Origin of the sequence: Streptomyces sp. NPDC056224 (genome assembly GCF_042267665.1) — a bacterium.
Classification (GTDB): domain Bacteria; phylum Actinomycetota; class Actinomycetes; order Streptomycetales; family Streptomycetaceae; genus Streptomyces.
Genome location: NZ_JBHJTK010000002.1, coordinates 257012 through 314682 on the forward strand (window position 1 = coordinate 257012; position 57671 = coordinate 314682).

Sequence of the window (57671 nt, forward strand, 5' to 3'; positions counted from 1 at the left end):
CGCAGAAGGTCCCCGACACGAAGCCGCAGAAGGTTCCGGACCAGAACCAGCAGAAGGTCCCCGACACGAAGCCGCAGAAGGTTCCGGACCAGAACCCGCAGAAGGTCCCCGACACGAAGCCGCAGAACGTTCCGAACCAGAACCAGAACTCGGAGACGGACCCGGGCCAGGGAACCGAACAGAAGCAGGGCAACGAGGAACAGTCCGGTGGATCCTGACCCGACTGTTCGAGCCCCCGTCGGCAGCCGGCCTCGCCCGACACCCGGAGCAGCACCGGACGGCCGCCCCGGGCCGGGCCGGGCGGTCGCCGCGTCGGCAATCACCCGGCGCCGTGGCGGCCCCGAACCATCCAGGCCCGGGCGGTGAGGGTGATCGACCCGTCGGCGGCAGCGGGGAGGGACGTACGCAGAAGCTCCCGCAGCCTGGCTCGCCGATCCGGGGGCAGGGCGGCGGCGTACGCGGGGGCGGGCCCTTGGCCGCCCAGGAACGGTGACCAGTAGTCCTCGAAGTCGCGGAAGCATGTCGGCACGTCGATCGCCGTCACGCCCACCGAGGTCAGGCCCGCACCGGTGAAGAGCGCACGCAGCGGGCCGGGGCGGCACTGCGCGAAGCGTCTCCCCTCGTGCAGATCGCGTGCCCGGTCGTCGAGGGCGGCGGCGGCGTCCCAGAACCGGCGGATGAGCTGCATGCCCTCGGTGTAGTCCCACACATAGGCGCCCACGGCGCCGCCCGGCGACGCGACGCGGACCATCTCGGACACCGCTCGCTCCGGATGGGGCACGAAGTTGAGCGTCAGCCCGCTGACGACGGCGCCGGCCACGGCATCGGGGACCGGCAGGGCCATGGCGTCGCCGACGACGAAATGAGCGCGGGGAGTGGACACGAGCCGACGGGCGTGGTGGACGAACCCCGCCGAGCGGTCCACGCCGACCACCTCCCCGGCCCCGCCCACATCCAGCGCTGCCTCGGAGACAGCGCCCGTACCGCAGCCGACGTCCACCCAGCGCTCACCCGGGGCCGCACCGAGCCGGCCTGCGAACTCGGCGGCAACCGCCCGGCTCCACCGCCCCATGTACGGCTCGTACGCCGCGCCGACGGCCCACGCGTCGCGACGGTCGTCCTGCCGCGTCACAGCACCACATCCCTTTGCCCGGCCGGTCTTGCCGCCTACGCGGACCCTACGCCGCCCGTCCCCCCGGCAGGCTCCCGGCAGGCGCACGACACACCGGGGCCCGGTCGCCGGGCGGCCCCTCGGGGGCGATACTGAAGACACGCTGCGTGGAGGCGACATGCACGAAACGGAGCACGGCGGCCCGAGTCAGGCCTCGGCGTCCGTCAGTGACATGGCAGCGGTCGTACTGGATGACGAAGGCGTCGTCATTGCCTGTTCCGGTACGGCCGCGACGCTGCTGGATTGTTCACCGGGCCGACCGTGTCCTCCTCTGCTGGCGCTGCTTGCGCCCAGCGGAACGGAAGCCGGGCCGGAAGCCGGGCCGGGAGAGCGCCTGGGGGCAGCGGCCGGAGGGGACCGGTCGGTCGAGAAGGCCGGTCAGGTGTTCCAGGTGGTCCGGCTCGGGGCGCGGTCTGCGGGTGAACCGGCGTCCGGCGCGCGGTGGCTGGTGCTGGTCACACAGGCCGAGACGGCTGTGCAAACAGCCGAACGGGACTCCGGGCGACGCCGGGCGGGGCTGTCCCGCGCCGCCGCCACCACCATCGGCGCCTCCCTGGACGTGACGGGCATGGCCGAGATCCTGGTGAACCTGCTCGTCCCTGATTTCGCCGACCTGGCGACCGTGGACCTCGCCGAGCCGGTGCTGGTGGGCGACGAGCCGCGGCACCTCGACACCGGCGGTGACGCCCGCCTGCGGCGGACCGCGGCCGCGCAGAGCCCGGGGATATCCGCGGAGGACCTCCTGCCGGTCGGAGAGGCGCTTCCTCCCCTACCGGACAGCGAGCTGATGCGCCCCCTCATGGAGGGGCGGCCCGTGCTGGTGTCCGACGTGTCCGTTCTCCGTGAGACGCTGGGCGTGGCCCCCGAGAGCCTGCTGCTGTTCGTCCCGAGCGGGGCGCACTCGTCCGTGGCGGTGCCGCTCTACGCGCGCGGCCTCGTCCTCGGCTGCGTCACCGTCTGGCGCAGTCAGTTGCCTTCCGCGTTCAGCGAGGAGGACGCGGCCCTCCTGCAGGACGTCGTCTCCAGGGCCGCCCTCGGTCTGGACAACGCCCGCCGCTACACCAGGGAACACCGGTCGGCGGTGGCCCTGCAGCGGAGCCTGCTGCCGCACTCCGCCCTGAGCACGCCCGCCGCGGACGCCGCAGGGGTCTACCAGTCGGCGAGTGGCGCCGGGGGAGTCGGCGGGGACTGGTTCGACGTGATCCCCCTGCCGTCGCTGCGCGTGGCGTTCGTCGTCGGGGACGCCGTCGGACACGGAATCGACGCCACCGCGGCCATGGCGCGGCTGCGGACCGCGGTGCAGACCCTGGCCGACCTCGATCTGGACCCGGGCGAGCTGCTCACCCACCTCGACGACCTGGTGCTCGGCTTCTCCAGGGAGCAGACGAGCGGCGATTCCCCTTCCGAGCCGGCGGTGCTCGGAGCGACGTGCCTGTACGCCGTCTACGACCCGGTGACCAGACGGTGCGCCGCCGCCACAGCGGGACATCCGCCGCCGGCCCTGCTGTCGCCGGGTGAGGAACCCGCCTTCGTCCGCGTGCTGCCGGGGCCGCCGCTGGGCGTGGGCGAAGTGCCCTTCGAGGTGACCGAGTTCGGCGTACCTCCCGGCAGTGTGCTGGCGTTCTTCACGGACGGACTCGTCGGGACCCGCGGCGGCGACATCGAGGAGGGGATGGAGAGACTGCGCAACTCGCTCGCCGGCGCGGACCCGGGCCGGCCCCTGGGCGAGATCAGCCAGGACATCCTCGACGGGGTGCTGCCACACGAGCCCGTCGCCGATGAGATCGCCCTGCTGCTCGCCCGCACCCGCGCGCTCTCGTCCGATCAGGTCGCCGAGTGGCAACTCGAAGCCGACCTGGCCCTCGTCGGGCACGCCCGTGAGCTGGTCACGGGCCAGCTGTCCGAGTGGAAGCTGGACGAACTGGGCTTCGCGACGGAACTCGTCGTCAGCGAGCTCGTCACGAACGCCATCCGCTACGCCGGAGGGCCGGTCGGGCTCCGGCTGATCCGAGACCGGGTGCTCGTCTGCGAGGTGTCCGACCCCAGCAGCACCCAGCCACGCCTGCGTCGCGCGCGGGAGACCGACGAGGGCGGGCGCGGCCTCTTCCTCATCGCGCAGGTCACCGACCGCTGGGGCAGCCGGTTCACCAGTACCGGGAAGACGATCTGGACGGAGCAGGCCATCGGCGGCTCGGCCGTCTGAGGGCGCTGTCGCGCAGTCCCCGGCGGGTCGGCGCACGGCGTGGGATGCGGTGCACCGCAAGGCAGAGGGGGGGGGCTCCCGTACGGGGGTAGGTGGCTTCCCACGGCCCCGGCCCGGGCCGCGTCCCCGAGGGTGCGGCGTGAGGCCGGGGCGGGCGGGCTCGGGCCTGGCCGGGCCCGTCCCGGTCCTCAGCCCGAGACGGCCTCGGCCCAGCCGCTGTTGACGGTCTCCCTCGCCTTCGCCGTCTGCGCCTCCGTCGGAAACGCCGGCGTGCCCTCGACCGTCGGCAGTTTCTCCGCGGCGGCCTTGTCGAGGGTGCCGTCCTTCTCCATGGCGTCCATGAGGACGGGGCGTGCATAGGCGCCGAGCCGGAGGTTCTGGCCCTCCGGGCTGAAGAGGTACTCCTGCCACAGACGTGCCGCCGCGGGGTGCGGGGCGTCCTTGTTCACCGCGCTCGCGTAGTACTCGGCGAAGCTGCCGTCGAAGGGGATGGCGGTCCGCCAGTCGACGTCCGCGCCCTTCTCACGGAATTCGTCGGCGTATTCGAGGTTGAGGAAGTCCCAGTCGATGCTGATCGGCGTCTGGCCCTTCCCGATCGTGGCCGGGGTGGATTCGACCGGGATGAAGTTCCCGTTCTTGCGCAGCTCCGCGAAGAAGTCGATGCCGGGCTGGATGTCGTCGAAGGACCCCCCGTTCGCCAGGGCAGCCGCATACACGCCGGCGAAGGCGGAGCCGGACTTGGTGGGGTCGCCGTTGAGCGAGACCTGGCCCTTGTACTCGGGCTTGCGCAGATCCGCGAAGGTCGAGGGGCAGGTCTTCACGCGGGTGGCGTCACAGCCGATCGAGACGTAACCGCCGTAGTTGTTGGACCAGCGGGCCCGAGGATCCTTCTGTTTCTTGGGGATCTGGTCGTACGCGGCGACCTTGTACGGGGCGAGCAGGCCCTGCCGGGCCGCGGACTGCGCGAACGAGCCCCCCACGTCGATCACGTCGGGGGCGCGGCCCCCGCCCCTGTGCTCCTTCAGGGCGTTGATCTCGTCCTGGCTGGTACCTTCCGGGTCCTCCACGGTGACCTTGATCCCGTACTTCTTCTCGAAGCCGTCGATCAGTGCGCCGTAGTTGGCCCAGTCGCTCGGGAGCGCGATCGTGTTGAGCGAACCCTCCTTCTTCGCCGCTGCGGTCAGTGCCGCCGTGCCGCCGGCGTCCGCGGCGGAGGTGGCCTCCGAAGGCGCTCTGGGCGCGGAGGCCGGCTCGTTTCCGCAGGCGCCGAGGGGCGCCGCCGCGAGAGCCAGGCAGACGGCGAAGGAGACTTTCCGGAGACGGGGTGCGGGCACAAAGGCTCCATAACGGGCGATCGCGGACTGTCGAGGCCAGCGTACGTTCGACGGCCCCGGCAGCGCAGTGCCACCCGCTGGTGTCCGCTGCCGTCGTGTGGCTTCCGTACCTGTGGCTGCCGTACCCGGGGCTGCTGTACCCGTGCGTTCTCAGAGCACTCCGTCGTCCCACTCGGCCAGGAGCGCCGCCCCCAGATCCATACCGGGCGCGGTCGCCCCGGCCTGGAGTGCCTGCTCGCTCCAGATGATCTTGCCGCGGGCGGTGTAGCGGGTGCCCCAGCGTTCGGCGAACTGCGCGACGAGGAACAGGCCGCGGCCGCCTTCGTCCGTGGCCTCGGCCCGGCGCAGGTGCGGGGAGGTGCTCGACCCGTCGGAGACCTCGCAGATCAGGCTGCGGTCGTACAGCAGCCTCACCCGGATGGGCTCGGTGCCGTAGCGGATGGCGTTGGTCAGCAGCTCGCTGAGGATGAGTTCCGTCGTGAAGGCGATGTCCTCCAGGCCCCACTCCGCCAGCCGGCGGGAGCAGGCCCCCCGCACCGGGGACACCGCCGCGGGGTCGGGGGCCACGTCCCACTCGGCGATCCGGTCCGAGTCCAGTCGGCGGGTACGGGCCACGAGCAGCGCGATGTCGTCGCCGGGCCTGGCGGGCAGCATCGCGTCGATCACCGCGGTGCAGGTCTCCTCCGGGGTGCGGGCGGGCCCGGCCAGGGCGGCGCGCAGCGCTGCCAGGCCCGCGTCCAGATCGCGGTCGCGGCTCTCGATCAGCCCGTCGGTGAAGAGCGCCAGCCGGGAGCCTTCGGGCAGGGTGACCGCCATGCTCTCCATGGGCATCCCCGCGCCCAGGCCCAGCGGCGGGGAGACCGGTACCTCGGGGAAGGACACGATTCCGTCGGGGCGGACCAGAGCGGGGCCCGGATGACCGGCGGTGGCGGCGGTCACCTGCCCCGAGACGGGATCGTAGATGGCGATCAGGCAGGTGGCTCCGGTGATCCCCTGCCATTCCTGCTCGTCGGCGTCGATGTGGGCCACCAGCTCGTCCAGGTGGCTCAGGAGTTCGTCCGGGGGCAGGTCGAGGGTGGAGAAGTTGTACACGGCGGTGCGCAGACGCCCCATCGTGGCGGAGGCGTGCAGACCGTGGCCGACGACGTCGCCGACGACCAGGGCCACCCGGGCGCCGGGCAGCGGGATGACGTCGAACCAGTCACCGCCCACCCCGGCCTGGGCGGCCAGATAGCGGTGGGCGACCTCCACCGCGGACTGCTCCGGTACGCCCCGCGGCAGCAGGCTGCGCTGCAGGGTGACGGCCATGGTGTGCTCGCGGGTGTAGCGGCGGGCATTGTCGACGGACAGTGCCGCCCGGGCGGTCAGCTCCTCGGCGAAGGACACGTCCTCCTCGTCGAACGGCGCGGAGCCCTGCCCCCGCCAGTAGCCGGCCATCCCCAGCACCACGCCCCGGGCCCGCAGCGGAACGGCGATCATGGAGTGGATGCCGCGGTCCAGGATGAGCAGGGCGTTGGCCGGGTCCTGGTCACGCCAGCCGTGGGTGACGCGCAGGTCCGTCTCCAGGATGGCGTGGCCGCCGGCCAGTCCGCTGGCCATCGGACTGGTGGGAACGAACCGGATCAGCTTGCCGACGGGGTAGAGCGGGTGGTCGCCCTGGAGGCCGACGCAGGCGGTGCGGCGCATTTCGGTGCCCGCGTCGGGCGGCTCCTCGCCGCGCAGCACCGGATCCAGCAGGTCGACCGTGACGACGTCGGCGAAGCGCGGGACCGCCACCTCCGCCAGTTCCTCCGAGGTGCGCTCCACGTTCAGCGTCGTGCCGACCTGCACCCCCGCGTCGTACAGCAGCTTCAGCCGCTCGCGGGCCACCTCCGCCCGGCCGGCGAGTGCCCGCAGCTCGGTGGTGTCCCGCAGCGTGACGACGGACCCGGCCTGCCCGTAGGGGGCGGTGGGCCGGATGTTCACCGCCAGCAGCCGATCGGCGGCCATGTGCAGCTCGTCGGTCACGGCACGGCCCGATGCGATCGGCTCGGTGATGCCCCCCTCCAGTCCCAGGTCGGGGACCGGGCGCCCCTCCGCGTCCGCCGGGAGGTTCAGCAGCCGCCGCGCCTCGTCGTTGGCCAGCAGCAGCCGTCCCCCGTCGCCGACGATCAGCACGCCTTCCCGTACCGCGTGCAGCACCGCGTCGTGGTGCTCGTACATCCTCGTCATCTCGGCAGGTCCCAGGCCGTGGGTCCGGCGCAGCAGCCGACGGCTCACCAGCGCGGTTCCGCCCGCGGACAGGGCGAGCACCGCGGCCGCGCTGCCGAGGACGACCGGCAGCTGCCGGTTCACCATGCTCTGGACGTTCTGGACCGTGACGGGGGAGGAGACGATCGCGATGACGCGGCCGCCGGCGTCCTTGACGGGGACCACCGAGACCACGGACTGCCCCAGGGATCCTTCGAACGTCTCGGTGAAGGACTTGCCGGCCGCCGCCTTCGAGAACGGGCCGACGACGTGCTTCCCGATCTGTCGCGGGTCGCTGTGGGTGAGGGTGACCCCGTCGAGCGTGTACACGTTGATGCCGTCGACTCCGGCGATCTTCCGGGCCGCCTGGGCGCTTGGCTGCAGTACCGCGCTCGGATGGGGGCTGCGCAGGGCCGCGACGATTCCCGGGGATTCCGCGAACGTTCCGGCGGCGGCGAGCGTACGGTGCCGGGCGTCCAGCATGGCGTCGCTCCGGCCCTGCACGACGAGGGCCACCACCGCCGCGGCGACGAGGAGCACCACGACGGCCAGCTGCAGGAGGAACACCTCGCCGGCCACGCTCTGCACGCTCAGCAGGGAGGACAGACGCTGCGACCGCGGCTTCCCGGCCTTGGGGGGCCGGGCCTGCTCCCCGTGCTCCTCGCGGCGTCCTGAGCGTGGACGCCGAGGGCGGGGGGAAGAGCGCGCGACCGAGCGGAGCAGCCAACGCCGGAACGGTTCCAGGAAGTCGCTCATAGTCCATTTTCTAACCTCTGGGGGTCATCGGCAGCGGGGGAGCGAGATGGCCTCCGAGCAGGAGCGATTCGCATGATCGGCCCTCGGTCGTTGGGGAGGGCCCTCGGGGACGGTCCTCAGGGACGGGTCTCGGGGACGGTCCTCGGGGACGGGTCTCGCGTTGCGGGGGCCGGGCAGGCCGACAGGCCCATGCGCGTGCGAGGGCCGCCACGGCGTCGTGCCCGCCGAGTCCGGACGAGCTGCTGAGGGCGACCGGCGACCCGTGCCTCCGGGCTGTGCCCATGACGACGTCGATGTCCATGACGACGTCGATGCCCACGTCGGCGTCGGTCCGGCTCAGGCCCGCCGTGGGCGAAGCGGCGTCCTCGGCCGGCGCCAGGGCGGTCGGCGCCGCCTCGATGACGCCCCGCGGCGCCCAGCGCGTGCCCGAGCGCGCCCTGGGCGGAGGTGACGGGCGGCCCGTGCGGGAGTACGCATCACGGGAGGGCGGCTTCGACCGCGTCGTTGCTGCCCGGTCGACGTGCCGTGCGCGTTGACGTGGCCGGCGTCCCCGGCGCCGGCGTCCGCGAGGGCGGCGCGGACGGCCTGCCCGGCGCCGGGTCCTTCGGGGCGTACCCGCCGTCGCCGTAGTCCTCCTCGGCGACCAGCAGTGCGTACCGCGCTACGTGGCCCGGGTCCCCGGCCGGTCCACGCCCACGACGAACCGAGCGCGGCACCGGCCCGGGCCGTGCCCGGGACGCGGCTCAGCGGCGGCGGGTGAGGGCGTCCACCTCGCGGACCAGGAAGGTCTCCCGGCACAGCTCGAAGTGGTCCACCCGGCGCAGGTCGAAGACCCGGCGCACGCCGCGCTGGCGGGCCAGGCCCACCACCTCGTTGAAGTGCCGTTCGAAGTGGGTGGAGAAGAAGATCTTCACGGAGCCGGACATCGCCTGGAGCTGGTCGAAGCGGCGGAAGAAGAGGTCGTAACGGCCCTCCGGCTCCCAGTCCGCCCACAGCTCCGAGGCATAGCGCTGTACCTGGTGCAGGTCCTTCTCGGTGATCTTGTGGAGGTATTCGCAGACGTTCTGGAACTCCACCGGGGAGCGCGGGACGTTGGCGATCCGTTTGAGTTCCGTCAGCGGCTCGTCCGGGTTCATCTGCGCCGCGCTGCCCGTGATGATCATCGTCGAGTGGTTGATGTTGGGGTCGAGCAGCAGGGCGGCGGCCACCTTCGGCTTCCGGTCCGGGTGCGCGGTCCACAGCGCGGCGAGCCGGAACAGCATGTCCGCCCCGACCGAGAAGCCCACCAGGGTCAGCTTCTTGTGCGGGTACTGCCGGCACAGGTTGTTGACGGCGCCGCTGATCAGGTCGGTGTGGGTGGCCAGACCGATGGGCCCGTACCGGCTGTCCCTGGCCTCCTCGACGTTGTGACCGAAGGCGGTGATGGCGATGGTGTGCTGCCGCGCCCTGTTCATGTACGGGCGGAAGTCCTCGGCGTCCAGGCCGAGTCCGTGCAGCAGGACCACCAGGTGCGAGGAGGACGTACGCCGTTCGAGGTAGCGCAGTTCGCGGCCGATGACGGCCTGGTCCGACGGGAGGTCGCCGTCGAAGTCGTCGGCGCGGATCTCGAACGACTGCGGGGTGACCTCGCGTTGGAGCTCGCGGCGGCGTTCCACCCGGCCGCGGGCCCACCAGGCCGTGGAGAACACGGCCGCGACCCCGGCGGCCACCAGGGTTCCGCCTGCGGCCACATGGGTCCAGGTCCACGCGAGCATGGCGCGGGCCTCGTCGCTGTAGATCCCGACGAACAGGCTGACCGCCCCACCGGCCAGGGCGAGGGGCCCTCGGTACCGGGTGGCGACGGCAGCCAGCCTGGCGGTGTCGACTCCCCTCATCGGCCCATGCCGTCCGGTACGCCGGGCCCGCCAGGTTCGCCAGGTTCGCCAGGTTCGCCAGGTACGGCAGGTTCGGCAGGTTCGGCAGGTTCGGGCGGTCCGTTCCACGCCGACGTCTCCGATCCGGCCAGTCCGGTGAGTTCGGTGAATCCCGGGCCGGCCGTCGCCCTCCCGAGGACATGGGCATCGGAGACATCGGCGACGTGGAGCGGACCGGTGCTGCCGATGCCGCCGGTCAGGTGGGCCTCCACCCGGGCTCCCATCCGGCGCAGCCCGTCGCGCGGCTCCATGCTGAGCAGCAGACCGGGCGGGGCCAACGCCTCCTTGATCGTCGCGATGACCTCGCGCCGGGTGGCCTCGTCGTACTGGTAGAAGACGAAGTTGCAGGTCACGACGTTGATCCGGTGGGTTCGGAGATACCCGGCCAGGGCCGGCAGATCGAGGATGTCGAGGGCGGAGATGACGGGGGAGGTGTCGGCGGCGGTGTCGGCGGAGGCCGTCTGCTCCAGCGACCAGAGCACCTCGGAGAACCGCTCGTCGTAGTAGGCCGAAGGCCCGTGGCAGGCCCGGATCCACTCCAGGGTGGGCAGCGGCGGCGCGTCGATCCCGTGCCTCTCGACCAGCGGGATCGTCCGGTACGGCGGCTGCCGGGGGCTCCACTCCAGGTCCGGGGCGAACCGGTCGAAGACCACCCGGTTGTTCAGCTGACGCAGCAGCAGCCCGATCCCGGTGCCCATGTCGAGCAGGCGTATCGCGTCGACGGCGTGGTGCGCGGCGTAGGAGCTGAGGAGCAGTTGGGGTATGAGGAAACGGCGGGCCCCGGTGAAGGAGTTGGAGCGCCCGGTGAGCACGGCGGTGATCCGGTCGTGATGCTCCTCCAGGGTTTGCGAGAGCAGTGTGGCCCGTTCGGCGGCGGACAGTTCGGGCGAGAACAGCGCCTCGGCCCGGGGGGCCTGCGCGGCCACGGTGCGCAGGGCGATGCCCAGGAGGGTGATGAGGTGTGAGGTGCTCATCCGCGGCCGGGTGCGGCGCACGGATTCCAGCAGTCGGTCCACGGTGGGGGCGGAGCCGGAGCCGGCCAGCAGGGCCATCGACTCGTGGACCACTGACCAGCCGTGATTGCCCTGTTCGTGCTGCTGCATATCGCTCAACGTGCGTACCAGAAGGTCCTTGCCGTCGGACATCAGCGAAGCGCCCCCTCTTGTTCGGCTGACTGGACCGCGTGCCGGAATCAACAGTTCGCGTTTTGCCGGCTCGGTAGCCGTGCTAGTGCCACACAATTAAGCTGGACGGTCCTGGACTGTGTCCAGAAGGCCGACGGGCCCTCACTTCGACCGACGTCGGATCGTGGTCCCGTTATCCATTTCGGCACATGCCTTGCGGTGTTGGTCTAGAGTCACTCACGCACTTGCCGCACACATCTGTCAGAGGGTGGTCCGTATGACCTCTGCGTTGGCTTTCGGTCAGGTGACCGAAGGACGAACGTCGACCGGATTGAGGTACCTGGAACGAAAGTCGGACTCCGACACGCTCACATTCTTCTTCCACGGTCTCGGCCTCGACGCGACGGACTACCTCGGCTACCTCAGCCACACGGACACCCACGGCATCGCGCTGAACCTCCGGGGCTACGAACCGGACCGGTCGGCCGGGATCCCGCCCGTGCCGCTGTCTTCCCACATCCGGATGGCGGCAGCCTTCGTCGAGCAGGTCAGCCGGGAGAACGCGGACAAGAAGATCGTCCTGCTGGGGTTCTCGCTCGGCGCCGACCTGATCCTGCAGCTCGCGGAACAGTGGCAGGGCGGGCGCGGGATCCCCGCGGTCCACGCCGCCGTGCTCCTCGATCCCAATGTCAATCAATCGACCATGACCATTTCCCGGCTGTTCGCGGAGGCGGACCCGACAGATCCGGTTCCGGCTTTCAAGAGACTGGTCAACCTCGCGCCGGACAAGGACGGATTCCGGTCACTCTGTCACTACCTGGCGAAGGTGGCACCGAAGGATTTTGAGCAGGTGGCACAACTGTCCCGCGATATGATCACGTACTGGCGCCCGGACGGCTACGAACAATTCGGGGCCCGGCTGCACAATGTGACTCGTGTGGCGGACCATGTGCGGCTGGTTCTTTCCGCTTCGTACGGAGAGCACCTATCCGCCATGCGGACGGCAATGGGGCGGCACGGGGACGGCGACAATGTTTCCGTCGAACTGACCGAACTCGACCATTTCGATCTGATCGACGAGGACCGCCTCGCTTCCGTCCTGGCCCCGTTCACGGGGTGAGCACGGCCGGCCCCGCACGCGCGCGGCCGGACTTCGACGGCGGCACCCTGTGGGGCGGCGGCGCCCGGCCGGCATGACGCGGAACCTCCTCGGACCCGATCCGCGCGCCACGTCGCCCTCGGTGTTCTACACGGCCAACGGCCCCACGGGCCGCGGTGGGGCCGGGGACGGTCAGTCGTGCGGGACGACCGCCACCGGGGTCCGGGAGCGGTGCAGCACCGTGCGGGTCACGCTCCCGGTGTGCGGCCCGAGACGGGAGTCCCGGTTGCGGCGGCCGATGACGACGAGGTCGGCCGCACGGGACGCATCGAGCAGGTGGCGGGCCGGGTGACCGGGGCGGATCTCCGCGGTGACGCGCACCCGGGGAAACGTGTGTCGCCACTGGCTTATCACCTGGGCCAGGGTCTGCGCCGTCGCCGCGTCCGCGGCGCCCGGGGGCATCGCCGCGGCCGCCTCCGCCGCATCGGGGCCGTAGCCACCCGAGGGGCGCGGGCTGTGTACGACGCGCAGCGGCAACCCGAGCCGGTCGGCCTGGGAGAAGGCGAACTCCAGCACCTCGTCGCTCGGGTGCGAGAGGTCCAGGCCGAGGACGACGCCGCCACCCGGCGTCGGCTCGGGCCCCCGGACCAGGACGACCGGATGCCGCGTACGGGCGACCACGGCAAGGGCCACCGAACCGACGACGAATCCGGCGAACCCGCCCAGCCCGCGCGAGCCGAGCACCAGCAGCTCGGACTCCTCCGCGGCCTCGCACAGCACCGCGGCCGGCTCGCCGCACCGCTGCCGGACGAGCACCTCCAGGTCCGGATGGGTGCGGCGTACCTCCCCGGCCGTCGTACGGGGGAGCACCTCGTTCAGGTGGCGCCGGGCGCCGGGGCCGATGAGCGGTGCGTGGACGTCCGGTTCGAGGCCCCACACGTGCAGGAGGCGTAGCGCCAGACCACGCCGACGCGCCTCGTCCGCGGCCCAGGCGACGGCGGCCAGGCTTTCACCGGAACCGTCGAGACCGACGGTGACCGTCCGGGACCGGGACCGGGAACGGGAACGGGAACGGGAACGGGGCTCGGGGCTGGGCAGGGGACCGAGCAGCGGGTGGGGCATCGAGAAGACCTCCGGATCCGGGGCGGGAGTCGGTGTGCGGCGCGCGGGCCGGCCGCGGTTCAGGCGAAGACGGACTTGAGGGCCCGCAGCGCCGTCATCGGATCGGACAGTGCGTGGTAGACGGCCGGGATCTCCTCGTCGACGCCCAGCAGCCCGTACACCGCGTGCATCGCCCCGCGCACCGAGTACTCGACGGTGAAGACGACGTCCTCGGGGACCTCGGTGAACTGGCCCAGGAACGCGAAGTTGGCCGATCCGCCGGGGATCACCAGAGGCCGGTCGTGGATGTCCCGGCGCTCGAACTGGCTGGTGATGTAGGGCATCATCACGGTGGTCACCGTCGTGGTGGCGCGCACCTCGTCGGCGATGTCGTCGAAGCCGAAGTGCCCGAGCAGTTCCGTGAGGATCTCCTGCCCGGTGGCCTCCGACATCTTCTTGCCGGTCAGTTCGCCCGGCTCGTCCACGAACAGCCCGTACCCCCACAGGGTGTAGACGTCCTCGGGCTGGCCGTCGAAGTGCGGCTGGTGGGGCACGACCACCGACATCAGCCAGCGGGAGTCCTTGAACGTCATCAGCGCCCCGGTGCCGGGGGCGTTGCCGGAGAACTCCTCGATCCGCTTGAGCAGGGCCGGGCTGCGCATCGTCAGGGTGAACGACTCCCACTTGGCCTCGTCCACGTTGCCGTTGAAGGCACCGGGCCGACCGAAGTCGGGGGCCTTGCGGGCGAGCGTCTCCCACAGGCTCCAGGCGCCGTCCCGCTTGTCGCGTACGAGCTCGGGAACGGTGTCGTCGCCTCCGTAGCGGGCGTCCGCCGTCATCGAGCCGATGGTGATGAACGCGTAGTCCCCCGGCCCGAGTCCGTACGACCCCGCAGCGCCGTCCCGCTCGAAGCAGATGCGCTCGGCCCGCCGCTCGCCGGCCTCGCCGACGGTGAACTCCACGTCGGTGACCCGGACTCCGCGCTCGATACGGACCCCCTGCCGCTCCAGCCACGCCTGCACCGGCCGGACGATCGAGTCGTACTGGTTCAGTCGCGTGCGCCGCACCCCGGCGAGGGTGTGGATACGGGGGAGTTCCTGAAGGAAACGCAGGAAGTAGCGCTTGAGCTCGATGGCGCTGTGCCAGTTCTGGAAGGCGAAGGTGGTGCGCCACATCGCCCAGAAATTGGTGGTGAAGAAGTGCTCGGAGAAGAAGTCCTCGATCCGGCGCGCGCCGATCACGGACTCGGGCAGTGCGAGCAGGCGGGCCATCTCCACCCGGTCGGCGGTGGTGAAGCCCAGCTGGGAGGCGTCGAGGATGCGGCCGTCGGAGTCGATCAGCCGGGCGTTGGCGTGAGTGAGCCAGCGGGCGTTGAACTCCTCGGTCTCCTGCAGGACGGACACGGTGTCGTCGTCGAGCGTGGGGATCGTCTCCAGGAGGTTCCACAGGCAGACGTAGGCCTCGTCCTCCAGCATCCGGCCGCCGCGGGTGACGTAGCCGGTCTCCGGGACACCGCTGCCGTCGAGTGCGCCGCCCGCCTGGGGCAGTTCCTCCAGGATGCTGATGTTCTCGCCGGGCATCCCCGCGTCCCGTACCAGGAACACCGCCGCGGCCAGCGAGGCGATTCCGCCGCCGACCAGATACGCCCGGGACGCCTGGGTTTCGTTCGTCATGGCCATGCCCTTCGAAGGGCGGGGCGTCTCCCCGCCGCTACGCTCAGTCAACTCTCCCGTCCGGAGCCCCACAGGGGGCGAGGGGCCCGATCGACAGGTCCGTTGGTCCCTGCGGCGCCCTCCCGGCCGGGGGCCGCGCCCGACCGGGAGCGGCTGCCTCAGGTACCGCTGTCCGCGGCCGGGGGCGGGAGCGCGGCGCGGCCGGCTTCCAGCCGGGCGACCGGTACGCGGTACGGGGAGCAGGAAACGTAGTCCAGCCCGGCCGCGTGGAAGAAGTGCACGGATGCCGGGTCCCCGCCGTGCTCCCCGCAGACCCCGATCGTCAGGTCCGGCCGGCTCGCGCGACCCTCCGCGACGGCGATCTCGACGAGTCGGCCCACGCCCTCGCGGTCGATCGTCTCGAAGGGCGACCGTTCGAAAGGCGACCGTTCGGAGGGCGACCGTTCGAAGACGCCCCGGTCCAGGTACGCCGGGAAGAAGGCCGCTTCGGCGTCGCCGCGTGAGACGCCCCACGTGGCCCGGGTCAGACCGCTCGTCCCGAAGGAGAGGAAGTCCGCGTCACGGGCGATCCGGCCGGCGGTCAGCGCCGCTCCGGGCAGCTCGATCACCGCGCCCACCGGGCAGTCGAGCGCGACCCCGCTCTCCTTCGCGACGTCGGCGAGCACCGCGTCGATCTCGTCCCGCACCAGGCGCAGCTCACCGGCGGCGTCCACGAGCGGGACCACGATCTCCGCGCGGGGGTCGCCGCCGGCCCGCTTGCGGGTGACGGCGGCCTCGGCGAGGGCCCGTACCTGCATGGCCACCAGCCCGGGGATCACCAGGCCCAGCCGCACGCCGCGCAGCCCGGGCACCGGGTTCTCCTCGTGCATCCGCGTCACGGCCGCCAGCAGGTCGCGGTCCCGCGGGGAAGGGGTCCGGCCGGCGGCGTCCTCGCGGGCGATCCGGACGGCGAGCTCGGTCCGGTCGGGAAGGAACTCGTGCAGTGGCGGGTCGAGCAGCCGGACGGTGACCGGGAGCCCGTCCATCGCCTCCAGGATGCCGGTGAAGTCCTCCCGTTGCAGCGGCAGCAGCGCTGCGAGGGCCTCCGCGCGCCCGGTGTCGGTGCCGGCCAGGACCACGTCCTCGAGCAGGTGCCGCCGGTCGCCGAGGAACATGCGCCCGGGCCGGCACAGGCCGATGCCCTGGGCGCCGAACCGCCGGGCGCGGGCCGCGTCCTGAGGGGTGTCCGCGTCGGCCCGTACCTCCAGGCGCCGCGCCGAGTCCGCCAGGGTCATCAGACGGTGCACGTCGCGGACGACCTGCCGGGCTTCGTCGTCGGGCGTCCGTCCGCCGGCCTCGAAGTACCGCATGACCTCCGACTCGGTCAGCGGCACGGCGCCCAGCCGCACCACGCCCTCCGTCCCGTCCACGGAGACGACCGTGCCCTCGGTGACGCTCACCCCCTCCGCCGTCGTGAAGCTCCGTTCCTCCAGGTCGACGGCGAGGCCCTCCGCCCCGCACACGCAGCCCTTGCCCGTGCCCCGTGCGACGACGGCCGCGTGGCTGGTCCGCCCGCCCCGGGCGGTCAGCACCGCCTGGGCGGCGATCATGCCGGGCAGGTCGTCCGGGTCGGTCTTCTGCCGTACGAGGACCACCTGTTCGCCGGACCCGGCCCTGCGGACCGCCTCGGCCGAGTCGAACACCACGGCTCCCACGGCGGCTCCCGGCGAGGCCGGGATCCCGCGCGCGACCACCTCGCCGACGCCCGGGCCCGAGGTGTCGAACCGCGGGACCATCAGCTGGGCCAGGGCGTCGCCGTCCACCCGGGCCAGCGCTTCCCGCGGGGAGATCAGGCCTTCGTCGGCCAGCCGGGCGGCGATGCCGAACGCCGCCCGGGCGGTGCGCCTGCCGACACGGGTCTGGAGCATCCACAGCTTCCCGCGCTCGACGGTGAACTCGATGTGGCACATGTCCCGGTAACGGGCCTCCAGCCGGCCCATGTGAGCGCGCAGCTCCTTGTACGAGCCGGGATCGAGGTCCGCCAGCCGCCGGAGGGGCACGGCGGTGCGGATGCCGGCCACGACGTCCTCACCCTGCGCGTTGGGCAGGTAGTCGCCGCAGACCCCCGGCCGGCCGGTCGCCGGGTCCCGGGTGAACGCGACGCCGCTTCCGGAATCGGGCCCGAGGTTGCCGAAGACCATGGTCTGGATGCTGACGGCGGTTCCCAGGTCGTCGGGGATGTGCTCGCGGCGGCGATGGATCCGCGCCCGCTCGCTGTTCCAGGAGGCGAAGACGGCGAGGACCGCACGCCGCAGCTGCTCGGCGGGGTCCTGGGGGAACTCCTCGCCGGTCCGTTCCGCGATCAGGTCCTTGAAGGCCTCGACCAGCCGGATCAGGTCCACGGTGTCGAGCCGGCTGTCGTCGGCCGCCCGGTGCTGGCGCTCCAGGCGGTCGATCACGGTCTCGAACAGCGAGCCGTCCACCCCCATGACCGTACTGCCGAACATCTGTACGAGTCGCCGGTAGGAGTCCCAGGCGAACCGCTCGCGCCCGGGCGTCTTGCCGAGCCCCAGGACCGCGAGGTCGTTCAGCCCGATGTCGAGGATCGTGTCCGTCATCCCGGGCATCGGGCACCGGGCCCCGGGCCGTACGGACAGCAGCAGCGGGTCGTCGACCTGTCCGAGCCGCTTGCCCGCCGCCCGCTCCAGGGCCGCCAGATGCCGGGAGATCTGCCCCTCCAGGTCCGGCGGCGGCGCACCGGCTGCTAGGAAGGCGCGGCAGGCCTCCGTGGTGACCGTGAAACCGGGCGGTACGGGCAGGCCCATGCGGGCCATCTCCGCGAGGTTGGCACCCTTGCCGCCGAGCAGCCCGGCCATCTCCCGGCTGCCCTCGCTGAACTCGTACACGTAGATAGTCATCACGCCTGCCCGTTCTCGGGGGATGCAGGTCATGCGGGTCATGCGGGTCATGCGGGTCATGCGGGTCATGCGGGTCCTCACCTCCACCCTGACCACAGGGGAGCTCGCCGCACCAGGGGCCAGTGGTACCCACCCGGACCCGACCGGCCCGCGCAGACGGACCACTCGCGCCGCTGACCTGCGGATACGCGTGTGCGGCGGGCCAGAACCTCATCCGTGCCGCCGATGCCGCCCATGTCGCCCGGAACCCTCCCCCGGGACCTTCGGTCCGGATGAGGGCTGAGGGGCCCCTCTCCCGCCGGGCGCCGCGGTGTCAGCGTAGAGCCGCCCCCAAATGGTTTTCGTCGAGGAGGGACCATGGAAAACACAAGGAGCGGTCTGGAACTCGGATCGGTCATCGTCGGCGTCGACGGGTCCGAACCGGCCCGGCGGGCGGCGCTCTGGGCCTCGGACGAGGCCGCACGGCGTCGGCGCCCCCTGCACATCGTGTACGGGTCCGACATCGACGGCCGGCTCCTGTACCACTCGGCCGAGGACCTGGAGCGGGTTCGCGCCGCAGGCCGTGAACTGCTGGAAGGCACGGCCGAGGCCGTGCAGAACCGGCACCCCGCGCTCTCCGTCACGAGGGAGTTCAGCCGCAGCGCGCCCGCCATGAGCCTGCGCCGGGCCGCGGCCGACGGCGGCACCCTCGTCGTCGGCAACCGGGGCCTCGGTGGCTTCCAGTCCCTGATGGTGGGTTCGACGGGCCTCAAGGTCGCCGCGGAGGCCCGCACGCCCGTGATCGTCGTCCGGGGGATGGAGAACGAGGCCGGCAAGGGCGTCGTGCTGGCCGCCGTACGCGACGAACGCGACCTCGACTGCGTCCGCCACGCCGCGCGGGCGGCGGAGCTGCGCAAGGCCTCGCTGAGGCTGCTGCACGTACGGAACGTGCTCCAGTCCGTCGGCTCCGTGGCGAGGACGCTCGGCGACGGCCATGAGCTGACGCTGACGGCCGTCGCCGAGGAGATCCGGGACGAATACCCGTCGTTGACGGTCACGGCGGACACCGACGAAAGCGTGTCCGTGGCCAGTGTCCTGGTGGAGGCGTCCCGCCACGCGGACCTGCTGGTCATGGGCGGGCGCCGGTCGCCCGGCCCCATCGGCCGCACTCTGGGGCGCGCGACCCACAGCCTCGTGCACCACGCGCACTGCCCCGTCGAACTCATCCCGCAGCACAGTGACGAGCCCAGGAGCGAGGCGTCGTGATCACCACTGAAGGCGGCGAAGTGGTCGTCGCCATCGACCCGTCAAGGAACTGGTACGTGTCCCTGGCCCGGGGAGCAGCCGAGGCCCAACGACGCGGGCTGGGGCTTCGGCTCGCCGTGGCCGTGCCCCCGCGGCACGAGACGCCCCACGCCGGCGGGGCGACGGACGACACCACCGCCCGCCGTGCGGAAACGGACACCCATCGGCGCCGTCCGGCCGGTCCCGGTCCCGGCATCCGGACCTGAAGCCGACCACCGAGCCGCGCCACGGGCGCCCGCGCCTGCCACACGGCCGTCGTCACCCCGGTGCTCCTCACCGGCCACCACCCGGCCACGGCCCTTGCCACGGCCCGGGTGGTGGCCGCCCGGGTTCCTGGCCGCCCGCCGCTTCGTGGTGGCCGCTTCGGCGGGACGGGGCCGGGCGGTGATCAACCACACGTCCACGACGCGTGGTTGATCAGCGCCCGGCCCCTGGTGCGGGGCGAGCCGCCCACAGCGGGGTTGACGTCGCGTCATGGAGTCCGCCGCCGATGCCGCGGGGTCGGGACGGCGCTGTCCGGGCGGCTGCGCACCGCAGGACCAGCACGAGCCGGGAGGTGCCACAGCCGCGGGGCGGCCGGTCGTGCGGGACGCTCGCGGCATGCCCGCCGGGCCGTTCGCCGCTCGTGGAAGCCCTCACGAAGGGCACGCCGCACGTTGTCTCATTCGCACCGTACCCCTCACACCGGTCGGGAGAATCTCGGATTGCAACAGGCGGTGATCGAACGTACTGCCGGTAAGGGCTCTGATTCGCCCCCGCCGTACGTCGGTTGACCGACCCCCCCCAGCACGGTGAGAGGTACCACGATGACAACAAACCGCGTCAAGCGCTGCGCAGCCCGCGCGCTGACGATGACGGTGGCGGCCTGCGCGATCGCGGCGGCAAGCACCCTTCCGGCGTCCGCTGCCGACCAGCCGACACGGCCGCAGCTCATGGCGGACTGCGGCTCGGGGGAAGGCAAGTGCACGTTCAACTCGCCCGAGCTCGGGGAGGCGTACCTGGGTGAGTTCCGTCAGGTGTCGAACTCACTGTTCAACTGCAGCACGTCCGACGCCACTCAGGCGATGACGTGGGACGACACGGTGGGATCCACCGACTCGCTGGGCGTCTCCGTCACCGCCGGTGGCAAGATCGCGGGCATCGTCGACCTCAGCATAACGGCGAGTTACAGCCACAGTTGGTCGAGCAGCCACTCGGAGAGCAGCTCGCTCAACATGACGGTGAAGCCCGGCGAGGTGGGCTGGATCTCACGCGCCCAGGTGATGCAGAAGGTCTCCGGCACCTGGCAGACCCATTACGACAGCCCCAAGTGGGGTCACTACTACTGGTTCTTCCAGGACACCATCACCAGCCCGGCCAAGAACGGCACCGACGGCAAGAGCAACGCCGTGGTGGTGAAGAGCCGGAAGATGACCGCCGCCGAGAAGCGCTCCTGCTCCGAGGAGTCCCGTAAGGGCAGTACGTTCGTCCAGGAACGCTGAGCCGCGACGCGCCCGTGACATCGGCCCCCTGTCCCCGCCCGTGCGGGGGCAGGGGGCAGACGGATCAGTCCTTCAGCAGCTCGTCGCGTACCGGAATCCAGTCCAGGGCGGACCGGATGCCGTCCTCCAGGGACAGCTTCGGTGTCCACCCCAGCAGTTCGGCCGCCCGGTCGCTCTTGGTGTAGCCGCCGGCGACGTCACCCGGCCGCGGTTCGGCGTCGACGGTCTCCAGGGGCGTGCTGACGACGTTGTTGAACGCGTCGCACAGCTCGCGCACCGTGGTGCCCGAGCCGGTGCCCAGGTTGATCGCGATCGAGCGCCTCTTCTCCGTGAGGACGGAGTCGAAGCGTTCGATCGCGGCGATGTGCGCCGCGGCGAGGTCCCAGACGTGCACGTAGTCCCGGATGCCCGTCCCGTCGCGGGTCGGGTAGTTCGTTCCCGTGATCGGGAACGGGCGGCCCTCCTGGTGCGCCTGGATGAGTACGCCCAGGGCGTGGCTGGGCCGCGTGAGCTGGAGACCGGTACGCAGCTCGGGGTCAGCCCCGACGGGGTTGAAGTACCGCAGCGAAAGCACCCGCGGCCCCGCTACGGCGATGTCGGCGAACATCTCCTCGCACACGGCCTTGGTCCGCGCGTAGGGGCTCTGCGGAGCCAGCGGCGAGTCCTCGTTGACCGGTGAGCCGTCCTCGGCCCGGTAGATGGAAGCCGAGGAACTGAAGATGATGCGATCGCATCCGTTGCGGTGCAGATGGCTGACGAAGGCCAGGCTCCTGGCCACGTTCGCGTCGTAGTAGCCGATCGGGTCCGCGACGGACTCCGGCACCACGATCAGCGCCGCGCAGTGCACCACGGCGGAGATGTCCGGGTGCTCCGAGAAGATCCGGTCGACCAGTGCGCCGTCCGCGATGTCGCCTTCGTAGAAGGTGCGGCCCTCGGTGAACTCGCGGCGGCCTCGCACGAGGTTGTCGAGGATCACGGGGGTGATCCCGGCATCCAGGCAAGCCGAGGCGACGGTGCTGCCGATGTAGCCGGCTCCTCCGGCAATCAGGACGGTTGTCACGATGATCTCTTCCCGGTTGATCGAGCCCAGTAGGTAACCGGCACCAGGCTAAGTCTGTCCCGTGATCCCCGGCGGGCACACGACGTCAGCCGCGACACCTCGCCGTGTCGATGTATGACGATGCGTCCGGATGTCCCGGGTGGCCGGCCGGGGTCCTGGAAGTTTCATCAGCTGGTGAGGTTCACGCGGCACCGGCAGCGCGGGTCGGGTCGTCCGCGCTGTCAGATGCGGTGATCACACCGATCGCGTTACCGGGCTCCGCGTCGGCGCGGTCGACTGCGACGTCGATGCCCGGTGCGGTCCTGCGAGTTGTGGGGTGCGCCGGTCGGTTACAGCAGGCTGCTCCAGTACGACCAGAAGCGGGTGAGTACGAGGAGCACGATCACCCCGTACCAGGCGGCGAGCAGCACCCAGTGCGTGTCCCGTACGACCTCCTGGACACCCCGGCGCACGGGGACGACGCCCTGTTCCAGGCAGTGCACGGTGACGTACCAGAACAGGGCGATGGTGGCGGCCCAGACCACGGCGCAGTAGGGACAGATCTTGTTGAGTTCGTAGAGCGACTGTCCGATCAGCCAGTGCGCGAACACCACCCCCGCCAGCGCTCCGGCGTCCAGCGCGAGCCACAGCCGACGGTGCAGGCGCGCCCCGGAGAGTACGGCGATGCCCAGGGCGGTCACGGCGGCGAAGGCGCCCAGACCGAGCAGCATGTTGGGGAAGCCGAACAGGCTGCCCTGCGGGCTGGACATGACGCTGCCGCAGCTCACGACGGGGCTGATGTTGCAGGGCGGCCGGTAGGCGGGATCGCGCAGCAGCCGCCAGTCGTCCACGGTGAGCTGGAAGGAGGCCAGCCAGCCGGCGATCCCCGTGAGGACCATCACCCATCCCGTGCGGCGGCCCCCGCCCACCGCGCGCGGGCGCCGGGTGGGCGGGGCGTCCGGTGCGAGCGCGGGTCCGTGACTCATGCGGCTCGGCGGGTGTCGCGGGCCTGCGAAGTCCGGCCCCCTGCCGCCGGGGCCGCCGTCGGCGTGGCTCGCCGCCGGTAGACCAGGTAGGGCCGGGTCAGGTATCCGATCGGGGCGCTCCACACGTGGACCAGCCGGGTGAACGGCCAGGCGGCGAAGAGCAGGGAGGCGGTCAGGGCGTGCAGCTGGAACAGCAGGGGTGCGCCGGCGATCGCCTCGGGCTGCGGCTGGAGGACGAACAGTCCGCGGAACCAGACGGAGACGGTTTCGCGGTAGTCGTATCCGGGGCCGAACACGTTGTGGGCGGCGGTGGCGGTGATGCCGAGCAGGACGGTGGCGGACAGCAGCGGGAAGAGGAGCTTGTCGCTGCGGTCGGTGCCCAGACGGATCTGGCGGGTCAGCAGTCTGCGGGCGCACAGCATGCCCAGCCCTGCGACCATGGCGACGCCTGCCACCGATCCCGCCCAGACGGCCGTGGTGTGGTAGGCGTGCTCGGTGATGCCGACGGCCTCGGTCCATGAGTCGGGAACGGCGAGTCCCACGACGTGCCCCGCGATCACCATGAAGGCGCCCAGGTGGAACAGCGGGCTGCCCCAGCGCAGCCAGCGGTGTTCGAGGAGCTGGGTGGTGCGGGAGGTCCAGCCGAACTGGTCCTGCCGGTAGCGCCAGACGTGTCCGACGGCGAACACGGCGAGGCAGATGTAGGGGACGGCGACCCACAGGAGCAGATCGGCGCCGCTCGCCGGAGCGGCGGCCAAGGGGGAGGACACGGCGCTCATCAGCGGCCTTCCGTACGGCTGGTCGAAGGGGTCGGAACACGGGTCGGCGGAGCGGGCGTTGGCGGCACGAACGTGCCCGGAGGGGCAAACTCCCCTTCCCCGTAGGCTCCGTGGGCCCCGGAGTTCCCGTATGTCCCGTAGGGGTCGAGTCCGACCTCCTCGTCGGGCGGTCCCTCGGCGGCGAGCTGGTCCACCGCAGCGCGGTCCGCCTCGGTGGGCGGTGGCAGCAGGGTGAGCAGCGCGGCGAGGAGGTACCGGTACGGCGAGTCGGCGTCGGTCAGCGCCCGGTGGACCAACTCCAGCCCGCGCCGGTGCTGGCGCAGCGGTGCCTCACCGCCGCCGGGCCCGGCCAGGGCGGCGAACTCCAGCACGACCGGCAGGTGGTCCGGCAGTTCGCCGCCGTCGGTGTTCCAGCCGGCGGCCCGGTAGCGCTGGTTGAGGGTGAGCAGGGCCATGCCCCGGCGGCGGGTGTCGCCGTGCAGGTAGTAGGTGAGGTAGAGGCTGCTCTTGCGGCGCAGGTCGAACATCTCGACGTAGTGCCGCTCCAGCGCCTCGGGATCCTGTGCGGCGAACCAGTCGGTGAACCGGGCCAGGTGTTCCGCCGCCGGCGTGGCCGGCAGGGCCTGCACCACCCCGGTCAACTCCGCACGGGCTGCGATCAGTTCGGAGTCGGGGTACTGCAGGAGCAGCGATACGAGCCGCAGTACCAGTGCTCGGGCCGTCGTCTCCTCGGGGGTGAGCCGGGCCTGGCGGCGTACGGCGGCCCGGACGCGGGTGCGGACGGCAGCGGGGATCGAAGCGGGCAGGGGGCTCACGGACGTCCTCCGGCATTGGTGTTGCGACGCAGGGTGGGGAGGCCGAGCATGACCTTGCGGGGCTCGGCGTCGCCGGACGTCTCGACCGGGCAGCGGTTCTCCAGGGCGGTCAGTGCGGCGGCGTCCTCCTTGTGGGCGGCGGGGACGACGTACCGGTCGGCGTACTTCGCGACGGCGAGCAGCCGGTGCAGGTCCTCCGCCTCGCGCGGGGTCAGTCCCACGGCCTTCAGCGGGCCGTCGTCGCCGGTCTCGCCGAGGGTGCGTGCGCGCATGTACGAGCGCAGCGCGGTGAGTTTCATCAGCACCCCGCCGACGACGTCCGTGTCCCCGGCGGTGAACAGTTCCGCCAGGTATTCGAGCGGGATGCGCAGCCGGGTGACGGCGGCGAAGACGTGGTCGGGGTCGTCCTGGTTTCCGCCCGCCGCGTCGACGGCGTCCAGCACCGGGGACAGCGGGGGCACGTACCAGACCATCGGCAGGGTGCGGTACTCCGGGTGCAGCGGCAGCGCCACCTTGTAGCGCATGACCAGGTCGTACACGGGGGAGCGGCGGGCGGCGTCCAGCCAGTCCTCGGGAATGCCCGATTCCCGTGCGGCCGCGCGGACTTCGGGGTCGTGCGGGTCGAGGAAGACGCCGCGCTGGGCGTCGAGCAGGTCGTGCTCGTCGGGGGTGGCGGCGGCCTCGCCGACGCGGTCGGCGTCGTACAGGAGCAGGCCGAGGTAGCGCAGTCGGCCGACGCAGGTCTCGGAGCAGACGGTGGGCTGGCCGGCCTCGATGCGCGGGAAGCAGAAGGTGCACTTCTCGGCCTTGCCGGTGGCGTGGTTGACGTACACCTTCTTGTACGGGCAGGCCGTCACGCACATCCGCCAGCCGCGGCAGCGGTCCTGGTCGACGAGGACGATGCCGTCCTCCTCGCGCTTGTACATCGCGCCGGAGGGGCAGGCGGAGACGCAGGCCGGGTTGAGGCAGTGCTCGCACAGGCGGGGGAGGTGGAAGAGGAAGGTCTGCTCGAACTCGAACTTCACCTTCCGGGCCCATTCCCCGCTGAGGTTGGGGTCGCCGCCGGCGTGCTCGGGCGCTCCGCCCAGGCCGTCCTCCCAGTTGGCGCCCCAGGTGATGGCGGTGGGCTTGCCGGTGAGGACGGAGCGGGGGCGGGCGACCGGGACGTCGTTCCCGGCGGGGGCGTTGAGAAGGTTGTCGTAGTCGTAGGTGACCGGCTCGTAGTAGTCCTCGATGGACGGAAGGTCGGGGTTGGAGAAGAGGGACAGGAGCCGCTTGATCCTCCCGCCGGAGCGCAGGACCAGACGCCCGCGCTTGTCGAGGGTCCAGCCGCCCTTCCAGTGCTCCTGGTCCTCGTAGCGGCGCGGGTAGCCGACGCCGGGCTTGGTCTCGACGTTGTTGAACCAGGCGTACTCGACGCCGGTGCGGTTGGTCCACGTCTGCTTGCAGGTGACCGAGCAGGTGTGGCAGCCGATGCACTTGTCGAGGTTCATCACCATTGCCACTTGAGCCATCACGCGCATCTCAGTACTCCACATCCTGTGAGCGACGTCGGATGACGGTGACCTCGTCGCGCTGGTTTCCGGTCGGCCCGTAGTAGTTGAACGCGTAGGTGAACTGCGCGTACCCGCCCGCCAGATGGGTGGGCTTGAGCAGCAGCCTGGTCAGGGAGTTGTGGATGCCGCCGCGCTTGCCGCTGACCTCGGTCTTCGGCACGTTCACGTTGCGGTCCTGGGCGTGGTACATGTACACCGTGCCCTCGGGCATGCGGTGGGTGACCACGGCCCGGGCGGCGACGACGCCGTTGCGGTTGTACGCCTCGATCCACTCGTTGTCCTTGACCCCGATCTTGTCGGCGTCGGCGGTGGACATCCAGATCGCCGGTCCGCCGCGGGAGAGGTCGAGCATGTACTTGTTGTCCTGGTAGTTCGAGTGGATGGACCACTTCGAGTGCGGGGTCAGATAGCGGACGGTGACCTCCGCGCGGTCCTTGTCGTGCAGGTGCTCGTCGCCGTAGTGCCGTGAGGTGTTCAACGAAGGCCGGTATACGGGGAGTTGTTCGCCCAGCTCGGCCATCCAGTCGTGCTGGACGAAGAAGTGCTGGCGGCCGGTGAGGGTGTGCCAGGGCTTCTTGTGCTCGGTGTTGATGACGAACGGCGAGTAGCGGCGCCCGCCGGTCTCGGATCCCGACCACTCGTACGACGTCATCACCGAGCGGGGCTGGGTGCGGGTGTCGGCGAACGTGATCCGGTCTGCCTCGCGCTCGGCGGCGAGTTCGACCAGGCCCTTGCTGCCGGTCTGCCGCTCCAGTTCCCGGAAGCCCTCGGTGGCCAGGCGGCCGTTGGTGGTGCCGGACAGGGCGAGGATCGCCTCGCACATGTCGCTCGCGGTGGCGAGCGAGGGCCGCCCGGCGGCGATTCCGTCCCTGACCGTGCCGTTGCGCTGCCGGAGCTCGTCCAGCTCCTGGTTCGGGTGGACGGTGACGCCCTTGGTGGTGGTGCCCAGTGTGTCGAGCAGCGGGCCGACGGCGCGCATCTTCTGCGCTATCGCGGCGTAGTCCCGCTCGATGACCACCAGCTTCGGCATGGTCTTGCCCGGTATCGGCTCGCACTCGCCGGCCTTCCAGTCCCGCACCACGCCGCCCGGCTGGGCGAGTTCGTCCGGGGTGTCGTGCAGCAGCGGCACCGCGAGGACGTCGGTACGGGTACCGAGGTGCTCGGCGGCCAGCTCGCTGAACCGGTCGGCGATCGTCAGGAACGCGTCGTAGTCGGTGCGGGCCTGCCAGGGCGGGGCGATGGCCGGCGTGAAGGCGTGCACGAAGGGGTGCATGTCCGTGCTCGACAGGTCGTCCTTCTCGTACCAGGTCGCCGCCGGCAGGACCACGTCGGCCATCAGGCCGGTGGACGTCATCCGGAAGTCCATCGCGACCAGCAGGTCGAGCTTGCCCTCGGGGGCCTCCTCCCGCCACACCACCTCCTTCGGGCGGCTCTCAGGCGGGGTCTCCTCGGAGCGGACCGCAGCGTCGGTGCCCAGCAGGTGGCGCAGGAAGTACTCGTTGCCCTTGCCGGAGGAGCCGAGCAGGTTGGCCCGCCACACGGTCAGCACGCGCGGGAAGTTGGCCGGGTCGTCGGGGTCCTCGACGGCGAACCGCAGCCGCCCGGACTTCAGTTCGTCGACGACGTGCTCGGCGACCGGGCGGCCCGCGGCGGCGGCCTCGTCCGTCAGGTCGAGCGGGTTGCGGTTGAAGCCGGGGTGACCTGGCGTCCAGCCCAGCCGGACCGCCTGCGCCAGGCAGTCCGCGAAGCCCTTGCCCTTGAACCGCCCTTCCCCCAGCGGGGAGGCCAGCTCCTCGGGCCCGAACGCCTCGTAGCGCCACTGGTCGGAGTTCAGGTACCAGTAGGAGGTGCCCGCCATGTGCCGGGTGGGCCGCTGCCAGTCGAAGGCGAACGACAGGTGCTGCTGGCCGGTGACCGGGCGGACCTTCTCCTGGCCGACGTAGTGCGCCCAGCCGCCGCCGTTGACGCCCTGGCAGCCGGTCATCGTGATCAGCGCCAGGAAGGCGCGGTAGATGGTGTCGGAGTGGAACCAGTGGTTGGTGCCGGCACCCAGCGCGATCATGGACCGGCCGTTCGTGCGCTCGGCGTTGCGGGCGAACTCCCGGGCGATACGGGCCGCCTGCTCGGCCGGCACGGAGGTGATCGTCTCCTGCCAGGCCGGGGTGTAGGGCTCGGAGGCGTCCTCGTACGACGACGGCCAGCTGCCCGGAAGACCCGGCCGCGCCACCCCGTACTGCGCCAGCATCAGGTCGAAGACGGTGGTGACGAGCCGGCCGCCGACGTGCCGCACGGGCACCCCGCGCACCATCACCGAGCCGCCCTCCGTGCTGCCCTCGTCAAAGCGGGGCAGGGCCACGGCCACCGTCTCCTCCGCACTGTCGAGCAGGCTCAACGCGGGCACGACATCGCCCAGATCGAGGTTCCAGCGGCCCGGGTCGGCCTTTCCCCAGCGGAATCCGAGCGAGCCGTTCGGCACGACCGGTTCGCCGGTGGCCGCGTCGAGGAGAACGGTCTTGGACGCCGCGTTCTCCTCGGACTCGTCGTCGTGTCCGAGATCGGCGGCGGTCAGGAACCCGTCCGGGACCAGGCCGCTCTCGCCGTGCTCGCGCAGCGTCACCAGGAACGGGGCATCGGTGAACTTGCGCAGGTAGTCCTGGAAGTACGGCACCTCGCGGTCGACGAGGAACTCGCGCAGGATCACGTGCCCCATGGCCATCGCCAGCGCGCCGTCCGTCCCAGGATGCGGCGCGAGCCACTCGTCGGCGTGCTTGACGTTGTCCGCGTAGTCGGGACTGACCGCGACGACCTTGGTGCCGTTGTAGCGGGTCTCGGTCAGGAAGTGGGCGTCGGGCGTGCGGGTGACGGGGATGTTGGATCCCCACATGATCAGATAGCCCGCGTTCCACCAGTCGGCGGCCTCCGGCACGTCCGTCTGGTCGCCGAAGACCTGCGGCGAGGCAATGGGAAGGTCGGCGTACCAGTCGTAGAAGGACAGGAGCGTGCCACCGATCAGCGACGTGTAACGGGCCCCGGCCGCGAAGGACGCCATCGACATCGCCGGGATCGGGGAGAAGGCGGCGACGCGGTCGGGGCCGTACGTCTTGACCGTGTGCACCTGGGCCGCGGCGACCAGCTCGGACACCTCGTCCCAGTCGGCACGCACCAGGCCGCCCTTGCCCCGGGCCCGCTTGTACGCCCGCGCCTTCGCCGGGTCGCCGGTGATCTCCGCCCAGGCCGCCACCGGATCGCCGAGGCGCTTGCGCGCCTCACGCCACAGCTTCAGCAGCGCCCCGCGCACATACGGGTAGCGGACCCGGCTCGGCGAGTACGTGTACCAGGAGAACGACGCACCACGCGGGCAACCGCGCGGCTCGTACTCGGGACAGTCAGTGCCGATCGACGGATAATCGGTGGCCTGGTGCTCCCAGGTGATGATGCCGTCCTTGACGTACACCATCCACGAGCACGACCCCGTGCAGTTCACGCCATGAGTGGAACGCACCACCTTGTCGTGTGCCCAGCGGTCCCGGTAGAAACCCTCCCACTTCGGGTCGCCCGTGCCGAACACCGCGCGTCCGTCGGCCGACACCTCGCTGCGGGTCAGCAGCCGGCGGGCGGCCAGCGGCCAGCCCTCACCGACGTGCGACTTCCCTCGCCGTGCGTTCTGATCGTTCTCCATGACCCGGAACGCTAGGCGCCGCGAACCCTGGAGCGCCTGGGGCCTGTGGTCCCCACAGGACGACTTTCCGACCCCGTCCGGCCGGTCGCGATAGGGCCCATCGGCCCTGGTGATGGGACCCGGTCGGCCGGGGGCAGGGTGTGGCCGGGCGTGCATGATGGGGGCGACCGGACCGCAGGTGCCCGCCGCCACGGCGGCGCGCAGAAGACGGCCGAGCACGAACCGGACGTGAGGCAGGGGTGAGCGGGCAGTGGACGCGGTCAGCTGGTGGTCCCTGGTGCGGTTCGCGCACGTGGCGGGCGCCGCCGTGTGGGTCGGCGGCCAACTGGCCCTCTCCCTGGTGATCCTGCCGCTGGCCCGCCGGCTCCTCGCCCCGGAGGCCAAGGACCGCTTCACCGCCGCGGCCGGCCGCCGGTTCGGGTTGCTGACCGGAGCGGTGTTCCTGCCCGTGCAGCTGGCCACCGGCTGGGCCATGGCCTGGCACGGGGGAGTCACCTGGGCCTCCCTCGCCGAACCCGGCTACGGCCGCACGCTCGCGACCAAACTCGCCCTGTTCGTGCTGGTGATGCTCGCCGCGGCCGGACACGGCCTTGCCCACGCCAAGGGCCGCTCCGGCCTGGCGCGGGCCCTGGCGGTCGCCTCCCTCGTCGGCTCCCTCGGCGTCGTCCTGCTCGCCACGGCCCTGCCCGCCACCTGAGCCGGGGCCGCGACGCAAAAGGGGCGGGGCTGCTGCCGGACCCGCACGAACCCGGCCTGCCGGGCGCCCTTCCGGCTGACCGGATGCCGTTCACCGGGTGCGCCTGACGGGCTCCTTCCGTGTTCGGGCGCCCCTTTCCGGGGCGCCCTCTTCCGTGCCCGACCGGCCGTCATACCGCGGGGCGAAGCCGATGACGCCGCCGTCGTTCCCGGCTGCGCGCCGGCCGGCCGTGATCTCCCGGCGTGCGTCCGACCGGCCACCTCTGGCAGCACCCGCGCGGGCGACCCGGGCACCACACGGTGGAGAGGGGCGTCTCCGGGGACGAAGGGGGACCTGTCGGTCTACCGGCAGGGACTCATGGCCCATGCCGTCGGGGAGTCCGGATGCGGAGGGTGGTCATGGGATGCCGTCGGGCTGGCAAGGGGCCTGCCGTGGGCGTGCGATCCCGGTGGCGGCGTACCGCCACGCACGAGGAAAGGGACGGACAACATGGTCCAGCTGTCGAGATCGAAGAGTGGTGGCTCACCCTCGGGTGCTCCGGTGCCCGGCCGGGCGTGGCTGATGCTGGCCCTGGCCACGATCGGGTTCGCCGTCAATTTCTGGGCGTGGGCGCTGCTGAGCCCCCTGGGCCCGCGGTTCAAGGACAGCCTCGACCTGTCGTCGTTCGAGCAGTCGCTGCTGGTGGCGGTGCCCGTCGTGGTCGGCGCCCTGGGACGCATCCCGGTGGGCGCGCTGACCGACCGGTTCGGCGGGCGGGTCATGTTCCCCATCGTGACGGCGGTCACCATCGTTCCGGTGCTCTACCTCGGGCTGGCCGGACACTCCTCCCTCGCCGCACTGCTGATCGGCGGGTTCTTCCTCGGTATCGGTGGCACCGCGTTCGCCGTCGGTGTGCCGGTCGTCAGCGCCTGGTTCCCGCCGGAGCGGCGCGGCCTTGCCATCGGCGTCTTCGGCGCCGGCATGGGCGGCACCGCGATCAGTGCCCTCACCACGGTGAAGCTGGTCGACGCGAACAGCATGGCGACCCCGTTCCTGATCACCGCCGCGGTGCTGGCCGTGTACACAGTGGCCGCGGCGCTGCTGCTGCGCGACGCGCCCGGCCGTACCGTGCCGACCGAGCCGCTGGGACGCCGGCTGGCCGCCACTGCCCGGCTGGGCATCACCTGGCAGGCATCCGCGCTCTACGCGGTGGCGTTCGGCGGCTACGTCGCCTTCTCCGTCTACCTGCCCACCTACCTCAAGACCGGCTACGGCCTGACCCAGGCGGACGCCGCGAACCGAATGGCCGGGTTCGTGCTCCTCGCGGTGGCGATGCGCCCGATGGGCGGCTGGCTGTCGGACCGGCTGGGCCCGGTCCGGGTTCTGGCCGGTTCCCTGGCCGTGGTCGTGGCCGGTGCGGTGGTGCAGTCGTTCACCCCGGCCCTGGCGCCGGTGGGGACCATCGCCTTCCTGGCCATGGCCGCCGCGCTCGGCGCGTGCAGCGGGGCGGTCTTCGCCCTGGTGGCCCTGCTGACCCCGGCCACCCAGGTCGGCTCCGTCACCGGCGTGGTCGGCGCCGCCGGCGGACTGGGCGGCTTCCTGCCGCCGCTGGTCATGGGCTCCCTGTACGGGGAGTACGGAACCTACGCGGCCGGTCTCGCCCTGCTCGCGGTCGTGGCCGCCGCGGCACTGGCCTACACCCTCACCGGCGTCCGCTCCGCCGTCCAGGGCGGCGACCGGGCGCCGCGCACCGGCCGGGGGCAGCGGCATCGCACCGCCCACACCTCGGCGTGAGAACGAGCGGCCCCAACGACGGCCGCAACGACGGACGGAACGGACGAGAGCACCCGGCAGCCGTACGTGTGACGGCCAGGGTTCGGGCCTTGGTGGCCGCCACCAAGGCCCGAAGGCCCGCCGGGTATTCCGGTGGAGTGAGCCAAGAGGTGGCTGCGGCGCGGCGGAGCGGTTTCGGCGGGCAGGCTGGATAGGGGTGTGCCGTGACCACAGTCCATCTGCGCCGACGTCCCGCTCTCTTCGCCCTGGCCGCCGCCGTGCTCCTGGCCGCACCGACCGCGATGGCAGCCACGCCACCAGCACCCTCTCAGGGCACCCTCTCCCCCTCGGAAACCATGGCCTCGGCCGCCGGGCACCCCTCACCGCCACCCGACACCGGCCGGCAGGTGGAGCGGTTCAAGCACCAACTGGCCAGATCCGGCTACGTCTCGCAGTCCGGAACAGAGGCGGTCTTCGACCTGAACCGCCGGTACTGCGAGGGCGCTGTCTTCAGCGGCATGTGGCCCAATCCCCAGTCGCCCTACATCGTCACCGGCATGCCGGAGGTCTCCGGGCAGACACCGAACACCAACCCGCCCGCGACGTGGCGCCTGCGGCAGGACGAAGCCGTTGTCCTGATCGGCACGACCCCGCCGCCGGAGGAGTACTTCTCCTTCGACCTCACCAGGCTGCAAGGCGCACTGCCCACCGGCCCGGTCCTGTGGACCGCCGTGGGGGACCCGGTCAACAACAAGACCGTACGCACACAGGGCGGGACTCCGTACAACCGGCCGTTCGCCCTGGTGATCACCGGTAACGGGCGCACCCGGACCGAAGTGAACCGGATGCTGGAGGCCTCCGGGCTGGGCGCCGAGACGAACAATATGACGATCCCACCAGCCATGTACCGGCTCGGCCTCGACCAGGATGCCGACCAGTTCCTGCTCGGCATCCGCACAGCCGTGCCCGAGCCCGGCTTCGAGCGGGCGCTCGACGACTACCGTGCCACCCCTCCGATCCAGGCGTTCCGGGTAAGGCCGCAGAGCGAGTCCGGGGACGAGACGAGGCCGGTGTACGCCCCCGATCCGCTGCCCGTCCCCCGGCTGCGCGTGTCCGGGACCGGGGCCACCGAACTCGACCTCAACCCCACTCTGCAGCTGCTGCGCCGGCGCATCGTCGATGCACACCCGGGCTATGAGGTGCGCGACGAAGTGGTCGAGCGCGGCTTCGAGGAGTCCAATCCGGGGCTGCAGGACAACTTGGTGATCGATCCGCCCACCACGGGGGTGGGCGCCCTGTCCAACGACGCCGACGACCCGATCACCCGGAACTTCACGCTGCCGGACGGCTCCTTCGTCGTCGCGTACGGCACGAACCACGCGGCCACCCGCCAGGCAACCTACTCGAGCGTCACCCTCTACGCCGACGCCAAGGCAGCCGTCTCCCTGGCCGCCCAGCACAACCGTCAACTGCAAGGAAGCGCTGGTGACTTCATTTCCGACCAGCCGAACGCGAACAAGTTCTACGCCTGGACCTTCAGCCGCGCCGGCGAGACCGGACCGGCCGGACCGCACGTCACCACGCTCCCGCCCACCAGCACCGACTTCTGCGCGCAGTACGGCACCGACCGGCCCGTCGACATGAGCACACTCCGCCTCGTAGCCCGCGCCTACATGCAACCCGCAACCCTCACCCGCCCCGCCCTCTCCTCACTGCTCCTGGACCGGCTGCTCGTCTTCACCCCGAAACGGTGATCCTGGCGGCGTGGCGAACGTGACCCGGCGGTCGGGCGAGGATCCGGCCGTCGGGCGAGGATCCCGCCGTCGGGGCGAGTGTCCGGCGGGGGCGCCCGCTCGCGCGGCGGCCGCCGGGGCGGGTCGGTTCAGCGCGACAGCTCACGCGAGGGTGACGAGACTGGAAGGGAAGCGAGAGGGAGGAGCTTCCGGGATGCGACTTCGGACCTTCCTGGCACGGTTCCGGCTCATGGGCACGCCCGGAGCGGCCGTCGCCGCGGTGCCCGCTGATCGTACGGGCGATCCGGCCGCCGAACTCGCTCCGGTGCTCGGCCGGCTCACCGGCGTACTGGACGAGGCGTCGGAGATCCGCGCCCGGGCAGAAGACGAGGCCGCGGCCCTGGTGCGGCGTGCGGCCCGGCAGGCCGCCGACATCGTGGCCGACGCCGAAGGGCGGGCGGGCCGGGTGCGGGCGGGGGCCGCGGCGGCCGCGCTGGCCGAGGCCCGGCGCGAGGAGATCGCCCTGCTCGCCGTCGGCCGGAGCACGGCGGAGCAGGTGCGCAGACGGTCCGTCGAGCGGATCCCCGGCCTCGCCGACCGCGTGGCCGGATACGCTCTCGGGCGCCCCGACGGCGTGGGGAGCGACGAGTGGGCGCCGGGTGGGTCGCCGGTGTGATCCGGGCCCGAGCCCTGACGTCCCAGCGACTGGGGGCGGCCGCCGCCCGGGAGCTGGCGGCGAGCGCATCCCTCGCGCACGCCCTGGGCAGCCTGGCCGCCTCTCCCTACCGTGGAGCCGTCGCCGCGGATTCCTCGCTCGCCGACGCTCAGCGCGGTGTCGCGGCGGCGCTGCTCTGGAATCTGCGGGTCCTCGCGGGGTGGCTGCCACCGGGCGGCGCACGCCTTCTGCGGCCGCTCGCGGCGGGCTTCGAGATCGCCAACGTCGAGGCGCTGCTGAGGTCCTTCTCCGGCGCGTCGCCATCCCCGCGGTTCTACCGCCTCGGCGCGCTCGGCACGGCCTGGCGCCGGCTCGGACAGGCCGCTTCCGCAAGCGCCGTCCGCCAGGTGCTCGCCGCCTCGCCCTGGGGCGATCCCGGTGCCGCAACACCCTGGGCCGTGTGCGTCGGCATGCGCATGGCCGCCGCCGCCCGGACCGCCGCGGTGGGGCCCGCCCGTACGTGGGCCGAGGGCAGGGCCGCCCTGCTGACGGCCCGCGAGGTGTACGTCCACGGCCGTGTCCTGCCGGCGCCGGTACGGCTCCGTGCGGCGGACGTCCTGGGAGACCGGGCTCTGGGGGCATCCGACTTCCGCGGTTTCCGGGAGCGGCTCCCGGCCGGGGCCAGGTGGGCCGTGGAGGGCGTCGACGACCCGGCGGACCTGTGGCGGGCGGAGGCCCGATGGTGGGCGGTGCTGGGCCGGGACGCGGAGGACATGCTGCGCGGCTCCGCATACGGCCCTGCCACGGTGGTGGGCGCGGTGGCCGCGCTGTCCGTGGACGCGTGGCGGGTCCGGGCGGCCCTGGAGCTCGCGGCACACGGCGGAGGGCCGATGGAGGTGTTCGATGACCTGGTCGGCTGAGAACCTCCTGCCCGTACGGATGCGGCGGGTGGCGCTCGTCGCCCCTTCGGCGGCGATGCGGGACACGCTCGTACGCATCGCCGACCAGGGCTGCGTCGAACTGGACCGGGTGGAGAGCGGGGAATCCGTCCCGGCGGCCGCCGCATCGGCCGCCGCATCGGCCGCCGCATCGCGGGGACTACCGTCCGACACGGGTGCCAGAGCTGCCGGAGCGCTGCTCGCGTCGGCCACCCCCGATCTCGATGCGCTGCGGCGGGAAGACCGCGAGGACCTGCTGGCCGGGGAGGCCCAGCTGGCGGACTTCGACCGGGGCGCGGTCCGGCGCGGAGAGGTCGCGGCACTGGCGGGCTGGTGCCCCGCGACGGACGTGCCGCGGCTGGCCGAGCGGCTTGCGGCCGTGGGCGCGGCGCTGGTCGTCCTCCCGGCGCCGCGCGGTAGCGAGCCCCCGACGCTGCTGCGGGGTTCCCGGGGAACGGCGCATTCGTTCGCGCCGCTGGTGACCACCTACGGCACGGTGCCCTACCGGGACGTGGACCCGTCGTGGCCCTCCGGCGTCGTCTTCGTCGTGATGTTCGGCGTCATGTTCGGGGATGCCGGATACGGTCTGCTGCTCCTCCTCCTGGCTTTCGTGCTGCGTCGCGGTGTCCCTTCGCCCCTCGCGCGATACCGCCGGCTCTGGCCCTTCCTGGCCGGGGCCGGGACGGCCACCGTCCTGGCGGGCGTCGCCTACGGGGAGTTCTTCGGGCCGACCGGGATCCTGCCCGTCCTCTGGCTGGATCCACTCGACTCGCCGGAGCGGATGCTGACCGCCTCGATCGTGTTCGGCGGACTGCTCCTCGCGCTCGCCCACGTGGCGGGCACCGTCAACCGGTGGCTCGAAGGCGGCCCGGTGCGTGCCGTGTACGCGCCGTCCGGCTGCGCCGGTCTCGCCGTGTACGCGTCTCTCGCGCTCGTGGGAACCGGGCTGTACCTGGACCAGCGGGCGTACCTGGTCGCGGGCGCCGCTCTCGCCCCCTTGGCGCTGCTGCTCGCGGGCGTGGGGTTCTTCGCCGCCACGCCCGGAGGGGCGGCGGGCGCGGCCGAGACCGGCGTGCGTCTCTTCGAGATCGTCGTGCGGGCCGGTACGAACACCGTCTCCTTCGCCCGGCTGGCGGCGTTCGGCCTCACCCACGCGGCACTCGCGCACCTCATCTGGCAGGGAACCACCGGTCTGGCCCGGCAGGGGCCCGTGCCGCTCGCGGCGGCCGTCGTCCTCTTCACCGTCGCCACGGTGGCCGCGTTCGCCCTGGAGGCGCTGATCGCCGGAGTCCAGGCGCTCAGGCTGGAGTTCTACGAGCTGTTCTCACGGGTCTTCGAGGCGCAAGGACGCCCGTTCCGCCCCTGGCACGTGCCCATGGCCGACTCGGAGGTGACCGCATGATCGCCTGGTTGCTCGCACTGCCCTTCCTGGCCGTCGGCTTCTGGGCCTTCCGCGCGCTGGGACGGCGGGACGGAAGGCGCTCCGTCGGATGGCTGCTCGCGTCGAACCTGCTGATGCTCGTGGGAGCCCTGGCCCTGCTGGGCATGGGCCTCTCCGGGGTCGCGTTCGGCGCGCCCGCCCAGGCCGCGGCGACGGAGCCGAACGGGACCGCCCTCATCGCCGCGGCCATCGCCGTGGCCGGGGCTTCCATGGGCGCGGCCGCCGCCGTCGCCTACACCGGTGCGGCCGCGCTGGCCGCCCTGAGTGAACGGCCGGAACTCTTCGGACGGGCGATGGTCATCGTGGGACTCGCGGAAGGCATCGCCGTCTACGGTCTCGTGGTCGCCATCCTGCTGATCGGAAAGGCGTGAGCGATGGGGACCGTCGCGGCCGTCGGAGAGCACATGAGGGTGCGCGGGCTGGCCCTGGCCGGCGTAGAGGTGCTCGTGGCGGAGCGCGCGCAGGACGTGCGCGAGGTCTGGCGGTCACTGCCGGACGACGTGTCCCTCGTGATCGTCACCGCTGCGGCGGCCGACGCGCTGGGGCCCGAGCTGGCGGACGCCCGGTTCCTCACGGCGGTGATGCCGCCGTGAGCGCGCGGCGGGCCCGGCCCGTACGGCGGGCGCGAGCGGATCAGGAACTCGTTCCGGTGGCCGACGCCCTGCTCCGTGCCGCGCGCGCCGATGCCGACGCCGTCCTGGCGAAGGCCGTCCGCGAGGCCGAAGCCCTCGTGGCGGCGGCGGAAGCCGAGGCAGCCGCGATTGTGGAGCGGGCCGGGAGCCAGGGGCGGGCGGACGGGGCGGCGGCCGCGAAGGTCCGCCGGACCGCGGCCCGCCGGGCCGCCAGAGGACTCGAACTCGCGGCGGAGGCCGAGGCGTACGCGGACCTGCGGGCCCGGGTGCGGGAGGAGGTCCGCCGGGCGACCGCCGACCGCAGCGCCCAGGCCCGGCTGCGGCGCCGCGCCCACGAGCTGCTCGGGCCCCGGGCGTCGACGGCCCGCGGCCCGTACGGCGGGCTGACGGCGGCGACCCCGGGCCGCAGGGTCGATCTCACCCCAGACACCCTGAGCGACCGGGCGCTGGAACGGTTCGGAGCGGAAGCGGAGGCCCTGTGGATGCCGTGACCCCGCCGCGGGTCCGGCGGGTGACGGGCCCCCTGGTGGAGGTGGACTACACCGACGGCATGGCCATGGGGGAACTGGTCCTGCTGGGCGAGGCCGGGCTGACCGCCGAAGTGGTGGCGATCAGGGGCGAGGTGGCCACCCTCCAGACCTACGACTACACCGGCGGCCTCGCTCCCGGACACCCCGCCCGCCGCCTGCGCAAGCCCCTCTCGGTGCGGCTGAGCCCCAGCCTCCTCGGCGGCGTGTTCGACGGCCTGCTCAGGCCCCTCACCGGAGCCGGCGAACGGCTGTCACCGGGAGCGTCCGCGTCACCGCCCGAGGAACGGACCTGGACCTTCGGCCCGCGCGCGGCGGCCGGACAGGACGTGACGGAGGGCGGCGTGCTCGGCGACCTCGGCGGCGCCACGCCCGCGGTGTCCACCCGCCTCCTCGCGCCGCCCGGCTGCACGGGCCCTGTCGAGCGCATCGTGCCGGAGGGCCGGTACGGGGAGGACGAGGTGCTGGCGGTGGTCGCGGGCACCGAGGTGCGGATCGCGTCCGAGTGGCCGGTGCGCGTACCGCGCCCCGTGCGGGAACGCCTGGTCGCCCGCGAACCGCTCACGACCGGCCAGCGGGTGATCGACCTCCTCTTCCCCGTGGCCCGGGGGAGCACGGTCGCCGTTCCCGGCGGCTTCGGCACCGGGAAGACCATGCTGCTCCAGCAGATCGCCAAGTGGTGCGACGCCGACGTCATCGTCTACGTCGGCTGCGGAGAACGCGGCAACGAGATGGCCGACGTGATCGACGAGCTGTCGCAGCTCGACGACCCGCGCACCGGGGGCCGGCTCTCCGACCGCACCGTGACCGTCGCCAACACCTCCAACATGCCGATGATGGCGCGCGAGGCGAGCGTGCACACCGGCGCCACGGTCGCCGAGTACTTCCGGGACATGGGGCTCGACGCCGTCGTGATCGCCGACTCCACGTCCCGCTGGGCGGAGGCGCTGCGGGAGTTCGCCGCCCGCATGGGCCGGCTGCCGGCCGAGGAGGGCTATCCGGCCGACCTCGCCTCCGAACTGGCGGCGTTCTACGAGCGCGCCGCCGCCGTGCGCACCCTGGGGGACACCACGGGCTCCGTCACCGTCATCGGGGCGGTCTCGCCGCCGGGCGGGGACCTCACCGAGCCCGTCACCGCACACACGGAGCGCTTCGTACGGTGCCTGTGGTCCCTGGACCGCGATCTCGCGTACGCCCGTCACTACCCGGCCGTGTCCTGGCCCGACTCGTTCTCCAGGGACGCAGCCGCGTCGGAGGCGGGAGAACGCGGAGCGGCGGCCGAGCGGCGTGCGAGGGTCGCGGCGCGCCTGGCCGAGGCCGACCGGCTCGCCGGCCTCGTCGAACTCCTCGGCCTCACCGCCCTGCCGCCGCGCGAACGGGTCAGCGTTCTCGGCGGCCGGCTGATCCGCGAGGGCGTCCTCCAGCAGAGCGCCCTCTCGCCCCGGGACGCCTACAGCACGCCGCGAAAGACCGCGGCCCTCGCGGACGCCCTCCTGGCCGTGGTCGACCGGTGTGCCGCCCTCGTCGACGCCGGCACGGACGTGGAGACCGTCGAGGCCGTCGACTTCACCCCGGTCCTGCGTGCCCGCGACGCGGCCGGGCCCGACGACACGGCCGCCGTCACCACGGCACGCGACATGGTGCTGACACGGCTGGCGGGGCTGGCGCCGCCGACGGGGCCGGCGGGGCCGACGGGGCCGGCATGAGCGGCGGCTACGAGGTCGAGTACACGGCCGTACGGGAGCTGCACGGCCCGCTCGTGGCGGTCGGCGGAGTCACCGGCGTGGGCTGGGACGAGTACGTCCGGATCACGCTCGACTCCGGTGACCGGCGCCACGGGCTCGTCCTGGAGGCCGACGGGGACCTCGCCGTGGTGCAGGTCTTCGAGGGCACCACCGGGATGAGCCCGGACACCACGCGGATCACCTTCGCGGGAACGCCGCTGCACGTGCCGGTCGGCGACGGCTGGCTGGGCCGGGTGTGCAACGGGCGAGGCGAACCCGTCGACGGCGGGCCGCCGGTCCTGGGCCGGGTCCGGGCGGCGATCGGCGGCACACCGATCAACCCGGCGCGCAGAGAGCCGCCGACGGAGCCGGTCCTGACCGGTGTGGCCGCCGTCGACGTCCTCACCACCCTGGTACGAGGCCAGAAGCTGCCCGTCTTCTCCACCGCGGGCCTGCCCCACCTCGAACTCGCGATCCAGGTCGCCGCCCAGTCCTCCTGCGGGGACGAACCGTTCAGCGTCGTCTTCGCCGGAATGGGCCTGACCCACGCCGACGCCGCCCTCGTGCGCGAAGGGCTCGCCGAACGCTCCGCCGACGGCGAACTGGTCCTGCTGCTCAACACCGCGGACGCCCCGGTGATCGAGCGGCTCCTGACGCCACGGCTGGCCCTCACCGTCGCCGAGGACCTGGCCTTCCGCGGCGGCCGTCACGTCCTCGTCGTCATGAGCGACATGACGGCCTACGCGGAAGCGCTGCGCGAGGTCTCCGCCGCCCGGGGAGAGGTCCCCGCACGGCGCGCCTACCCCGGCTACCTGTACAGCGACCTGGCCTCGCTGTACGAACGCTGCGGAAGGATCCGCGGCAGGCCGGGATCGGTCACCGTCCTCCCGGTGCTCACCATGCCGGCCGGGGACATCACCCATCCCGTACCCGACCTCACCGGATACATCACCGAAGGTCAGATCGTGCTGTCGAACGAGATCCACGCCCAGGGCGTCTACCCCCCGGTCGACGCGCTCGCCTCGCTCTCCAGGCTCATGCGCAAGGGCGCGGGGGCGGGCCGCACGCGCGAGGACCACCTTCCGGTCGCCGCGCAGCTGACCGCCGCGCTCGCCCGGGCGAGACAGGTGCGCGAACTCGCCGATCTGATCGGAGAGCAGGCGCTGACGCCCGTCGACCGGCGGTACCTGGATCTGGAGCGGGCCTTCCTGCGCCGTTTCCTCGCCCAGCGGCCCGGCGAGCCGCGCTCCCTGAACGAATCGCTCGACGCGGCCCTGCACGTGCTTCTGACGCTGCCCGAGAGCGAACTCGGGATGCTTCCGGAGGCCCTGCTCAAGGCCTGGACGGGATCGGCCGGCGCGGAGCAGGACGGATGAGCGGGCGACGACTCCCACCGGGACGGGCGGGCCGACTGCGACTGCGCCTGCGTCTCGAAACGGCGCAGCGGGGATCCGGCGTACTGGAGCGCAAGCTGATGTTCCTGCTGGGGCGGGAACGAGCGCTGCGGGAGGCCGAGGAAGCCGCGGCCCGGCGCTGGTCGTCCCGGCTTCGCGAGGCCGAGACGTGGCTGCTGCGCGGCATGCTGCTGAGCGGGGAGGACGCCCTTGCCCAAGGGGCCGCGGCCGACCGGGCAACGGTCACGGTCGCGTACACGACCGCCATGGGCGTACGGCACCCCGCCGGCGTGACGTGCGCACCCGCCGCCCGCTCGCCGGACGATGCGCCGCCCCGCAACAGCGCCCTGGTGCGGGCCGCCGCGGCCTACCGCGACGTGGTCGAAGCGGCCGCCGAGTACGCGGCCGCGCACGAGTCGTCGCGCCTCGTGTCGGCGGAGGTCCGCAGGACGCGGCAACGCGTCCGCATTCTGAGCCACTACTGGATCCCCCGGCTGAGCGCAGAACTGGCCGCCGCGGAACAGGGGCTGGAGCAGGCGGAGCACGAGGAATCCGTCCGCAGACGGTGGGCCTCGGCCACCGGGGGAGCGGTGGCACCGGGATCGTCACGCGCCTGACGTTGGGAGAGACCATGCGGCCGACATTCGTTCTGGGGCGGATCGCAGGGATCCGGATCGGGGTCCACTGGAGCGTTCTGCTCGTCTTCGCAGTGATCGTCCTCGGGCTCGCACAGGGCCGCCTGCCCCAGGCGTACCCGGGCCACGTCTGGCCGGTGTACTGGTCGGTCGGGTTCCTGGCCGCCGTGGTCTTCTTCGCCTCGCTGCTCGCGCACGAGCTGGCGCACGCGATCCTCGCCCGGCGTGGCGGGATCGAGGTCGACGACATCGTCCTCTGGCTGCTCGGCGGTGCGGCCCGGCTCAAGACCGAGGCGCCGAACCCGGCGACGGAGCTGCGGATCGCGGCCGTCGGCCCACTGGTCAGCCTCGTCCTGGGAGGGCTCTTCGCGCTTGCCGCGTGGCTGCTCGACACGGCGTCCGCGCCGGGACCGGCCGTCGAGGCGCTGGCCTGGCTCGCCGCGATCAACATCCTGCTGGCGGTGTTCAACGTCATCCCGGCCGCCCCGCTGGACGGCGGACGGCTGCTGCGCGCCTTCCTGTGGTGGCGTACCGGCGACCGGCTGCGCGCGACCGCGGGGGCGACCGCCGCCGGACGGGCCTTCGGCTGGTTCCTGACGGTGGTGGGCCTGTTGCTGTTCGCGCGGGGAGATGTGGCCGGCGGACTGTGGCTGGTCATGGTCGGCTGGTTCCTGGCCACCGCCGCCACCGTGGAGGGACAGCAGGCGCAGCTGCGCGGCGTGCTCGCCGGGGTGCCGGTACGACAGGCCATGACGGCGGACCCGGTGACGGTGCCGGCCGGCCTCACGATCGCCGGCTTTCTGGCCGGCCCCCGGTACCGCTATCGCCACTCGGCGTTCCCGGTGACCGGCGGTGACTCCGCGCCCGTCGGCCTCATGACTCTGGACCTGGCCGACAGGGTGCCGGAGGACCGGCGGGACGCCGTGACGGTGGAGCAGGTCATGGTGCCGCTGTCGCGGGTCGTGGTCGTCGGCCCGGACGATCCGCTGGCGGATCTGCTGCCTCGCGTCCAGCCGGGTGCGGAGCATCGCGTCCTGGTGCTCGAAGAGGACCGATTGGCCGGCATCGTCTCCGCGTCGGACGTCAGCCGCACGGTCACGTGGCTGATGACGACGACTCCGCGCCGGCGCGGAGGCGGCCGGGGCGCGTAGCCCCCCACGACGGATACGGAGGGGGCCCACGTGAGCGGGGCCCACCCTGCCGATGGAGCAAGAAGCGCCGATCCTGTAAGGGGCACGTCCGTCGACCCGGCCAGCCCCGGCCAGCCCGGGCCAGCCCGGGCCAGCCCCGGCCCGACCCGTACGACCCGTACGACCGAGGAGACGGTCATGGAAGAGCAGCAGGAAGTACTGGCACGACCGGTCGCCGCCGTGATGCGTCCCGCTGCTGTCACCGTCGACGCCGGCGAAAGCGTGCTCGTGGCCTGGGAACTGCTCCAACGGTCGGGAGCCCGTCACCTTCCGGTGGTGCGGTCGGACGGTCGCTGTGCCGGCCTGCTGGACAGGGCCGATGTGGCCGTCGCCTGTGCGGCGCCCGCCGTCTCGCTGTCCGCCGTGCGGGTGGACGACATCCTTCGAGGCCGCGGGCCGGCGCTCGTGCACGCGGAACAGACCGTGCGCCACGCGGTCGACCTCATGGCGTACACCACGCCCTCCCGGTGCTGGCCGAAGACGGGCGTCTCGCCGGGTTGCTGACCGCGGCCGACATCGTCGCGGCCCTCGCCCGCCGTCCGGCGCGCAAGGAGCCCGCGGACCGGCGGCCACCGGCCGGCACCGTGCTGCCCGGACTGCCGTCCCGGCGTGATTACCGCGGCACGGCCTTCCCCTGACCGCCCGACGCGGAGCGCGAGCGAGGCGGGGGCCTGCGGGGGGGAGGCGCCGTACGCGGGCGGACGCCGGCCCCGCGGCCGAAGGCGTCAGCCCCGATTCCGCAGCTGAGCCCTTGCGTCAGAAGCGGTAGTGCAACAGCCGGAAGGCGTCGCCGAACCACCGGAATCGGGTCAGGAGGCGGTATGCGCGGCGATACCGCCTGGCCGGTATCAGGGGATAGTCGAGGAGGATCGCCGTGTGCTCGACGTATTCCAGCCTCGGGTCCCATGCCTCCAAGCCCTTTGGATCGTCGATTCCCCAGCCGAGCAGTCTCGTGGTTCTCGTCAGCCACGGCAGCAGCACGTCGAAGATGAGCTCCGCATGCTCGAACTTGGCGAGCAACCGTCGGAACAGCGCCTTGACCTCGGCCTCGGAGATGTACATCACGAGGCCCTCGGCGATCACGAGCACGGGTCCGTCGTCGGGGATCGACTCCAGCCAGGCCGCCTCGGTCACCGATGATCCGATCGTGCGACAGCCCTCCTTCTCCGGGTAGAGCCGGCGCCTGATGTCGATGACCTCCGGATGGTCGAGGTCGTACCAACGCACCGTCGGTGGAACGTCGAGACGCAGCGCCCGGCTGTCCAGCCCGCAGCCGAGATGCAGCACGATGGCATCCGGGTGCGCGGCCAGGTACTCGCGGGTCATCCGGTCGATCCGCCTGGCCCGCAGCAGCCCGACGTAGCGATCGCCGGCGGACAGCCTGACCAGCAGCCGGTTGTACCCCTCAAGCCGCCCGAAGACCACGTCGGCGTACGGATCCCCGACCAAGGGATCCTCCGTACGGCTGTCGAGCGCACGGAAGTAGAGCGTGTACAGCATGGTCGTCCGCGCGCCCGAGAGCCGTACCGTCTCCTTGCCCGCCGTCATCGCCCCGGCCCCTTCTCCCGCTTCTCCCGCTTCTCCCTCTCCCTCACTCTGTACGGTCGACGAGGAAGGCGGCGCTGCCGGAAAGGGTGGTGAGCCGTGGTGCGTCCTCGTCGTCGATGCGGACACCGGTCCGTCCGCTGAGGGTCTCGACGAAACTCAGGAAGTCCAGGGAGTCCATTTCGAGGACGTCGCGGAACGTGTCGTCGGGGCCCAGGGCGTCCAAGTCGGCGCCGGGGACGACGCTTGCCATCGACTCCTTGACGATGACCAGTGCTTCTGTGCGGTTCATAGCTGCTCCGGCCTCTGCAAGTGACGTTCGACCGCTGTCAGGTAGCGGGCGCCGACGGCGCCGTCCGTCGCGCGGTGGTCCGCCGACAGGGTGGCCGTGACCACGGGCCGCACGCCCAGCAGGCCGTCGACGGCGGTCGGCCGGTCGACGACCCGGCCGAAGCCGACCAGGGCCACCTGCGGTGGGTGGATGACGCCGAAGACGGCTTCCACTCCCTGATCGCCGAGATTGGTGACCGTGATCGTGGCGTCGGACACCTCGGAGCCGCGGAGCCGGCCGGTGCGGGTGCGGGCGACCAGGTCCTTCAAGGCGGTCATCAGCTGGGGGAGTCCGAGGGTGTCGGCGTCGTGCAGGGCCGGGGCGATGAGCCCGCCGCCGCGCAGGGACACCGCCACCCCGAGGTGTACGCCCTCGCCCGCCGTGAAGTGGTCGTCGGTCCAGAAGCCGTTGAGCTCGGGGACCTCCCGGGCCGCGAGGGCCGCCGCCTTGAGGAGCAGGGCGGCGGGAAGCAGCCGCTCGGCGACCGGACTGCGGCGGTTGTACTCGTGCAGCCAGCCCATGGCGGCGGCCATGTCGACGGTCGTGGACAGGTAGTAGTGCGGGATCTCCCGATTGGCGCGGGCCATCAGGCCGGCGATCGCCCGGCGCATGGTGGCCGCCCGGACCTCTGAACGGGGCACCGGGGCGGCGACGGGGCGTGGGGCGGCGACGGGGCGTGTGGCCGCGGCTGCGGCCGTGGCTGCCGGTCCGGGGGCCGCCTTGCGTACATCCGCGGCGCGGACGGCGCCGTCCCTTCCGGTGCCGGCCACGGAGGCCAGGTCGACGCCCAGCTCGGCGGCGAGTCGCCGGGCGAGCGGAGTGGCCCGGATGCGCGACGGCGGCGCGGCGGTCGTGGCGGCTTCGGCTGCCGCTGCTCGCCGGACGTCCGTTCGGGTCACGCGGCCTCCCGGTCCGGATCCCTGGAGGGCTTCCAGGTCGACGCCGCTGACTTCCGCGAGGTGCCGGGTCAAGGGGCCCGCTTCGCCGTGTCCCCGTCCGTCGGCGGACGGTACCGGAGCCGGGGCGGCGGGTTCGGGCCGCAGGGGCGGCGCCGTGGGCTTCGGCGCCCGCCGGTCCGGAGGTTTCCCCCCGGTCTTCCCGGGTTCCTCCGCGGTCGCCTCGATCAGCGCGAGCGCCGTGCCCACCGGCACCGTGGCACCCGGCTGGACGAGCACCTTCGCCATCGTCCCGGTCTCGAAGCACTCCACCTCGATCGTGGACTTCGCGGTCTCGACGACCGCGACGGGATCGCCTTTGCGGACCCGGTCGCCGGGTTGCACCAGCCATTCCAGGAGTGTGCCCTCGTCCATGTCGGCGCCCAGCGACGGCATGGTGAACTCGGCCATGGTCAGTCCACCGCCCGACGTGCCGCCGCGACGATGTCGGCGGTCTGGGGCAGGGCGGCCTCCTCCAGCCGCCTGGCATAGGGAATGGGAACCTCGGCGCTGCACACCCGCTCCACGGGTGCGTCGCGCATCGCTTCCCGGTAGGTGGTCTTCCCCTCCTCCGGCTGGGCGGCGCCCATGGTCAGCTCACCTCCGCCGAGGCACTGGTGACATGGCGGAGCAGGCTCTCGACCGGCTCCTCGGGTGCCTGCTCGGCCGCTTCGACGGCGCGGTCGACCTCCTCGGTGACCCGGTGCTCGATCCGGGCGAGCTCCTCGTCGTCCAGCTCACCGTTCTCGCGCATGCGCTCCGTGAGCCGTTTGACCGGGTCCCGGCCCTTCCACTGCTCGACCTCCGACTTGTCCCGGTAGCGGTCGGGGTCGTACATGGAGTGGGCGCGGAAGCGGTAGGTGCGCAGTTCCAGGAAGTGAGGGCCGCCACCTGCCCGGATGCTCTCGGTGGCCCGGCGGGCCGCCTGCTCGACGGCTTCGACGTCCATGCCGTCCACCGCCCAGGCGACCATGCCGTACGAGGCGGCGCGCATGGCCAGATCGGTCTGTGCCTCGTGCCGTTCGATGGCCGTTCCCATGGCGTAGAGGTTGTTCTCGCAGACCAGCAGCAGCGGCAGGTGCCACAACGCCGCGAGGTTGGCCGTCTCGTGGAACTCACCCTCGGCGAAGGCCCCGTCGCCGAAGAAGCAGCAGGTGACGCGGGGCTGCTCGCGCATGCGGTCGGCGAGGGCGAGACCGGCGGCCAGGGGGAGACCGCCGGCGACGATGGCGTTGCCACCGAAGAAGCGGCGGCTCGCGTCGAACAGGTGCATGGACCCGCCCCGCCCGCCACTGCACCCGGTCGTCCTGCCGTACATCTCGGCCATGACGGCCTCGGCGGGGACCCCGCGGGCGAGCGCGTGGCCGTGCTCACGGTAGGTGGAGACCACCGCGTCCTCGGGAGTGAGCGCCTCGTTGATGCCGACCGCGACGGCCTCCTCGCCGATGTAGAGGTGGACGAATCCGCGGATGCTCGCGGCGCTGTACAACTCGACGCATCGCTCCTCGAAGCGCCGGATGCGCAGCATGGAGACCAGCAGCGCACCCCGGTGCCCGCCCGCCGCGCGGTCGGCCGAGGGCGTTCCCTCCCCGGCTGCACCCTTCGCGGCGACCCCGGTCCGCGCGGGGGTGGCTGTGGTCCCGGTCTGTGCGTTCTGCGCGGACTTTCGTCCGCGGGTGCCGTGGACGGGGCTCATGCGGATCCCTCCAGGGTGGACAGGTCGCCGGTGGGCAGCCCGAGTTCGCGGGCGCGCAGCAGCCGTCGCATGACCTTGCCGCTGCGGGTCTTGGGCAGGTCCGGGTCGAAGGCGATCTCCCGCGGTGCGACGGCCGGGCCGAGCCTGCGACGGGCGAAGGCGAGCAGCTCACGCTCCAGCACGGGGGTCGCTTCCGTGCCGGGCTGCAACGACACGAACGCCTTGACGATGTTCCCGGCGACCGGGTCCGGCCGGCCGATCACGCCGGCCTCCGCGACCGCCGGGTGCTCCATCAGCGCGCTCTCCACCTCGAACGGGCCGATCAGGTGCCCCGCCGACTTGATGACGTCGTCGGCGCGCCCGACGAACCAGTACCAGCCGTCCGCATCGCGCTTGACCAGATCGCCGGTGAGGTACCAGCCGTCGGCGAACGACGCCTCGTACCGCTCCGTGTCGTGCAGATAGCCGCGGAACATGGACGGCCAGCCCGGCCGGAGCGCCAGCTCGCCCTCCGTGTCCGGGCCTTCCACCTCGGTGACCCTGCCGTTGGTGGTCAGTGCCCGGCCGTCGTCCCCGCGTTCGAGGACGGTCACCTCGACCCCGGGCAGTGGTCGCCCCATCGAGCCGGGCCTGATGTCGCAGGCGGCATAGTTCGCGATCATGATGCAGCCGGTCTCGGTCTGCCACCAGTTGTCGTGCACCGGAAGGCCCAGCACGTCCTGGCCCCACATCACGGCCTCGGGGTTCAGGGGCTCGCCGACGGAGGCGATGAACCGCAGCGCCGACAGGTCGTACGAGCGCGGCAGGTCGTACGGGCCCTGGCGGGGTGTGGAGCGCATGAGCATGCGCAAGGCGGTGGGTGCCGTGTACCAGACGCTGACACGCTGCTCGCCGAGGATCCGGTACCAGCGTCGGGCGTCGTAATCGCCCTCGTCGACGACGACGGTCACACCGTGGACGAGCGGGGCGATGATCCCGTACGACATGCCGGTGACCCAGCCGGGATCGGCGGTGCACCAGTACACGTCCTGCGGGTGCAGATCGAGCGCGTACGCCGCCGTGGCGTAGTGGGCGACCACCGCTTCGTGGACGTGGATCGCGCCCTTGGGCGTCCCGGTGGTTCCGCTGGTGAAGTGCAGCAGAGCCATGTCCTCGGGGGAGGTCGGCGGGATGGTGAAGCCGTCGGACGCCGAAGCCATCAGCGCGTCGAAGGAGGCGGTGCCGGGAAGGTCCTCGGAACCGGGCCCGACGATGAGCACGTGCTGGAGACCCGGGAGCGATGCCCGCCGGTCGGCGACCTTGCGCCGGTACAGGGCCGCGGTCGTCACCAGTACGCGGGCGTCGCCGAGCCGCAGCCGCTGTTCCACCGGGTCGGGTCCGAAGGCGGAGAAGAGCGGGCACAGCACACTGGTGTTCTTCAGCGTGCCGAGCACCGCGGTGTAGAGCTCGGGACAGCGGCCCAGCAGGGTGAACACCCGGGCTGCGCGGCCGACGCCGAGCGAGCGCAAGACGTTCGCGAAGCGGGCGGTACGACGGGCCAGCCCGGCGTAGGTGACCGTCGAGACGGTGTCGTCACGCGCGACGCACCGCAGGGCCACCTTGTCACCGTGATCCGGCCCGGCATGCCGGTCGACCGCCTCGTGGGCGATGTTGAGCCCGCCACCGGGCAGCCCGGCCAGCGCGGTACGGGCCTGCGACCAGGTGAACTCGGAACGCGCCCGGTCGTAGTCGGCGAGATGAGGCGTGACGCCCGGCGGGGTGTCCTTGTGGATCGTCTCCCAGCGCACGGGGCGACTCCTCTCGACACTGCTTCCAGAGTCGCCGAGCGCGCCCCGTGCCGCACTGCGACGGGCCCGTCCGGATTCAGGGCGCGGCCGTGAGAACACGCGACAGCGCATCCGGCAGGCGGGGACTCCCGGCGCGGAAGACCCGGTCCCCGGCCCCGTGCGGGTGGCGGCAGCTCCCCGGCACCATCGAGCCGAGGGCTGCTCAGTTCCATGGCACCCCCGCCCGGCCGCGGGAAGGAGGGCCGATCGGTCCCGATCGAAGGGCCGACCAGCCCCCTTTCCGCAGGGGGCATGGATTGGAGGCAGCTCTTCGCAGGGCCGCCGCCCGGCTCGTTGAAGGACGGCAACGGTCCGGCTTCGTTCCCGGCCCGGCGTACACAGGGCCTATCCGGGCTCCATGTAGGGCCGGCGGAAGACAGGGGCCTGGCCGCTGCCGTACGGGCGTACGGCGGCCAGCGCCTGGAAGACCGCGGCCTCCAAGGAGCCGCTGGTGTCGACCGTGACGGCCTCGGCCCACGGCGGCTCCTTCTCCGCCATGGCGGTGGCCACCTCCGCGTCGGCGTCGGACGCCCCGTGGGCGCGCGTGTCCAGCCGGGCCGCCGCCACGTCGACCGGAACCCGGCAGTGCAGGGCCACGAGGTCGGCGCTGGTGCGGTCGGCCGTACGCTGGGCGGCTTCGCGCTGCCCCGCGGCGGACCAGGTGGCGTCCAGGACGACGGACTCGCCGAGGGACAGCAGGGCGGATGCCCGGTCGAGCAGGGCCGTATACGTTCTGGCGGTCCACTCGGGGGTGTACAGGCCCTCGCCGTAGGCGGCGGCAGCGGGCTGGTCCGCCGGGATGCCCGCCAGCTCCTTGCGGAGCCGGTCGCTGCTGAGCAGCGTGACGCCCAGGCGATCGGCCAGCGCGCCGGAGAGCGTGGACTTCCCGCTGCCGGGGAGCCCGCCGACGAGTGTCAGGCCGACGGCGGAGGTCCGCAGGTGACGCAGGGTCGTCGTGATCAGTCGGCGTGCGGCGAGGTCCGTCCCGGGCGCGCCCTGGCGCGCCTGGATCAGGGAGACCTTGGCGCGGACGAAGGCGCGGTAGGCGACGTAGTGGTGCCGCAGGGAGGGCGGTGCCGGGTCGCCGGAGTACTCGCCGTACCAGGCGAGGAAGAGCGCCGCGGCGTCCGGGGCACCGAGCTGTTCCAGGTCCATGGCGAGGAACGCGGCGTCGTCGAGGCCGTCGACGTACCGAAGGTGGTCGTCGAACTCCAGGCAGTCCAGGAGACGCGGGCCGTCGTCGAGGCAGAAGATGTCCTCGGTGAGCAGGTCCCCGTGGCCGTCCACCGTCCGGCCTTGTTTGATGCGCAGGTCGAACAGCGGTTCACGGCCGGCGAGATAGCGGCGTACCAGCCGTTCGATCTCCTCCACGCCGTCGGGCACGTGGCCGTCTTCGGCCAGCGCGCGGACCTGCGCGAAGCTCGCCTCCCAGCGAGAGGACAGCGCGTCCCGCGTTCCCTGCGCGTCCACCTCCGGACTGCGGGGCGCGTCCGCGTGACGGGCAGCGAGCAGCCGGGCAATGGCCCGCAGGGCATCGTCGACCGGCGCGCCGTCCTGTACGAGCCGGGACAGGCGACGCTCCGCCGGCATGCGGTGCATCACCACGAGGGGCTCGGGTGCTTCCGCGTGCGGGACCCGGATCTCACCGACACCCAGGTAGACGTCGGGCGCGAAGCGGCGGTTGAGAGCGACTTCCCGCTCGCACGCGGCCCGCCGTTTCTCCACGGTCGTGTAGTCCAGGAACTTCAGGTCGACCGGCTTCTTGACCTTGTAGGCGCGGTCGCCGGCGAAGAACACGATCGCGGTGTGGGTTTCGCGCACCTCCGCCCGCGGGAGCAGTGGCACGTCGAGGGCGGCACCGGTCCGGAGCACGGACGCGTCGGTCCGCTGCGCCGACGGGGCCGGCTCCCCGTGACGGCTGTGCTCAGTCATGGGGAACCACGGCGATGGGGCACTGCGCATGGTGCAGGGCCGCATGGGCCACCGGGCCCAGGCGCGGTGCCAGGGCGGCACGGTGCTTGCGGCGGCCCACGACCAGCAGCCCGGCCCCTTCGGCGGCCCGTACGACGGCCTCGGCGGGGCTCTTGAGACGGATGTCGTCGACGAGCTCCACGCCCGGGAACTTCTCGCGCCAGGAGCGGAGGACTTTGTCCAGCTGCTCCTGCGCCTCCTCGGTGATCTCCTTGGTGACGTTGTGGTCCACGCCCCAGGGGGTGTGCGCATGGACCGGCAGGCTCCGGCCGTGGACGACGCGGAGAGGCGCGCCGCGCCTCGCGGCAGCCTCGAAGGCGAATCCGAGCAGGTCGTCGCAGGGGCCGTGCAGTTTCAGCGCCACCACGACGGCGCCTGCAGCAGTGGGCGAGGGCTCTTTTCCGCCCGCTTCGGCACGCACCAGGACCACCGGCCGATCAGCCCGTGCGACGACGGGCATGCTGATGTCGCCCAGGAAGTAGCTCGCGACGGGCTCCATCGCGCGTGACCCGAGCACGAGCAGCTCGGACTCCGACGCCGCGTGGAGCAGGGCGGTCTCGGCGTCGTCGGGGACCAGGTTGCCGACGATGGTGAGGCCCGGATGGTGGGCCTGAAGCTCCGCGCGCGCGTTGTGTACGAGCCGCTTCGCCCAGTAGTTCTGATCGATCTCCGAGGGCACACGGGTCGGTTCCGGCGCCAGCAAGGGCCATGCGTGCAGCAGGCGCAGCGTGAGTCTGCGGTGCTCGGCCTCGTCGGCGGCCCAACGAGCGGCTGCCAGGCTCTCGGGTGAGCCGTCGAGCCCCACGGTGACGACTGGCTCCATGGCAACTGCCTCCGTCTCGTGTGTACCTGCAAGGGGCCGATGTGCGACGTCCGAGCCTTCGGGCCGAGAACGCCGCTTCCCCATTCGAGGAGTACCTCACATCGTTCTTCGGCGCATGTGGTCGGTGGGGCGGGAGCCCGGACGGGCAGCCCCCTCGTCGGCAATCGGCCGCCCGACAGCCGGGCTGCCAGAAGGCGATCGCCTCGAACGCCGCGGGGCGGGTGCCCGCTGCCGGCGGGACACCCGGTCGTGGACTTCTTCCCGCGGCGCACCCGTATGGGCTACGGGGCGGCTCACGGCCCGCCCGGCTCGGCGCGAGGCGGGCTTTCGCGCCGGACGGGTGATGTCGCCGCGCTCCGCCGAAAGCGTGCCCGCGGCGGGCACGGTGGCGCACTCGTACGCCGAGGACCGGGGCGCTCGCGTGGCTTCACCCCGCTTGCGCGGCTTCACCCTCATGAGTCGGCGGGGGAACTCCGGGAGTCGTCGGTCCCGTACCTGATGTCCCCGGAGACCGACACCACGCCGTCAACACTTCGGCACAGCCGCTCGATGACGGGGATCAGGCTCTTGGCCTCGACGGAGCCGCCGAGGGACACCCGCCCCTCGCGCACCTCGACCGTCACTTCCGCGGCAACACGGCCCATCGTCCGCTGCAGCACGTCTCCGGTGATCTCGTCGCGGATGGCGTCGTCATGACGCAGGAAGACCCGCAGCAGGTCGCCGCGGCTGACGATGCCCCGGAGCCTGTCCGTCTCGTCGACCACGGGCAGTCGCTTGACGTTCTGGACCGCCATCAGACGGGCGGCCTCGACCACGGTCCAGTCCGGACGGGCGCACACGGCGGGAGCCGACATCAGCTCCTCGGCCCTCGCGCCCTCGGCCTTGGCCCGCTCCCACGCCTCCAGATGCGGAATCGGTGTCCGTCCGGACGGATCGGCCTGTGCGGAGGACTTGCGCAGCAGGTCCGCCTCGGACACCACGCCCATGGGACGGTCCAGCTCGTCGACCACCGGTACGGCGGTCACGTCGTTGTCCGCCAACAGCTTCACGATTTCCTTGAAAGGCATGTCGCGTCGTGCCCGCACGACGTCCCGGGTCATGAGCTCTGCGACCGTGCGGTGGTGCATCTCTTTCTCCGTTCCGCGGGGTGACAGCAAGGGGTGATCACGTCTCCGGCGTGTCCGGAGCCGGCCACCGGGAAGGAGGCCGCGCAGGACCCGCCTGGGGTCGGCCGGCCGAGACCGGCCCGCTCGTCTCTCCGGATCGGGGCCTCCCACCCGTGCGGTGGCACACCGCGCGTGGCACGTTGGGTACAGCAACATCCTGAGGAAACGGCGGCGATCATGCGAGCTGAACGCGGCGATCAACTCATTGTCGAAAGCACGGCCACCGGCGCTACCAGGCGCGACGGCGAGATCGTCGGACTCCACCACGAGGACGGCACCCCTCCCTACGACGTGCGCTGGTCGGACACGGGCGAGGTCACGCTCGTGTTTCCCGGACCCGACGCGCATGTCCGACACCTCGAACACCGGCCGCCCGGGAGCGTAGGCGAACAGGTGGATGCCGGGCCCGGAACCCCGCCCGCGGGCCGTCCCCACCCCGGAGACATCGGCCGACGCGTCGCCGCCGAACGCAGGCGACAAGGGCTGACCCGGCCGGAGACAGCTCGCCGCGCCAGAATGGCGCCGGACTACCTGGCGTACCTCGAAGAACGGCCGGCCGACCCGAGCCCGGCCAGTCTCATCAGGCTGGCCGACGCGCTCGGCACGAGCGTCGCAGCCCTGCGCGGGAGCGGCTCGGATCTGCCCCCCGGCCGGGGCCAGGCGCTCCTCCACCCTCAGCTGCGGGACCTCGGCCCCGACGAATGCCGCGCCCGGCTCTCCACGCACGGCGTGGGCCGCGTCGCGGTCTCGACGCCCGACGGCCCGGCGGTCGTCCCGGTGAACTACGAGGTCATCGACGGTGCGATCGCCTTCCGGACCGCGCCGGACTCGGCCCCTGCGGCGGCCGTGGGATCGGACGTCGCGTTCGAGGTCGACCATGTGGACGTAGCCATGAGCCAGGGCTGGAGCGTGCTCGCCGTCGGCCCCGCACGGGTCGTCACGGATCCCGACGAGGTTCGGCGGCTGGCCGAGCGTGCCCACACCAGACCGTGGGCGGGGGGCGAGCGCGAGATGTGGGTGTCGATCCGGCCCACGCGCCTCACCGGGCGCCGCATCAGTCCGGCCGAAGAGTGAGTGGCGGGCCCTGCGCCCTCCAGGACCGGCAGGGCACGGCACCGACCTTCCCCTGCTCCGTGGTCCGGACGACCTCCCCGAGGGCGGGCCGCTGACGGTCGCGTCCGACGGCCACGACCGTCGGCGTCATCACGTCGCTCACGACCGGCGTCCGGCCGTACGGGATGAGCATCATCCTCAGCTGCGGGCGAGTCGCGCGAAGAGACGGGCCGGGCACGCGTCAGCATCGTGAGCGAGCCGAAGAGCGGGGCAACCCGCCTTGCGAAGGAGACGTTGCCTTGAGCCGCAGGCCGACACCGCAAGCAGGTCAGACGGACGGATCCGCACGGTCGACGCGGATGCTCGCTCTGGCCACGGCGGGGTTCCTGCTGTGCTTCTGGGCGTGGGCCCTGCTGGCACCACTCGGCCCGACCCTCCGGGACGACCTGGACCTGACCTCCTTTCAGCAGGCCCTCGTCGTGGCGGTACCGGTGATCGTCGGCTCGCTCGGCCGGATCCCCGTAGGCGCCCTCACCGACCGCCTCGGCGCCCGCCGGATGTTCCCGCTCGTCGCGGGCCTCACCGTCCTGCCCGTTCTCTACCTCGGCCATCTGGCCGACTCGCTGGCCGAGGTGCTCATCGGCGGGTTCTTCCTCGGCCTGGGCGGGACGGCGTTCGCCGTCGGTGTGCCGTTCGTCAATGCCTGGTACCCGCCGGAGCGGCGCGGACTGGCACTGGGGATCTTCGGCGTCGGCACGGGTGGTACCGCCCTGTCGTCCTTCACCACCGTGCAGCTGGCCGATGCCGTCGGGCCCTCCTTTCCCTTCGACCTGGTCGCCTGCCTCCTGGTCGCGTACGCCGCCGCAGCCCACCTCCTCCTGCGCGACAGACCGGGCCGGGTCGTGCCCGCCGGCTCCCTGCTCGCGCGCACCACGGAGACCCTGCGGATGCCCGCCACCGGGCAACTGGCCTTCCTCTACGCCGTGGCCTTCGGCGGCTTCGTCGCGTTCAGCGTCTACCTGCCCACCTACCTCACCACCGCATACGACCTCGGACGGTCCGACGCGGCCCTGCGCACCGCCGGCTTCGTCGTCCTCGCGGTCGCCATGCGCCCGATCGGCGGATGGCTCTCCGACCGTCGGCACCCCGTGCCCGTCCTCATCACCTCGTACGCGACCGTGTGCGCACTCGCCCTCCTCGCCTCCTTCGAGTTGCCGCTGATCCCCATCGCCACGCTCGACTTCCTCGCAATGGCGGCCGCCCTGGGCACGGCGTCGGGCGCCGTGTTCGCACTCGTCGCCCGCCTCGTGCCCCCGGAGAGCGTCGGCTCGGTCACCGGTGTCGTCGGGGCCGCCGGAGGTCTGGGCGGCTTCTTCCCGCCCCTGGTCATGGGCGCCATCTACGGAGCCGCAGACGACTACAGCTGGGGATACGTGCTGCTGGCGGTCACCGCCGGTGCCACGGCGGTGTTCACCGCCACGACCGTGCGGCGTCAAACCCGGTGAGGGTGGCGCCGGCCTTCCACCACACGGCTGCCGCGGACGCGTCGCCGGCCGGTGCTGTGACCGGCGGGGTCCACCGGGTCGCGGCTCCCGGCGCGGCACCTCGCCGCGCTGTCGGACCGCGCCGGCACGTCCCGTACGGGCCACGGCCCCGCGCCGTGCGGTGCACCGCACCGGACGCCGCGACCCGGCAGACCTTCCCGGCCACAGGGCCAGCACAATGCCCGGAGCAGGCCGTCAGCCGTGCAGCGGCTGCAGGCGCAGCACCGGCCCCGGCGTCAACACGAGGAGCTCGACGTGGGTGAAACCGCTCGTCCCGAGACGGATCGGGACGCCGGCCGCGTAGCGGGCCTGCTGCACCGGTCGCACGCCGCACTGGAATCCGCCACGGCCGCGGTCGCCGCGGTCGGCGCTCCGGACTTCGAGCGTCGCATGGCGGTCATGGCCAGAACACTGCGCGCGTTTCGGAGCGAGGCCGCTGACATCGCCTCCGCCGGACTCGGCGGCTCGGATCAGGAGACGGACCGTCAGTCAGTTCTCACGGCGCTCTACGTGACGGAGGACGCGGGACGGATCGGTGTCCTGATCGAGCAGGTAGGGGACATCGCAGGGGCACGGGAATCCGGTCCCCCGCTCGCCGAAACGGTCCGGGAGCCCGTGCGGGATCTCGGCGAGGCCTGTCTTCGGCTGATGGCGCGGGCCGGTGACGTCCTTCACCTGACGGCGCCCTCGGCCGTGTTGGACCGGGACCTGGCGGACATCGCGGTGCGCCAGCTCGCGCTGAGCCGTTTGCTGCTGACGGGCGGCCCGCTCTGTCCCGTGTCCGATGCGGTGGACGCGGCGGTACTGGGCCGTTGCTACGAGGAGTGCGCACAGCGGGCGGCAGCGATGGCCCGCACCGCCGATCAGCTGCGCGGGGACGCGCGGAGGCCGTGACGAGCGGTGCTCGCGTCGTCGGTGGCCCCACGCCCACCCAGGTCAGGGCAGCCCCGCCGCGGCAGTCTCGGTCAGGATCGAGCGCCATACGTCCGGTTGTCTGACCAGTCCGCCGTGCGTGAGCAGCACGGCCGCCAGGGCGGGGTCAGCCGGATCGATCCACAGCTCCCCGTCCGACACGGCGTGATGCAGCAGCGCGACGACATGGTGCGAGAAGGCCTCGGAGGCTGCGCGGGGCAGTTGCTCGGCGAGCCGGCCCGCGCCGGCCACCACCACCCCCCGGCCCGCGGTCGACACGGCCCCGGCGCGTACGCCTGCCACGGTGCCGCCGTCCGGACCGGCGGACAGGTCGACGACCACGGAACCCGGCCGCATGCCGGCGAGAGACCGGGCCGTCACCAGGGTCGGTGGCCGCCCGCGGTACCCGGACCCGGCCGTCGCGATGACGACGTCCATGGTCTCGGGACCCGGCGCTCCGCCACCGGGACGGCTGTCACCCGTGAACACCTCGGCCCCCAAGTCGCGCAGGGTCTGCGCCGCCTGCAGCGCGGCCGTGCCCCGTCCGATGACCAGGACTCGCGCCGCGGCGGAGCAGAACCCCGGGGTGCGACCGGCCGGAACGGGCCGGTCGAGGAGGTCGGCCGCGAGCAGGGCCGCCTTGTAGCCGGCCAGCCGGTCCAGCGACGCGACGGCATCGAAGGCCCTTGCCGCAGCCGGATCCTCGGGTACGAGGTCCAGGCCGATCACGGTCAGCCCCTCGTCAGCCCACCGCCGCACCTGGAACAGGGCGCTCATCGGGTCCACAAGAGCCACGACGGCCTGTCCGCGGCGGAATGCGCACCCGACGGGTACCCGTATGCCCGCGACGACCGCGGCTTTGGAGAGGACCTCGCTGCGCGTGACGACCTTGGCACCTGCCGCACGGTAGGCACGGTCGGGCAGCCCTGCTCCCTCCCCCGCACCGCACTCGACGAGCACGTCCAGCCCCATGGCCTGGACCTCGCGCACGGCACGGGGGACGAGCGCCACACGACGGTCGCCCGGAGCGGACTCACGACACACACCCAGTGCCATCGGGATCACGAACGGTCACCTCCCGGGCTGTCCGGCGCTGCCCGTCCAGTATGGAGCGTGCGTGCCCGACCGCAGCGGCCCGGCGTGTGGCGCCGCCCCCGCGGCACGCACACCGGCCATGCTGGGCAGTGGGCGGTCGCCCGGCAGGGAGGACACGGGAAGGAGCGCCACGGACATGGCCATCACACCCCGGCCCGGCCGGCAGTTCTGGATCGACAGGGGCGGCACCTTCACCGATGTCGTCGCCCTGACGCCCGACGGCGGCCTGAGCACGCTCAAACTCCTCTCCGAGAACCCCGGCCGCTATCGCGACGCGGCGGTGGAGGGCATCCGCACCCTGCTCGGCCTTCGCCCGGGCGAGGCCATCCCCCCGGCA

48 protein-coding genes (1 of these 48 cut by a window edge) are annotated in these 57671 nt (G+C 72.4%); 24 read left to right on the forward strand and 24 right to left on the reverse strand.

What is annotated here, in order from left to right; translation table 11 throughout:
- Positions 1-218 (forward strand): hypothetical protein (locus ACFCZ1_RS05260; protein WP_376677003.1); only part of this gene is annotated, 218 nt, incomplete at its 5' end.
- 101 nt (positions 219-319) lie between these two features.
- Here the strand turns inward: ACFCZ1_RS05260 and ACFCZ1_RS05265 are convergent.
- Positions 320-1132, reverse strand: coding sequence for a class I SAM-dependent methyltransferase (locus ACFCZ1_RS05265; RefSeq protein WP_376677004.1), 813 nt, complete (start codon positions 1130-1132; stop codon positions 320-322).
- A gap of 421 nt (positions 1133-1553) precedes the next feature.
- On the opposite strand from ACFCZ1_RS05265, the gene ACFCZ1_RS05270 reads away from it, so the two are divergent.
- Positions 1554-3374: a SpoIIE family protein phosphatase gene (locus ACFCZ1_RS05270; RefSeq protein ID WP_376677005.1), complete on the forward strand. Its 1821-nt coding sequence runs from the start codon at positions 1554-1556 to the stop codon at positions 3372-3374.
- Between the two features lie 188 nt (positions 3375-3562).
- On the opposite strand, the gene ACFCZ1_RS05275 is transcribed toward ACFCZ1_RS05270, so the two are convergent.
- The 4 genes from ACFCZ1_RS05275 to ACFCZ1_RS05290 all read right to left on the reverse strand — a co-directional run bounded on the left by ACFCZ1_RS05275 (position 3563) and on the right by ACFCZ1_RS05290 (position 10709).
- Entirely contained in the window at positions 3563-4708 is a 1146-nt protein-coding gene (locus ACFCZ1_RS05275) for an ABC transporter substrate-binding protein (RefSeq protein ID WP_376677006.1), read from the reverse strand.
- A 150-nt stretch (positions 4709-4858) separates the two neighbouring features.
- Positions 4859-7693, reverse strand: coding sequence for a SpoIIE family protein phosphatase (locus ACFCZ1_RS05280; RefSeq protein WP_376677007.1), 2835 nt, complete (start codon positions 7691-7693; stop codon positions 4859-4861).
- A 743-nt stretch (positions 7694-8436) separates the two neighbouring features.
- The gene (locus ACFCZ1_RS05285) at positions 8437-9567 is read right to left on the reverse strand and encodes an alpha/beta fold hydrolase (protein ID WP_376677008.1); all 1131 of its coding nucleotides are present in this window, start codon (positions 9565-9567) and stop codon (positions 8437-8439) included.
- Positions 9564-10709, reverse strand: a complete 1146-nt coding sequence (locus tag ACFCZ1_RS05290) for a DUF2332 family protein (RefSeq protein ID WP_376677009.1) — start codon at positions 10707-10709, stop codon at positions 9564-9566. Before ACFCZ1_RS05290 ends, ACFCZ1_RS05285 begins: the two co-directional genes overlap by 4 nt.
- Positions 10710-11007: 298 nt before the next feature.
- On the opposite strand from ACFCZ1_RS05290, the gene ACFCZ1_RS05295 reads away from it, so the two are divergent.
- Entirely contained in the window at positions 11008-11850 is an 843-nt protein-coding gene (locus tag ACFCZ1_RS05295; RefSeq protein ID WP_376677010.1) for an alpha/beta fold hydrolase, read from the forward strand.
- A 171-nt stretch (positions 11851-12021) separates the two neighbouring features.
- Here ACFCZ1_RS05295 and ACFCZ1_RS05300 read toward each other — a convergent pair whose 3' ends face one another.
- The 3 genes from ACFCZ1_RS05300 to ppdK all read right to left on the reverse strand — a co-directional run bounded on the left by ACFCZ1_RS05300 (position 12022) and on the right by ppdK (position 17500).
- A complete protein-coding gene (locus tag ACFCZ1_RS05300; RefSeq protein WP_376677011.1) occupies positions 12022-12951 on the reverse strand; it encodes a universal stress protein in 930 nt (309 codons plus the stop codon).
- A gap of 59 nt (positions 12952-13010) precedes the next feature.
- Positions 13011-14603, reverse strand: a complete 1593-nt coding sequence (locus ACFCZ1_RS05305; protein ID WP_376677012.1) for an oleate hydratase — start codon at positions 14601-14603, stop codon at positions 13011-13013.
- Between the two features lie 158 nt (positions 14604-14761).
- Entirely contained in the window at positions 14762-17500 is a 2739-nt protein-coding gene (gene ppdK / locus ACFCZ1_RS05310) for a pyruvate, phosphate dikinase (protein WP_376677105.1), read from the reverse strand.
- Between the two features lie 357 nt (positions 17501-17857).
- Between ppdK and ACFCZ1_RS05315 the strand changes: the two genes are divergently transcribed.
- From ACFCZ1_RS05315 to ACFCZ1_RS05325, 3 genes are all read left to right on the forward strand, one after another.
- The gene (locus ACFCZ1_RS05315; RefSeq protein WP_376677013.1) at positions 17858-18745 is read left to right on the forward strand and encodes a universal stress protein; all 888 of its coding nucleotides are present in this window, start codon (positions 17858-17860) and stop codon (positions 18743-18745) included.
- On the forward strand, positions 18742-18990 hold the full coding sequence (locus tag ACFCZ1_RS05320) for a hypothetical protein (RefSeq protein WP_376677014.1): 249 nt from the start codon (positions 18742-18744) through the stop codon (positions 18988-18990). The genes ACFCZ1_RS05315 and ACFCZ1_RS05320 overlap by 4 nt, the downstream gene beginning before the upstream one ends.
- A 600-nt stretch (positions 18991-19590) precedes the next feature.
- On the forward strand, positions 19591-20265 hold the full coding sequence (locus ACFCZ1_RS05325) for a hypothetical protein (protein WP_376677015.1): 675 nt from the start codon (positions 19591-19593) through the stop codon (positions 20263-20265).
- Positions 20266-20329: 64 nt separating this feature from the next.
- Here the strand turns inward: ACFCZ1_RS05325 and galE are convergent, their stop codons facing one another.
- From galE to ACFCZ1_RS05355, 6 genes are all read right to left on the reverse strand, one after another.
- Positions 20330-21325 carry a UDP-glucose 4-epimerase GalE gene (gene galE / locus ACFCZ1_RS05330; RefSeq protein WP_376677016.1) on the reverse strand — a complete coding sequence of 332 codons (996 nt, stop codon included), beginning with the start codon at positions 21323-21325 and terminating at the stop codon, positions 20330-20332.
- 329 nt (positions 21326-21654) lie between these two features.
- Positions 21655-22290, reverse strand: coding sequence for a vitamin K epoxide reductase family protein (locus tag ACFCZ1_RS05335; RefSeq protein ID WP_376677017.1), 636 nt, complete (start codon positions 22288-22290; stop codon positions 21655-21657).
- Positions 22287-23069, reverse strand: coding sequence for a respiratory nitrate reductase subunit gamma (gene narI, locus ACFCZ1_RS05340; RefSeq protein ID WP_376677018.1), 783 nt, complete (start codon positions 23067-23069; stop codon positions 22287-22289). The genes ACFCZ1_RS05335 and narI overlap by 4 nt, the downstream gene beginning before the upstream one ends.
- Positions 23069-23884, reverse strand: coding sequence for a nitrate reductase molybdenum cofactor assembly chaperone (gene narJ / locus ACFCZ1_RS05345; protein ID WP_376677019.1), 816 nt, complete (start codon positions 23882-23884; stop codon positions 23069-23071). Before narJ ends, narI begins: the two co-directional genes overlap by 1 nt.
- A complete protein-coding gene (gene narH / locus ACFCZ1_RS05350; protein ID WP_376677020.1) occupies positions 23881-25407 on the reverse strand; it encodes a nitrate reductase subunit beta in 1527 nt (508 codons plus the stop codon). Before narH ends, narJ begins: the two co-directional genes overlap by 4 nt.
- Before the next feature lies 1 nt (position 25408).
- Entirely contained in the window at positions 25409-29119 is a 3711-nt protein-coding gene (locus ACFCZ1_RS05355) for a nitrate reductase subunit alpha (protein WP_376677021.1), read from the reverse strand.
- A 250-nt stretch (positions 29120-29369) separates the two neighbouring features.
- Between ACFCZ1_RS05355 and ACFCZ1_RS05360 the strand changes: the two genes are divergently transcribed.
- The 14 genes from ACFCZ1_RS05360 to ACFCZ1_RS05425 all read left to right on the forward strand — a co-directional run bounded on the left by ACFCZ1_RS05360 (position 29370) and on the right by ACFCZ1_RS05425 (position 42941).
- Positions 29370-29816 carry a hypothetical protein gene (locus tag ACFCZ1_RS05360; protein WP_376677022.1) on the forward strand — a complete coding sequence of 149 codons (447 nt, stop codon included), beginning with the start codon at positions 29370-29372 and terminating at the stop codon, positions 29814-29816.
- Positions 29817-30377: 561 nt separating this feature from the next.
- Positions 30378-31589, forward strand: a complete 1212-nt coding sequence (locus ACFCZ1_RS05365; protein WP_376677106.1) for an MFS transporter — start codon at positions 30378-30380, stop codon at positions 31587-31589.
- A 203-nt stretch (positions 31590-31792) separates the two neighbouring features.
- Positions 31793-33322, forward strand: coding sequence for a hypothetical protein (locus tag ACFCZ1_RS05370; RefSeq protein WP_376677023.1), 1530 nt, complete (start codon positions 31793-31795; stop codon positions 33320-33322).
- A gap of 193 nt (positions 33323-33515) precedes the next feature.
- Entirely contained in the window at positions 33516-33977 is a 462-nt protein-coding gene (locus ACFCZ1_RS05375) for a hypothetical protein (RefSeq protein ID WP_376677024.1), read from the forward strand.
- Positions 33950-34876: a hypothetical protein gene (locus ACFCZ1_RS05380; protein WP_376677025.1), complete on the forward strand. Its 927-nt coding sequence runs from the start codon at positions 33950-33952 to the stop codon at positions 34874-34876. The genes ACFCZ1_RS05375 and ACFCZ1_RS05380 overlap by 28 nt, the downstream gene beginning before the upstream one ends.
- Positions 34860-36296: a V-type ATPase 116kDa subunit family protein gene (locus tag ACFCZ1_RS05385; protein ID WP_376677026.1), complete on the forward strand. Its 1437-nt coding sequence runs from the start codon at positions 34860-34862 to the stop codon at positions 36294-36296. Before ACFCZ1_RS05380 ends, ACFCZ1_RS05385 begins: the two co-directional genes overlap by 17 nt.
- Positions 36293-36706: an ATP synthase subunit C gene (locus ACFCZ1_RS05390; protein ID WP_376677027.1), complete on the forward strand. Its 414-nt coding sequence runs from the start codon at positions 36293-36295 to the stop codon at positions 36704-36706. The genes ACFCZ1_RS05385 and ACFCZ1_RS05390 overlap by 4 nt, the downstream gene beginning before the upstream one ends.
- Before the next feature lie 3 nt (positions 36707-36709).
- A complete protein-coding gene (locus tag ACFCZ1_RS05395) occupies positions 36710-36928 on the forward strand; it encodes a V-type ATP synthase subunit F (RefSeq protein ID WP_376677028.1) in 219 nt (72 codons plus the stop codon).
- A gap of 56 nt (positions 36929-36984) precedes the next feature.
- Entirely contained in the window at positions 36985-37458 is a 474-nt protein-coding gene (locus ACFCZ1_RS05400) for a hypothetical protein (RefSeq protein ID WP_376677029.1), read from the forward strand.
- Positions 37446-39200 carry a V-type ATP synthase subunit A gene (locus tag ACFCZ1_RS05405; protein ID WP_376677030.1) on the forward strand — a complete coding sequence of 585 codons (1755 nt, stop codon included), beginning with the start codon at positions 37446-37448 and terminating at the stop codon, positions 39198-39200. Before ACFCZ1_RS05400 ends, ACFCZ1_RS05405 begins: the two co-directional genes overlap by 13 nt.
- On the forward strand, positions 39197-40594 hold the full coding sequence (locus tag ACFCZ1_RS05410) for a V-type ATP synthase subunit B (RefSeq protein WP_376677031.1): 1398 nt from the start codon (positions 39197-39199) through the stop codon (positions 40592-40594). Before ACFCZ1_RS05405 ends, ACFCZ1_RS05410 begins: the two co-directional genes overlap by 4 nt.
- Positions 40591-41229 (forward strand): V-type ATP synthase subunit D, encoded by a 639-nt coding sequence (locus ACFCZ1_RS05415; RefSeq protein WP_376677032.1) that lies wholly within the window; start codon positions 40591-40593, stop codon positions 41227-41229. Before ACFCZ1_RS05410 ends, ACFCZ1_RS05415 begins: the two co-directional genes overlap by 4 nt.
- A 14-nt stretch (positions 41230-41243) precedes the next feature.
- Positions 41244-42398, forward strand: a complete 1155-nt coding sequence (locus ACFCZ1_RS05420) for a site-2 protease family protein (protein WP_376677033.1) — start codon at positions 41244-41246, stop codon at positions 42396-42398.
- Between the two features lie 177 nt (positions 42399-42575).
- Complete coding sequence (locus ACFCZ1_RS05425; protein WP_376677034.1) at positions 42576-42941, forward strand: HPP family protein; 366 nt, start codon at positions 42576-42578, stop codon at positions 42939-42941.
- Between the two features lie 252 nt (positions 42942-43193).
- Here the strand turns inward: ACFCZ1_RS05425 and ACFCZ1_RS05430 are convergent, their stop codons facing one another.
- From ACFCZ1_RS05430 to ACFCZ1_RS05470, 9 genes are all read right to left on the reverse strand, one after another.
- The gene (locus ACFCZ1_RS05430) at positions 43194-43985 is read right to left on the reverse strand and encodes a class I SAM-dependent methyltransferase (RefSeq protein WP_376677035.1); all 792 of its coding nucleotides are present in this window, start codon (positions 43983-43985) and stop codon (positions 43194-43196) included.
- Positions 43986-44028: 43 nt separating this feature from the next.
- On the reverse strand, positions 44029-44274 hold the full coding sequence (locus ACFCZ1_RS05435; protein ID WP_376677036.1) for an acyl carrier protein: 246 nt from the start codon (positions 44272-44274) through the stop codon (positions 44029-44031).
- Positions 44271-45659, reverse strand: coding sequence for a 2-oxo acid dehydrogenase subunit E2 (locus ACFCZ1_RS05440; RefSeq protein ID WP_376677037.1), 1389 nt, complete (start codon positions 45657-45659; stop codon positions 44271-44273). Before ACFCZ1_RS05440 ends, ACFCZ1_RS05435 begins: the two co-directional genes overlap by 4 nt.
- A gap of 2 nt (positions 45660-45661) precedes the next feature.
- On the reverse strand, positions 45662-45838 hold the full coding sequence (locus ACFCZ1_RS05445) for a hypothetical protein (protein WP_376677038.1): 177 nt from the start codon (positions 45836-45838) through the stop codon (positions 45662-45664).
- A 2-nt stretch (positions 45839-45840) separates the two neighbouring features.
- Positions 45841-46944 carry a pyruvate dehydrogenase (acetyl-transferring) E1 component subunit alpha gene (gene pdhA / locus ACFCZ1_RS05450; protein WP_376677039.1) on the reverse strand — a complete coding sequence of 368 codons (1104 nt, stop codon included), beginning with the start codon at positions 46942-46944 and terminating at the stop codon, positions 45841-45843.
- The gene (gene acsA, locus ACFCZ1_RS05455; protein ID WP_376677040.1) at positions 46941-48731 is read right to left on the reverse strand and encodes an acetate--CoA ligase; all 1791 of its coding nucleotides are present in this window, start codon (positions 48729-48731) and stop codon (positions 46941-46943) included. Before acsA ends, pdhA begins: the two co-directional genes overlap by 4 nt.
- Before the next feature lie 384 nt (positions 48732-49115).
- Positions 49116-50591 carry an AAA family ATPase gene (locus ACFCZ1_RS05460; RefSeq protein WP_376677107.1) on the reverse strand — a complete coding sequence of 492 codons (1476 nt, stop codon included), beginning with the start codon at positions 50589-50591 and terminating at the stop codon, positions 49116-49118.
- A gap of 103 nt (positions 50592-50694) precedes the next feature.
- Positions 50695-51564 carry a universal stress protein gene (locus ACFCZ1_RS05465; protein ID WP_376677041.1) on the reverse strand — a complete coding sequence of 290 codons (870 nt, stop codon included), beginning with the start codon at positions 51562-51564 and terminating at the stop codon, positions 50695-50697.
- Between the two features lie 452 nt (positions 51565-52016).
- Positions 52017-52691: a CBS domain-containing protein gene (locus ACFCZ1_RS05470; protein WP_376677042.1), complete on the reverse strand. Its 675-nt coding sequence runs from the start codon at positions 52689-52691 to the stop codon at positions 52017-52019.
- 216 nt (positions 52692-52907) lie between these two features.
- On the opposite strand from ACFCZ1_RS05470, the gene ACFCZ1_RS05475 reads away from it, so the two are divergent.
- From ACFCZ1_RS05475 to ACFCZ1_RS05485, 3 genes are all read left to right on the forward strand, one after another.
- On the forward strand, positions 52908-53804 hold the full coding sequence (locus tag ACFCZ1_RS05475) for a pyridoxamine 5'-phosphate oxidase family protein (protein ID WP_376677043.1): 897 nt from the start codon (positions 52908-52910) through the stop codon (positions 53802-53804).
- A 338-nt stretch (positions 53805-54142) separates the two neighbouring features.
- The gene (locus ACFCZ1_RS05480) at positions 54143-55288 is read left to right on the forward strand and encodes a nitrate/nitrite transporter (RefSeq protein ID WP_376677044.1); all 1146 of its coding nucleotides are present in this window, start codon (positions 54143-54145) and stop codon (positions 55286-55288) included.
- Between the two features lie 294 nt (positions 55289-55582).
- Positions 55583-56221 carry a hypothetical protein gene (locus tag ACFCZ1_RS05485; protein WP_376677045.1) on the forward strand — a complete coding sequence of 213 codons (639 nt, stop codon included), beginning with the start codon at positions 55583-55585 and terminating at the stop codon, positions 56219-56221.
- A gap of 42 nt (positions 56222-56263) precedes the next feature.
- Here the strand turns inward: ACFCZ1_RS05485 and ACFCZ1_RS05490 are convergent, their stop codons facing one another.
- Entirely contained in the window at positions 56264-57295 is a 1032-nt protein-coding gene (locus ACFCZ1_RS05490) for an NAD(P) transhydrogenase subunit alpha (protein WP_376677108.1), read from the reverse strand.
- 175 nt (positions 57296-57470) lie between these two features.
- Between ACFCZ1_RS05490 and ACFCZ1_RS05495 the strand changes: the two genes are divergently transcribed.
- Positions 57471-57671 carry the 5' portion of a hydantoinase B/oxoprolinase family protein gene (locus tag ACFCZ1_RS05495; protein ID WP_376677046.1) on the forward strand. It continues 3411 nt past the right edge of the window, so 201 of the gene's 3612 nt are visible here — the first part of the coding sequence; it begins with the start codon at positions 57471-57473; the stop codon falls past the right edge of the window.

Coding starts and splice junctions, on each gene's coding strand:
- ACFCZ1_RS05280 (WP_376677007.1), bottom strand. CDS start 7,693: ATGAGCGACTTCCTGGAACCGTTCCGGCGTTGGCTGCTCCGCTCGGTC.
- ACFCZ1_RS05285 (WP_376677008.1), bottom strand. CDS start 9,567: ATGAGGGGAGTCGACACCGCCAGGCTGGCTGCCGTCGCCACCCGGTAC.
- ACFCZ1_RS05290 (WP_376677009.1), bottom strand. CDS start 10,709: ATGCAGCAGCACGAACAGGGCAATCACGGCTGGTCAGTGGTCCACGAG.
- ACFCZ1_RS05295 (WP_376677010.1), top strand. CDS start 11,008: ATGACCTCTGCGTTGGCTTTCGGTCAGGTGACCGAAGGACGAACGTCG.
- ACFCZ1_RS05300 (WP_376677011.1), bottom strand. CDS start 12,951: ATGCCCCACCCGCTGCTCGGTCCCCTGCCCAGCCCCGAGCCCCGTTCC.
- ACFCZ1_RS05305 (WP_376677012.1), bottom strand. CDS start 14,603: ATGACGAACGAAACCCAGGCGTCCCGGGCGTATCTGGTCGGCGGCGGA.
- ppdK (WP_376677105.1), bottom strand. CDS start 17,500: ATGACTATCTACGTGTACGAGTTCAGCGAGGGCAGCCGGGAGATGGCC.
- ACFCZ1_RS05315 (WP_376677013.1), top strand. CDS start 17,858: ATGGAAAACACAAGGAGCGGTCTGGAACTCGGATCGGTCATCGTCGGC.
- ACFCZ1_RS05325 (WP_376677015.1), top strand. CDS start 19,591: ATGACAACAAACCGCGTCAAGCGCTGCGCAGCCCGCGCGCTGACGATG.
- ACFCZ1_RS05335 (WP_376677017.1), bottom strand. CDS start 22,290: ATGAGTCACGGACCCGCGCTCGCACCGGACGCCCCGCCCACCCGGCGC.
- narI (WP_376677018.1), bottom strand. CDS start 23,069: ATGAGCGCCGTGTCCTCCCCCTTGGCCGCCGCTCCGGCGAGCGGCGCC.
- narH (WP_376677020.1), bottom strand. CDS start 25,407: ATGCGCGTGATGGCTCAAGTGGCAATGGTGATGAACCTCGACAAGTGC.
- ACFCZ1_RS05355 (WP_376677021.1), bottom strand. CDS start 29,119: ATGGAGAACGATCAGAACGCACGGCGAGGGAAGTCGCACGTCGGTGAG.
- ACFCZ1_RS05365 (WP_376677106.1), top strand. CDS start 30,378: ATGCTGGCCCTGGCCACGATCGGGTTCGCCGTCAATTTCTGGGCGTGG.
- ACFCZ1_RS05375 (WP_376677024.1), top strand. CDS start 33,516: ATGCGACTTCGGACCTTCCTGGCACGGTTCCGGCTCATGGGCACGCCC.
- ACFCZ1_RS05385 (WP_376677026.1), top strand. CDS start 34,860: ATGACCTGGTCGGCTGAGAACCTCCTGCCCGTACGGATGCGGCGGGTG.
- ACFCZ1_RS05390 (WP_376677027.1), top strand. CDS start 36,293: ATGATCGCCTGGTTGCTCGCACTGCCCTTCCTGGCCGTCGGCTTCTGG.
- ACFCZ1_RS05395 (WP_376677028.1), top strand. CDS start 36,710: ATGGGGACCGTCGCGGCCGTCGGAGAGCACATGAGGGTGCGCGGGCTG.
- ACFCZ1_RS05410 (WP_376677031.1), top strand. CDS start 39,197: ATGAGCGGCGGCTACGAGGTCGAGTACACGGCCGTACGGGAGCTGCAC.
- ACFCZ1_RS05415 (WP_376677032.1), top strand. CDS start 40,591: ATGAGCGGGCGACGACTCCCACCGGGACGGGCGGGCCGACTGCGACTG.
- ACFCZ1_RS05420 (WP_376677033.1), top strand. CDS start 41,244: ATGCGGCCGACATTCGTTCTGGGGCGGATCGCAGGGATCCGGATCGGG.
- ACFCZ1_RS05425 (WP_376677034.1), top strand. CDS start 42,576: ATGGAAGAGCAGCAGGAAGTACTGGCACGACCGGTCGCCGCCGTGATG.
- ACFCZ1_RS05430 (WP_376677035.1), bottom strand. CDS start 43,985: ATGACGGCGGGCAAGGAGACGGTACGGCTCTCGGGCGCGCGGACGACC.
- ACFCZ1_RS05435 (WP_376677036.1), bottom strand. CDS start 44,274: ATGAACCGCACAGAAGCACTGGTCATCGTCAAGGAGTCGATGGCAAGC.
- ACFCZ1_RS05440 (WP_376677037.1), bottom strand. CDS start 45,659: ATGGCCGAGTTCACCATGCCGTCGCTGGGCGCCGACATGGACGAGGGC.
- ACFCZ1_RS05445 (WP_376677038.1), bottom strand. CDS start 45,838: ATGGGCGCCGCCCAGCCGGAGGAGGGGAAGACCACCTACCGGGAAGCG.
- pdhA (WP_376677039.1), bottom strand. CDS start 46,944: ATGAGCCCCGTCCACGGCACCCGCGGACGAAAGTCCGCGCAGAACGCA.
- ACFCZ1_RS05465 (WP_376677041.1), bottom strand. CDS start 51,564: ATGGAGCCAGTCGTCACCGTGGGGCTCGACGGCTCACCCGAGAGCCTG.
- ACFCZ1_RS05470 (WP_376677042.1), bottom strand. CDS start 52,691: ATGCACCACCGCACGGTCGCAGAGCTCATGACCCGGGACGTCGTGCGG.
- ACFCZ1_RS05475 (WP_376677043.1), top strand. CDS start 52,908: ATGCGAGCTGAACGCGGCGATCAACTCATTGTCGAAAGCACGGCCACC.
- ACFCZ1_RS05480 (WP_376677044.1), top strand. CDS start 54,143: ATGCTCGCTCTGGCCACGGCGGGGTTCCTGCTGTGCTTCTGGGCGTGG.
- ACFCZ1_RS05490 (WP_376677108.1), bottom strand. CDS start 57,295: ATGGCACTGGGTGTGTGTCGTGAGTCCGCTCCGGGCGACCGTCGTGTG.